Origin of the sequence: Paraburkholderia sp. JPY465 (assembly GCF_050436725.1) — a bacterium.
In the GTDB taxonomy this organism is placed as follows: domain Bacteria; phylum Pseudomonadota; class Gammaproteobacteria; order Burkholderiales; family Burkholderiaceae; genus Paraburkholderia; species Paraburkholderia youngii.
Map to the genome: position 1 here is coordinate 853,031 of NZ_JBNDMT010000006.1, position 57,671 is coordinate 910,701.

Consider the following 57,671-nt stretch of genomic DNA (forward strand, 5'->3'; position numbering starts at 1 on the left):
CACGCGCGGCCACGCGATCGAAAAGCGGTAAGCATTGACGCCGAGTTCAGCCAGCAGATCGAGGTCTTCCTCGAGCAGGTGATAGTGATCGCATGCGACATCGCCGCTCTCGCCGTTCACGACCTTGCCCGGCACTTTGCAGAACTCGTCCCAGATCGACGGGCCACGGCCGTCCTCATGCGCTGCGCCTTCGATCTGGTAGGAACTGGTGGCCACGCCCCAGACGAAGTCTTCGTTGAATCGATACGTCGGCATAAATGTTTTTGTCCCGAATGGTCATGCCCGCCAGGGCGTGAAGATGAAAGGAAAAATCTCAGGCCTTGACCGCGCCGGTCGTCAGACCGTCGATCAAACGCCGCGAGGTGAACGCGAACAGCACCAGCAACGGCAGCACCGCGACCGCGGAGCCCGCCATCACTGCGCCCCAATCCGAATTGGTCGGGCTTTGCAGAATGCGCAGCGCGAGCGGCAGCGTGTACATCGACGGCGAGCGCAGCACGACGAGCGCCGACAGAAAGTTGTTCCACGCCTGAATGAAGCTGATCAGGCCAAGGGTGCCCAGCGCCGGTCCCAGCAGCGGCATCACGATGCTCCAGTAGATGCGGAATTCGCCGCAGCCATCGATGCGCGCCGCCTCGATCAGCTCGGACGGAATCGCCGATGCAACGTACTGGCGCATCAGGAACACGCCGAGCGCGGCGGCCGCGCCTGGCACGTACAGCGCGCGCGGCTGATCGATCCAGCCGAGCAGGTTCATCGTCATGAAGGTCGGAATCATGCTGAGGAACGGCGGCACCAGCATCGCGGTCAGCGCGATTGCGAACAGCGTCTTCTTGAAGCGAAACTCGTACATCGCGAACGCGTAGCCGGCCATCGATGTCACGAGCAGCGTCAGCACGGTTTGCATCGCGGCCGTATAGAAGCTCCAGCCGAGATTGCGCCAGAACGGAATGTGCCGCATCAGCGAGGCCATGTTGTCGAGAAACGCGCTGCCGAACCACAGCGGGGGCGGCATCGAGAAAATCTCGGAGCTCGTGTGCGTCGCGAACACGAACATGAAGTAGAACGGCGAGAACATCAGCAGCCCGCCGGCAACCACGATCGCATAGCCGATATAGCGGCCCTTGTTGTTCGACGATTTCATCGCTGATTCTCCTCGTTCATGCCGCTGCGGTGAAAGATCCGCGTGTTCAACCACATCAACGCGCCGATCGAGATGAACAGCAGCCATGCGATCGAACTCGCGGTGCCGAAATCGCCGTCGTGGAATGCGGTGCGATACATATAGACGGCCGTCGTCAGGCCGGACTGGCTGGTACCCATACCTTCGTTCGGCAGCAAGATGAACGGCTCTTCGAACAGTTGCAGGCCGCCGATGATCGACAGCGTGACCGCGAAGAAAATCATCGGCTTGATCAGCGGAATCGTGATGCGGGTGAACTGTTGCCAGCCATTCGCGCCGTCGATGCGTGCGGCCTCGTACAGGTCTTTCGGAATGGTTTGCAGCGCCGACAGATACAGCACCGTGTTCCAGCCGACATAGCGCCAGAAGATCACCACCGACACCGCCGGCTTGACGTTCTTCGGGTTATATAGCCACTCGATCGGATGCGCGGGAACGATCCAGTGCAGGCCGGGCAGTTTGCCGAGCTCGGCGATCGCGAGGTTGATCATGCCGAAGTCGGTCGAATACAGCGACGAGAAAATCAGCGCGATAGCGACGCTGGACGTGATGAACGGCAGGAAGTACAGGCCGACCATCAGGTTGCGCCAGCGGCGAAACGCGGTTTGCAGAAAGAACGCCAGCGGCAGCGCCACCAGATGCTGCGGCACGCCGGACATGATCGCCATCGACGCAGTGTTGTACAGCGACTTCCAGTACCACGGGTCGGTCAGCGTGAACGTGAAGTTCGACAGACCCACCCACTTCATGCTCGCGAGCCCTGCCGTCGCGTCCCAGCTCTGGAACGACAGGTACAGCGAAAACAGCAGCGGGAACGCCATGAACAGCGCGAACAACAGGAAAAACGGGCCGAGAAACAGGTAGGGTGCGACCTTCACCGGATCGAGCCGCGAAGTTTTTCGCGGCGCGGCGAACGGCGTGGGCGAGCTCAGCACATCGCTCACGCGTGCATCGCGGGCGACCTCTTCGGTCGTGGGCAGCGGAGTGTTCATCAATAGTTCCGTCCAGTCGGGCGTGGGTTGGGTCTTCGATGACCGGCCACGCTGTTTGCAGCAGACTTGCAGCGCACTGCGAGACACTTCGGTCGCGGCATGCAGCGTGCCGCGACCTTGCATCAATACCGCTTAACGGCGGACCCGATGGGCGATCTGGTCCTGCGCTTCCTGCAGCGCGGTATGCACGTCTGCGCCATCGTCGACGACCTTGTCGAGCGCCGAGTGCACCGCTTCCTCGGCGACCTGGTCGAACTTGCTGCGCTGAATCGCCGGGATGTGCGATGCCGCATCACGCCAGATCAGGCGCGCCTTCTCGTCGCCGAGGAATGACACCGGCTCGGCGAAGAACGAATCGGTCTGCGCGGAGAGCAGCGACGGGAATGCGTCGATCGAACGGAACGAAGCGAGCTGCGTGTCCTTGCGCGTCGTCAGGAACTTGATGAATTCCCACGACATCGGCTTTTGCGTCGCTTTCGCCGGAATCGACCAGAACGTCCCGCCGAACGATGCGTACGCGTTGTTCGGCAGATTGGCCGCGCGCCACAGACCCTTCGTGTCCGGTGCGATCCACGACGACAGGTGGCCACCGAGCCATGCGCCCATCATTTGCGTCGCGACGGTGCCGCGCTTGAAGCTCTCGGCCCATTCGTTCGACCACGGCGTGATCTTCGCGTCGAGACCGAGGTCGCGCGCTTTCTTCGCGAGCTCGAACGCCTTCACGAAACGCGGCGACGTGACGATCGGATTGCCGGCCTTGTCGAAGTACACCCCATCGCCTTCCTTCAGGTCGGCGCGAATGTAGATGTCCTCGATATCACGCGACGATGCCATCAGGTACGCACCCGTCGCCTTCTTGATCTTCACGCCGGACGCCAGATACGAGTCCCACGACTTGGTCAGATCGGCTTCGGTCACGCCCGCCTTTTCGAGAATGTCCTTGCGATAGAACAGCGTGCCCGGACCGATATCGGCCGGCATGCCGACGATCGCGCCGTCCTGCGTGGTCGCCTGCGCGAACGTGTAGTTGATGAACTGGCTCTTGTACTGGCCCGCGCTATACGGGGCCTTCGACAGATCTTCAAGACCGCCGCCCGCCGCAAAGCGGCCGATGAAGCCGACCTCGACCGCCATCACGTCGGGCAGATTCGAGCTCGTCGCGAGCGCGGTGGTCATTGCGTTGTGGTGATCGGCGATCTGGAGCGACGACACCTTGACGTCGACGTCCGGATGCAGCTTCTTCCACGCCGGCAGCGCGTCCTTGATTTCCTGATCCAGCTTCGGAAAAACCGCGACGTTCAACGTGGTGTTGGCGTGCGCGCCGACTGCTGCCAGGCTGAGCAGAACGGCGGCGGCAGAGCCTGAAAAGCGGAATTTCATTACTCGTCTCCTAAAGAACCCTGTTTGAACTGCATTTGATGAATACCCGGTTGCTGCGACCTACTTCCCCTGTTGTCTTTGTTGCTGCTTTGCTTGGTGCTGCTTTGCTTGGTGCTGAATGGGCTGCGAATCTCTGCTTGACTGCCGATATCTGAAAGCGCTTTCACGTCTCGACGAAAAAAAGCCGCTACGCATGCGTATCCCCCTGCTCTACCGGCGGCGTGATTCGACGCGTGGTTTCACGCGTCACGAGCGTGAGCGGAATCGGGCTGAGCGCGATCGACTGCTTGCGGATCATCTGCACGATGCCCTGCGCGGCGAGTCGGCCGATTTCATAAGTCGGCTGGCGAACCGTCGTCAACGGCGGCGTCATGTACGACGAGGTCGGCAGGTCGTCGAAGCCGACCAGCGACACGTCGTCCGGCACCCGCACGCCGCGGCGGAACATCGCGAGGCGCGCGCCGTACGCGGTCTGATCGTTTGCGCAGAATACGGCGCTGAACGATGGATGGCGCGCCATCAGCCGCTCCATCGCGGCGACGCCGCCCGTTTCGAGGTAATCGCCCTGCTCGACGAGGTCGGCATCGAAGCCGATGCCCGCTTCCTCGAGCGCGGTCCGGTAGCCGACGAGACGCTCGATCGCATCCTCGTGACTGGCCGGCCCGGCGATGAAGGCGATCTCGCGATGGCCTTGCTCGATCAGATGGTGGGTCGCGTCGCGAGCGCCCTGCATGTTGTCGATCGGCAGGCCCGCGAGCGTCGCGCTGTTCTGCACCGAGCGGCCCAATACGAGCATCGGTGCGTGCCGCGAGTAGTCGGTCAACGTCGACTCATCGAGTTGCGCGTGCAGCAGGATGATTCCGTCGACACGCCGGGCGATGAACTGCTCGAGGCGCGCCTTTTCGTCGGCGATGTTCCATCGGCTGCTCACGAAGATCGGCGTAAAGCCCGGCTCGGACAGCGACTCTTCGATACCTCGTAGCCACTCGGCGTAAAACGGACTCGACACCGCCTGTGTCAATACGCCGATCGTTTCGGTCCGGCCGCTCGCGAGACTGCGCGCGAGCACGTTCGGCCGGTAATTGAAACGCGCGATCGCCTCCTCCACCGCCTGCTGCTTGGCGGGAAGCACGCGCGCAGAACCGTTCAGGATCCGCGATACGGTGCTCGGAGAAACACCGGCCGCGCGCGCGATGGCCTCGAGCGTCACGTTGGGTACCTTGGGCGCGCCGGGGTTGTCGTTTGAGCCGTCGTGGGTCATGAGTTCTGCCTGAATCCTGTGATGAAAGCGCTTTCAGATAGGAAGAAACGCAGTCCGTCCGATGATGAAATCGAATAAAGAGAAAAAGCAGCCGATGCGACGAGGGTGGAGGAGGCGTCGCACCGGCCTCTCTATGAAAGAGAAATAAACAGTCCTTGAAACAAAGAGATCACTACGATTGCTGGTCAGGCAACCTCAACTCAGAACGAATGCATGATCCCGGCGAAGACGCCAGTCTGGCTATGACCATAGTTCGGGTTGCTGTTCGACGACGTGCCCGTCACCGGATTGAAGTTGTTGTTGCCGTACGGCCCGTTGCCGAGGTTCAGGTTCGACGTCGAGCTGTTGTGCACATAGCCGGCTTCCGTGTACAGGAACGTGCGCTTCGACAACGCGTAGGTGCCGGCGAGCGTGAACAGCGTCGCGTTGCCATTGCCGTTGTTCGCGTTCGCGTGGTAGACCGCTGCCGTCAAGAGCGTGGGTGCCGTGACCTGCCATGCGGCGCCGAACCATTCGTGGTTCACGCTGGTCGGTGCGCTCACGCCGAGCGGCTGCGACGCATCGGTCACGCCGACGCTCGCGTTGGTTGCGTCAGGCGCGCTCAGGTGCTGATAGCCCGCGTACAGCTTGACCGGACCGATCACGTAGCTACCGCCGACGAGAATGTCGCGCGAAGCGGAGTACACGTTGTTGAACGAGCCGTTGGCGCCGCGCACTTCGTCGTAGATCACCCGGAAGTCGCCCGAGCCCCACGTATAGACGCCCTCAACCGCGTTCGTACGACCCTGGCCGGTCGGCACACCCGCCGCGTTGACCGGTGCCGAGTTCCAGCTCGTGTTGTTGGTCAGCGAATACTGGCCCTTCAGCACGAGGCCGCCGAACAGCACCGGCGAGTTGTACTCCGCGCCGTTGCTGGTGCTCGTCCAGTTACGGCCGCGCACCAGGGTCGAGATCGCGTAGCGCTGCATCACCTGCGGGTCGGTGCCCCAGCTGTCTTGCGCCAGTTCGCCGGCGCCGAGGTTACCGATCTTGAACAGACCCCAGCTGTCGTTCGTCAAGCCCACCGTTGCGTGGCGGCCGAACAGATTGCCCGCCGATGCACCGGTCATCGTATTGAGTTGCCCCTCCAGCTGGAAGATCGTCTTCGTGCCACCGCCGAGATCTTCGGAGCCGATGAGGCCGAACCACGAGCAACCCCAGTCACCGCTTTGGGCTGACCATGCGTGGCCGCCCGGAAGGCCGGTTTCAAACTGGATGCCGTTGTCGATACGGCCATACAGGGTGACGCTGCTCTGCGCATGAGCCACCGTCGTCGCGGCTGCCATCACAGCCACAGCAATAAGCTTCTTCTTCATTTAGATATCCTATATATATTTTGGCGTCTCCAAGCCGCACAGGACGCACGCGTTCTCACACGTTTCCCCTCTTGCCGAAATGTTCGCTTCGTATTCGCATCACATTTCGAGGCGATTATAGGGATGACCTTGCGCCGCGCATCGAACTAACGGCTCAGGGAAAACGCTGTTATCGATAACAGTTGCGCGCCGCCCAATCCCGAAGTAGCACCCAGCTTTGTGACCATTAGGTGATGGTCACAAGCGTCGGAAATCCGTTTGAATTCACGAACCGTAACGATGCGTGAATCCGTCTCGCGCGTCGCTCAGCGCTCGCTTAACAAGGAGAACGCGCTCGAATGCAAGAAGAATCTCGCGTTCGTTGTTGCGAAGATGCAACGACCCGGCGCGCTTGCATTGACGGTTTGCGCTTGACGAACTGGCCTTGGAGCAGTCAGCAGCGACGGACATTACCGACTATCATCAATGCATACGATGCCGGGCAACGAGCCGGGCTCAGCCGCATAGCAGGCTGAGTGCGGGATTGTCAGCGCATCCGTCTGGCTCTCGCGCTCCGTCACGAACGCTCCAACCAGCTCCCATCCCTCGGCTCTCGCTGTTCCCCGCCACGCCGCCCCTGCGACGTCGCGCTCGAACACGCTGCCCTTGCGAACTTTTCTGCGGGCGACGGCTTGACCGCCCAACGCCCCGACTGGCCAAACCTCGACGCGCAACCGCGATAACCGCGACGCAAGCAGTGAAAGAGGGGGTTTTGTCCAATGCACTTCCGAGGCCTCGCATGGAGTCGGACCGGAAGATTTGCCGACGGATTTTGCCGGCACACCTTGGCATTTAATAAGGAGGTATCGTGAAAACAACCCTTGCTTCTACGCTCGCGTTGCTGATTTCAGGCGCAATCGCGCCGATCGCCCATGCTCAGGATTCGCAAGCCACCGACCAACAACTCGCTCATAGCGTGCGGGTTGCGGAGGCGCACAGCGGCGTCGGGATGTCACATGTGTTTGTCTTTGCCCACTCGGGGCAAATCATGCTGCTCGGATTTGTGCCCGAGCGGGAGCATGTCGCGCGTGCCGAACGGGCTGCGATGTCGGTGCCCGGTGTCACCTCGGTGGACAACCGGCTCACGCCCGACGGTGGTTCGTTGAACGGGCATTGAGATCGAACTGAATCGCGGCGCGCGGACGTCGATTGAAGCAGACCCCGCGCGTTAGGGGGATTCCGTTTTCCCGTTGCGCCAGTCGGATTGAGTGACTGGCGTCCTGTTTCGCACGGTCAGGCGCGCGGGCGGTTCGTGCACCCCTATCTGAAAGCGCTTTCATCGGCCGCCGGGTCGAACCGGTCGACTCCACGCTGATCCACCTTCCGTCATTTCGTTGATCTGTCGGGTAAATCCCTCATAGCGGGGACGCGGGGCGCCGCTTAGCATCGTCATTGTTACCGATAACGTTACATGTGGTTAGAAAAGCAGCCGAACCGGCATTTCCTCACAGGAGACCAGGAGTGCGTCGTTTACGGACCTCGATGCGCATGCTGTGCGCAGCCGTCAGCATTTGTACGCTCGCATGCACCGCAGGCTGCGCGCTCAACCAGGCGGCCGTCGCTCATGATGGCCCGCCGCTCGCCGCGGCGCCCGCTGACGCGCTGCCGCCGCTGCGCAGTGTGATGGCCGCCCACTTCAAGGTCGGCGCGGCGATCGAACCCGATTCGATCGACAGTCCGGCCGACGCGACGCTGATCGCGGCTCAGTTCTCGAGCCTGACCGCCGAGAACAAGATGAAGCCGGGCACGATCGGCGTCGCGCAAGGCAAGTACAACTTCGTGCCGGCCGACAGAATCGTCGCGTTCGCTGAGGCGCACGGCATTGCAGTGCGCGGCCATACGCTCGTGTGGCACTTCAAGGCCGGCGACTGGACCGAGGCGCCGGACTGGTTCTTCGCCGGCGATCCGAAAGATCCGCACTACCACGACATCGTCGCGAAGCGGCTTTATCGATATATAACCGACGTCGTCACACACTTCCGAGGCAAGGTCTATGCGTGGGACGTGGTCAACGAAGTGATCAGCGACGATCCACATCAGGTGTATCGCGAAGACAGTCCGTGGTATCGCGCTCTCGGCAAGGACTACATCGCAATCGCGTTCCGCGCGGCGCGCGCGGCGGACCCGGACGTGAAGCTCTATATCAACGAGTACACCACCGACGATCCGCGCAAGCGCGCAAAGCTGCTCGCCGTGATCCGCGATTTGCGCGCGCAGGGCGTGCCGATCGACGGTGTCGGGCATCAGATGCACATCAGCGTGAACTGGCCGCCGCTGCCGAACATCAAGCAGGCATTCGACGACGTCGCCGCGCTAGGCCTAGAAAACCAGGTGACCGAACTCGACGTGAGCCTCTATACCGATCCGGGAGAATGCTGGAGCAATCCGCACGCATGTCTGCCGGACCTCGGCCATCCGGTTCCGAACGACATCATGCGTGCGCAGGCCGAGCGTTATCGCGCGGTGTTCGCTCTATTCGAGCAGGAGCCAAGCATCAAGGCGGTGACGTTCTGGGGCTACTCCGACAAGCACACGTGGCTGACGTCGACGCCGGTGCCCCGCAACAACCTGCCGCTGCCGTTCGATGCGAACCTGAAGCCAAAAGCGGCGCTGTGGACGATCGTCGATTCGTCGTATCAGCCGTAACGTCGCTCTTCGCGCGAAAAAGCAGACGGCGATCCACACCTCAAGGTTCGTCCGAGTCTACCTCCCCCAGCGCGTTCAGGTCCGCCGCGAAATCGTCGGGTGGACCGCCCGCCGTTTCGTGCGTGCGCGGCGGTGACTTGACCACCGGCGGCGGCATCTTGCCGATGCCTTCGTCGATCCGCTGCAGCAGATACGGGAAGAACGGATTCGACGCGATGCGGAACATCGAATCGAGCGTCAGAATCAGCGTGCCGCGTTCGCCGCGCGGCGCGAGCGTACCGAGGTTCTCGTTGAAGTTCTCCGAATCGTCCGGCGCGATGCCGTACAGCGCGTCGGTGATCGGGAAAGGAATCGCGACGTGCGACAACGAGAAAATATCCTGCGGATAATCGATGTCCAGCGGCTTGACGCGCGTTTGCACTTCTCCCGCATAAACGCTGCGCTCGACAGTATGCGCCGAATCCGGCGACACGTTGGCGATCACCGTGGTGCGATAGTTCTGCGGACCGATGCGCAACAGTCGCGAGAGCGCCGTGTACGACGCGTTGCGTAGGAAGGTCCTGAAGCGCACGCTGCGGTTAACGTCGAACAGCACGACTTCGCTTCCGTTCTCAGGCAGCTTGTCGTAGAGCAACGACATCACCGCGGGCGTGCTGACCGTGAAATCCGTCACCGACTGGAACGTCAGAATTGGCGGCAACGAATCGAGCCGGTTCTCGCGCTCGAGCCGCGCAATCTGTTCCTGAATAACACTCGTGAGGAGATAGGACTGCCGCGCGCCATTCACTGGAAACGAGTTGTACTTGAACGGGTTGAACTCCGGCACGATACCGAGCCACGCGGCGCGCGCAAAGGCCGGCAGCACCGCGGGCAATCCGGCGAGACCGGCAAAGCGCGCGTAGCGTGTAACGCCGATCATCGGCGAGATCAGCACGACGCGCGTCGGACGCGCGAGCGCGGGATTCTCGATCGCGTCGAGCGCATATTGCAGCGCAAGCGCGCCGCCGTTCGAAAACCCGACCAGCTCGATCGGCTTGTCCGGCCCCACGCGACGTCGCGCTTCGCGTACCGCGAGCCGCGTGGCTGCGGTCCAGTCCTTCCAGTGCACGTCGGTGAGCCCCGCCGGCACCGTGCCATGTCCCGGCAAGCGGATGCCGATCGCGACGAAACCGCGATCGCGATATCGACGCGCGATATGCCGCATGCTGTACGGCGCATCCGTCATGCCGTGCAGCAGCACGACCGCGCCGACGGGAGGCCCCGACGGTTCGAGAATGTACGAGCGATTCCAGTTTTCGGCGAAATGCCACGGAAAAATCGGCGAGCCCTCGTAATAACGGTTCGCCGAAATGCGCTCCGACGGCCGGATCTTATCGACGACATTGGCGCGCACGTCCTCGAAAATCCGGTTTTCCGCCTTGACGTACGCGTTCCAGTCGGCGGTGTCCATTTCCTCGACGGTCATTTCGCGCGGCACATAGGTATGCCATACCGACAGTTCCGGCCCGCGCTGCGAATACCACGCGCGTAGCCCCAATGCGAGCACCGCCAGCAGCACCAGAACCCATGCACTTATCTTTATTACCTTCAGCGACGTGCGCAGCATTCGTGTTCTCTTGATGAGATGAAGGTTGCACCGCGCGCAGGCTGCTCTCTGCGTGGTGTGCGCATGCCGTCATCGGGACGGCTTCGGTGTGGATATCCTAAGGGCTTTTAATCAGCGGTTCAAACTTTGTCGTCCGAGCGCGCGGCGCGGCATCGACGAAGCGGCGTGCTGGGGAGGCAAGAGATGCCAGACGCGGATGATCGCAAGAAGAGTCGTTCAGCGACGCTTCCGAAGTCGCTTCGCCCGACGCCTACGGGCTGCCCATCACGGCCAAATCATCGGGCCGTTCGCTTCAATAACGAAAAGCCGGGACGCGACCCGCGTCGCGCCCCGGCCCTGCCTGCTCGCTGGCAATGACTAACGGCCGCGGATATTGCCGGCCACGCCGCCCGCCGCACCGCCGATGATCGCGCCGGTCCACGCGTCGCCGCCGGAGATCGCCGCGATACCCGCACCGGCGCCCGCGCCGAGTGCCGCGCCGCCTATCGTTCCCTGCGTCCGCGGGCTCATGTCCGTGCAACCGATCATCGCAGCCAGCGCGCCAATACTAACGATCCACCCAAGTCGTTTCATGATCGTTCTCCTTATTGATTTTTCTTCAGGCCGGGCACGACCATCTGGAACCAGAGAGTCTCGATCACCGGGTGCTGGATCATCGTGGGATTGGCCGCGTAGTAGCTATCGAGGCCTTGACGCACGCTGTCGAGCGTCTGGCCTTGCATGCCCTTGCCGAAGCGCTGCGCGATGTCATTGCTGTTCGCCGTGTTGCCAGCATAGGCGCGCTCGATGTCAATCACATTCGAGATACCGACCAGATACGCTTTCTTCTGCTCATCGGTCGACTGCATCCATTGCTGGCCCGTGACGATTGGAATGTTTTCCGCACGCGCGACGTTGCCCATCATTGCCAGCGACAGAAAAGTCACAGATAACAGCGTTCGCCATTGTGGTTTGCTTGCCATCACATACTCCAGGGAAGTTATGTTCTCCAGCGGCCGGCCAGCGACCGCATCCGGCGGTGTCGATCGCGTTATTTGAAAGAGTGGTCTGTGGGTATCGTCGATTCTCCTTTCAGGTTCATCGGTCGGCGTGGTTCGCCGGTTCAGGGTCTATTAGCGTTGAGTCTTATCAGCGAATAGACACCTTGATGGCAGAAAATCTCGTGACGGATTGGAGTGATTTGCACACATGCTGTGTGCGCGCAACGATTGAAACGGCGTTGACATCGCCGCGTAACACACGCTATAGAGTCTACAGCCTTTTCTGCAATTTCCAAGCTCATTTCCGCTCGATGCACGCCGCGTGAAATTTGTGTCAAATCTCATTCTACGAGCGAAGGGCGCGATGCAATTCGCGTCAACATTCATCGGTTATCCTTCGCTCGATCGAGCGCGGTGATATTGCTGGCGATTTTTTATCGATGTCCATTCAGTGTTCTTTCCACGCAATCCGAACACAGTTTCTTCTTCCTGTCGTGAATATTCGGCTTCCTGATTAGATCGCGTTAATTGAAAACGATGTGAATCTGTCGATTTACGTTCGAGACGCTTGTTCTGGCATTACGTTCGTTTTTTATTGATGCGTTTGTCCATCATCTTATCGGTGACCCAGCGGATTTCACGCCGTCGTCTGTCGGCTAACGAGCTCCGGTCGATCACACTTTCCTTGCGGCGGTTGGCTGCGCAGCAGCGAAGTGGGTGGTGGTGCGCGGTTGACCGTTAGTTGCGTGATGACCAGCGAGAGAGGACAGCGTTTCAAATATCTCCGTGCCCACCATTAACAGTCTTTAGCTTGTATTTACGAAATACAGGGTATAGACTGTATCCGCAATTTACAGGTTGTGGCCTGTTACGCCGCCGCAGCCGAACCGGAGATCCACCGTGGACTACGCCATCAAGACACTGAGCCAGCTCAGACCGATCCTGCAGGGCTTCAGGAAGGCCGCCGGGCTCACTCAAACTGCGATGGCCGCCCATCTCGGCGTCACGCAACAGACCTACGCGCAACTCGAAGCAAATCCGGCGGCCGTCAGCGTCGAACGGCTCTTCAGGGTGTTACGGGTCTTGCAGGTCGATCTGAAGCTCACGCAGAGCGGATCTTCGCAAAGCGCGCCCTGGGAAGTCGCCGCGCCGGCCGCGGCAAAAGGCAACGCCAAACGCGCCACACGCGCGCAAGGTGGGGCGCGGCGCGCGGCGACGACATCGGCCGGTGATGCCAGCGACCGCGCCGCAGCCCAGGCATCGAGCAGCGGCGCCAAAGCGGCCAAACCCGCCAGCACCTCCCAAAAGCCCAAAGCGGTCAAGCCTGCCAAGGCAACCAAAGCTGCCGGCGCCAGCAAGAAACGGGAGGACTGGTAAGCATGGCGCGCAACACACCGAACCGTCTGAACCTATGGATGAACGGCCTGCGGGTCGGCACATGGGAAACGACACGCAGCGGCGAACGCCTGACCTATGCCGACGAATGGATCGGCGATCCACAAGGACGCCCGCTATCGCTGTCGCTGCCGTTCACCCCGGGCAATCAGCCGTATCGCGGCCAGATCGTCGCCGACTATTTCGACAACCTGCTGCCCGACAGCGAACCGATCCGGCGCCGCATCGCCGCGCGCTACCGGACCGGCAGCACCGCGCCGTTTGCGTTGCTCACCACGCTCGGGCGCGACTGCGTCGGTGCCTTGCAACTGCTGCCGCCGGACGAAGAGCCGAGTGACCTGACGAGCATCCACGGCCGCGAACTCAGCGACAGCGACATCGCGGCGCTGCTGCGCGGCACGACGTCGGCGGCGCCGCTCGGGCAGCACGATCCGCTCGAAGACCTGCGTCTGTCGATCGCCGGTGCGCAGGAAAAAACCGCGCTGCTCCGTTATCGCAACCGCTGGCTGCTGCCCGAAGGCAGCACGCCGACCACGCATATATTCAAGCTGCCGCTCGGGCTCGTCGGCAACATGCGCGCCGATATGCGCACGTCGGTGGAAAACGAATGGCTGTGCTCGCAGATCGTCGCGGCCTATGGGCTCCCCGTCGCGCGTTGCGAAATCGCGCGATTCGACGAGCAGAAGGTATTGATCGTCGAGCGCTTCGATCGGCGTCTGTCGAGCGACGCCACGTGGATCGTGCGTCTGCCGCAAGAGGACATGTGTCAGGCCACTGGCACGTCGGCGCTGCACAAGTACGAGTCCGACGGCGGACCGGGCATCGAGGCGATCATGGAGATACTGGCGGGCTCCGCACGTGCAACGACGGACCGCCGCAACTTCTTCGCGACGCAGCTGGTTTTCTGGCTGCTCGCCGCGACCGATGGCCACGCGAAGAATTTCAGCATCGCGCATCTGCCCGGCAATCGCTACGAAGCCACGCCGCTTTACGACGTGCTGTCCGCGCATCCGATCATCGGAAGCGGTGCGGGACGTCTCGCGGCGCAAAAAGTGAAACTGGCGATGGCGGTCCGCGGCAAGAACGTCCACTACCTGCTCAATCAGATCCAGCGCCGGCATTGGGTGGCCGAAGGACAACGCGTGGGCTTTTCCGCCACCGATGTCGATGCGCTGATCGATCAGTTGAGCGCGCAAACGGAGACGGTGATCGACACCGTCTCGTCGCAACTGCCCGCCGACTTTCCACTGGACGTGGCCGATGCGGTTTTCGACGGCATGCGCCGGTTGAACCGGAAGCTTGCGCAGTAAAGCTCCGCCATCGCATGACCGACGCGCGGCACCACGGCAAGCTCACGCACGCCGCACCGCCGCTGCATCGGTCTTCGCCGACGCACGCCACTGCACGCTCAGCAGATGCTCGCGCATGCATTGCGCGGCCGCGTCCGAATCGCGCGCTTTCAGCGCATTGACGATCGCCTGATGCTGTTGCGCGAAAAACTGCCGCGTCTCCTGCGCGGAAGTTTTCTCACGAACCTCCGGCTTCACCCGCATGCCGTTGATCACCTCCATCAAAGCGATCAACGCGGGATTACGCGTGGCATGTCCGATCAGCAAATGAAAACGATGATCCCATTGCTGCCACTCTTCGTCGTTTTTCGCGGCGGCATTTTTGCGTGCGCACTTCTCCAGCTCCTGCAGATCGTCACCACTCGCTTTCGTAGCGGCCAGCGCCGCCAACGCCGGCTCGAACAGCAGCCGCATTTCGGCGATATCCGCGGGACTGGTACCTGCGCGCAAGCCGCGCAGCGTCGGCGCAAACTTCAGCGGCCGCGCGCCCAGATAGGTACCGCGGCCGACGCCGCGCCACACGCGCCCCGACGCCTCGAGTGAAGCGAGCGCCGCGCGCAACTCGCGGCGGCTCACGTCCAGTTCTTCGGCGAGCTTTCGTTCGGGCGGCAGCGCGTCACCGTCCTTCAACTGATGGCCCGCGATGTAGTCGAGCAGCGCAGCCAGTACCAATTTTTCCATGTCGTTCAATGAACCAATGTGCATTGGTCTCAACGATACCAGAATAGCAACGACTTGACACGGCAGCACCCAGTGATTTTTGATCCGCTATACTGGCTCGCAACTCAAGGGTTAACACCGGGTGCAACCCGGCTTCGTTAGACTTACGCTTTCATTTTCTCCAGTCGAACCATTAAGCGTTGGTTCAATCATTAGGACCCGTCGTCGCCAAGGAGTTGCGCATGTCGTTTACAACCCGTCCAGAACTGATCGGCACCTTCGGCATGGTGGCCTCGACGCACTGGCTCGCGAGCGCATCGGCGATGGCGGTCCTCGAAAAAGGCGGCAATGCGTTCGACGCCGCCGCCGCGGCCGGCTTCGTCCTGCAGATCGTCGAGCCGCATCTGAACGGTCCGGGTGGCGAACTGCCGGTGGTGTTCTACAGTGCGCGCGAAGAACGCGTGCGCGTGCTGTGCGGACAGGGCGTGACGCCCGCGCGCATGACCATCGAGCGGATGCGCAAGATGGGGCTCGACGTGGTGCCGGGCACGGGCCTGCTGCCCGCGGTCGTGCCGGGCGCGTTCGGCGCGTGGATGGCGCTGCTGCGCGACTATGGCCAGTTGCCGCTCGAAGACGTGCTGAGCTATGCGATCGGCTACGCGGAAAACGGCTATCCAGTGCTGCCGCGCATGGCATCGTCGATTCTCGCGATTCAGGACTTCTTTCGCACCGAATGGACGACCTCCGCCGAACAATGGCTGCGCAACGGCGAGGCGCCGATGCCGAACCAGTTGTTCGCGAATCCGGCGATCGCCGAAACCTACAAGCGCATCCTGCGTGAGGCGAACACGCGCAGCGATCGCGCCGAGCAGTGCGAACGCGCGCGCGATGCCTTCTATCGCGGCTTCGTCGCCGACGCGATCGACCAGTACTTCCGTTCGACCGCCGTACTCGACACCTCGGGCCTGCGCAATAGCGGCCTGCTCGATGCTGGCGATCTCGCGCGCTGGGAGCCGACCTACGAAGACCCGGTGTCGTACGACTACGCGGGCCTGCGCGTGCACAAAACCGGCCCGTGGGGCCAGGGCCCGATGTTCCTGCAACAGCTCGCGCTGCTGAAGGGCTTCGATCTCGGCGCGATGGACCCCCTCGGACCCGATTTCGTGCACACGGTGATCGAGTGCTCGAAACTCGCATTCGCCGATCGCGAAGTGTTCTACGGCGACCCGGCGTTTTCCCATGTGCCGATGGACATGCTGCTCAGCGACGCATACAACGACGAGCGGCGCCGCCTCATCGATCCGCGCCGCGCGTCGCTCGAATTCCGCCCCGGGCTGCTCGGCGACAGCGAGCAACGCGCCGCGCGCATCGTCGCGAACGCCGGGCGCGAGCAGGCCGGCGGCTTCGGTCAGGGTGAGCCGACCTTCGCGCCGCTGCCCGAATTGCGCGGCGACACCGTGCATCTCGACGTGGTCGACCGCTGGGGCAACATGGTGTCGGCTACGCCGTCGGGCGGCTGGTTGCAGGCATCGCCGGCGGTGCCGGGTCTCGGCTTCAACGTGACCACGCGCGCGCAGATGTTCTGGATGGAAGAAGGCCTGCCTTCGTCACTCGGCCCGGGCCGCCGCCCGCGCACCACGCTGTCGCCGACGCTCGTCACGCGCGACGGCAAGCCGTACGCCGCCTTCGGCACGCCGGGCGGCGACCAGCAGGATCAGTGGTCGCTGCAACTGTTCCTCAAGCACGTCCATGGCGGCATGAACTTCCAGGCCGCCGCCGATGCGCCGTCGTTCCAGACCGCGCACTTCCCCGGCTCGTTCTATCCCCGCGCGATGCAGCTCGGCAAGATGTCCGCCGAGTCGCGCTTTCCGGACAGTACGCTCGCCGAACTGCGCGCGCGCGGCCACGATCTCACCGTTGCGGAGCCGTGGGCGCTCGGCCGGGTCTGCGCGGTCGCGATCCGCAACGGTTTGATGCGAGGCGCGGCCACGCCGCGTCAGATGCAGGCCTACGCGATCGGCCGATAAGCGGCCCGAAGCAGCCATCAGCACAGAACGCGCGGCCTCGTCGCGCCATTTCCTCAGGAGAAGTTGCCGTGTCCGCCGTCGCCGCCCGTCTGGAAAGACTTCCCATATCGAGCTTTCACCGCAGACTGCTGCTGATCGGCGGGCTCGGGTACATGTTCGACGGACTCGATTCGTCGTCGCTCGCGTTTCTGCTGCCGGTCGTCAGCAAGCTGTGGCAATTGACGAGCGCGCAGACCGGGCTGGTCGCGAGCAGCACCTATATCGGCTACTTTTTCGGCGCATTCCTGTCGGGTGTGCTCGCCGACGTGATCGGCCGACGCCGCATCATGATGAGCGCGCTCGCCATCTATTGCGTCGCGTCGCTCGCGAGCGCGACCGCGCAAGACTGGCACACGTTCTTCGCCTTGCGCGTCGTCGCGGGCTTCGGTTCAGGCGCGGAGACCGTGGTGATCGCGCCGTTTCTCGCCGAGTTCGTGCCGCGCCGCTATCGCGGCATTTTCTGCGGCGCGCTGGTCGGGTTCATGTCGTTCGGCTATCTAACCTCGTCGATTCTCGGTTTCGCGGTGGTGCGCAACTTCGCCGACGGCTGGCGCTATCTGGCGGTGATCACGTCGCTGCCAGTCGTGATGCTGTTGTGGTGGCGCCGGACGCTGCCCGAATCGCCGCGCTGGCTCGAAAGCCAGGGTCGTGCGGACGAGGCGAACGGCATTGTCGGCCGCATCGAAGCAGCGTTCGTCGAGCGCGGCATCGCGCTTGCTCCGGTGAGCGCAAGCTACGCGCTTCACGCGGTGCCCACGCCGGTCTCGACGCCGGCGCGCGGCAACGCATGGCGCAACGTGGTGACGCTGTGGTCGCCGCGACTCGCGCGCACGACCGCGGTCAGCTGGCTGATGTGGTTCTCGGTTGCGTTCGCGTACTACTCGTTCTTCTCGTGGATCCCGAGCCTGCTCGTCAAGGAAGGACTGACGATGACGAAGAGCTTCGGCTATTCGATCGCGATCTATGGCGCGCAGATTCCCGGCTACTTCTCGGCCGCTTGGCTCAACGAGAAGATCGGGCGCAAGGCGGTGGTCGCTTCCTACATGCTGCTCGGCGGTATCGCCGCGATCACGCTAGCGTTTTCTCACACCGGCATACAGATCATGACCGCGGGCATTGCGCTGTCGTTCTTCATGAACGGCGCATTCGCCGGCGTCTACGCTTATACGCCGGAGGTGTTTCCGACCGCGGTGCGCACCACGGGCACGGGTTCGTCGTCATCGTTCGGCCGCATCGGCTCGGTCAGCGCGCCGATTCTCGTCGGCCTCGTTTATCCGCTGTTCGGCTTCCTCGGTGTGTTCGCGATGACCACGACAGTGCTCGTGATCGGCGCATGCGTGGTGTTCTTCCTCGGCATCGAAACGCGCAATCGCTCGCTTGAAGATATCGAAGCGAGCGAACTCGAACCGGCCCGCGACGCGCGAGGCCAGCTGAACTCCACCCGCATGCACGGCTGAACCGCACTGCGACTTTTCACATTTCCCGATCCAAACGCGATGCAAACGATGCAAGGCAACCTGACCGGATCAGCACCGCACGATACCCAGATGCTGGATATCGCGGACCTCGAACGCCTCGCGCTGGCGATGCGCGCGAAAGACCAACCGCTCGAGCTGTTCCGCGCGGTTCACGCCGTGGCGGCAAAGGCGATAGGCCTGAGCCTGATCACGATCATGTCCTACGACGCGCGGCGTCACGAGGTCGAACGGGTCTACACGAACATGCCGGACGTCTATCCACTGGGCGGCCGCAAGCGGAAGCAAGGCACCGCGTGGGCGCGGCAGATACTCCAGGAACTGAAGCCGTTTCGCGCCGCAACGTCGCAAGGCATTCGCGAGGCCTTCGACGATCATGCAGTGATGACAGGGATGGGCCTCGGCTCGATCCTGAACATCCCGATCGCCTATGACGGCGTGTGCATCGGTACGATGAACCTGACGCACGAGGAAGGCTGGTACACCGGCCGTCATGAAAGCATGGGCCTGCTGATCGGCGCCTTCCTTGCCCCCGCTCTCATCAAACACAGTACGCAATCCCCCGCTTGCGCCGCGCATTCATGAAAACACCATCCGATCTGCAACGCTATCGAGCCGTGCCCCATCCGGCCGTCTCGCAAGGCCGCTGGGTGCTGGTCTTCGTGCTCGGCTACCTCGCGCTGATCGCCGATGGCGCCGACGTGATGATGTACGGCCTGACCCTGTCGCGCATCAAGGACGACTTCGGGTTGACCAACGTCGAAGCGGGCGCGCTCGGTAGTCTGACCTTGCTCGGCATGGCGATCGGCGGCATTGCCGGCGGTTGGGCGAGCGATCGTCTGGGGCGCGTGCGCGTCATCGCTTGGGCGCTCGCGCTGTTCTCGCTCGGCGCGGGGATGCTCGGGTTCACGCACAGCTTCGTCGAATTCGCGGCGGTGCGCTTCATCAGTTCGCTCGGCATTGGCTGCATGGTGCTAGTCACCACCCTGGTCGCCGAATACGTGCCGACCGAGCGGCGCTCGCTGGTACTCGGTATGCTGCAAACCGGCATTTCGGCCGGCTATATCGTCGTGATCGCGCTCAGCAACTGGATCCTGCCGCAATACGGCTGGCGCACGCTGTACTACGTGTCGGCCGTGCCGGTGCTGCTCGCGTTCGCGATCAAGTTCGCGGTTCCCGAACCGGCCGCATGGCTCGCGAGCCGTGCCGCCGACCGTGCAAGCAAGACGCGGCTCGTCGACAATCGCTACGCGCAGATTTTCCGCGACCGCCAGGCACGCACGATGTTCATCCTGTGGACCTTCGCGTCGATCTTCGTGCTGTCCGGCTTTTACGGTCTGAACAACTGGCTGCCGACATATCTCGAGAAAGAACTGCACATCAAGTTCAGTTCGCTGACCGGCTATATGATCGGCACGTACGTGGTCGCCTTCATCGGTAAGATCTTCGCGGGCTGGCTCGGTGATCGCTGGAGCCGGCGCGGCGTGTACGTGCTCGGCTGCATCGGTGCGGCGCTGTTTCTGCCCGTGATCATTTTCTGGCACACGCGCGACAACATTTCCACGCTGATGCTTTTCTTCGGCTTTCTGTATGGCGTGCCGCTCGGCACGATCGGCACGTTCATGTCGGAGAGTTTCGCGACGTCGGTGCGCGGCACCGCGGTGGGCGGCTCGTATAACCTCGGGCGCTTCTGTTCGGGGGCGGCGCCGATCGTCATTGGTTTTATCGCGACGCAGTTCTCGATCGGACTCGGCTTTCTCGTGGTCGGCGCGGTGTTCTTTTTGAGCGGCGTGACCGCATTGTTCGTTCCTGACCGTCTATACGATACGCAGCAGTAAACCTATAGCGACCATGACGAGATCATGTCGTGCAAAGTAGTACCCAGGGGCCGGCGCTAGATCTGGTCGCCGGATTACCTGGGCACCACGATCAAGCATTACTCGTTTCCGGCGACGATGTTGGAAATGGTCCAGTTGTTCGTCGATACGAGCACATAATCGCCATTGACGCCCAGCCATTTATGGCCGCGCGGCGGCGCATTGAGGCCGTGTCCGCGCCAGTCGTCCATTATGAAATTGTAATTACGGTATTCGGTCGGCACACGTTGGCCTTTGTGCCAGTCACGATGCGGAATCGACGGCATCACCTGCTGACGGCCAGTACCGGCCATCTGGCCGCCCTCGTCTTGCGGCTGCGGTCCAGCCGCAATCGCGAACGCCGACACACCGGCAAACGACAACGCGACGAGTTGCGCAACAAAGCGATTATTCATGTTCGAACCTCCGTGCGGTGGAAGAAAGCTCCGGGCATTCACGTGATTGACGTGAAAAATAATCGTCCAGCTACTCGCAGATTCATTAATTCGAACTTCATTGCAGCGATCGCTGGTCTATCGAATGTAATCTTTGCAAATTGCGAGATGTCAAATTCGATATTTCAGGCCTGACCGTAAGTCGTTAAAAAGTATAGTAAAAGGAAGTTCGACTTCAAGCCGGACCGCCTGGCGACGGCACACGCGCGCGCGGCACTTCGCCACTCATCCGTCAGATCGGTCCGCCTGGCTGATCAATAGTCGACCGCATCGCGAATGATCGGGCAGGTCATGCAGTGACCGCCGCCTCGTCCACGGCCCAGTTCGGCACCGACGATCGTAATCACCTCGATGCCCTGCTTACGCAAAAGCGTGTTCGTGTACGTGTTGCGGTCGTATGCATAGACGACGCCCGGCGCCGCGCACACGAGGTTCGCACCGCTATCCCACTGCGTGCGCTCGCGCTGATAGTCGCTGCCGCCCGCCTCGACCACGCGTAAATGCTTCAGCCCCAACGCCTCGGCGACGACATCGGTGAACGGCTTGTTCTCCGCGTGCAATTCGACGCCGCTCGGATGGCTGCTCGGCCGATACGAATAGGTGCGCGTCTTCGCCATGAAGTCCGGGGCCACCAGCACGCAATCGCGATCGGCGAACGTGAACACGGTATCGAGGTGCATCGCCGCGCGAATCTTCGGCATCGCCGCGACGATCACGCGCTCGGCCGCGCCCTTCTTGAACAGCGTTGCCGCCAGTTGACTGATGGCCTGACGCGAGGTGCGCTCGCTCATGCCGATCAGCACGACGCCCTTGCCGATCGGCATCACGTCGCCGCCTTCCAGCGTGGCGAGACCGTGATCCTGGGTCGGATCGCCCCACCACACGTTGACCTTGCCGGCGAAGTCGGGGTGGAACTTGTAGATCGCCGTGGTCAGGATCGTCTCTTCGTGGCGGGCCGGCCAGTACAGCGCATTCAGCGTGACGCCGCCATAGATCCAGCAGGTCGTGTCGCGCGTGTACAGCGTGTTCGGCAACGGCGGCAGCAGATATTCGGTGCCGCCCGCCGCTTCCTTCGCAACCTCCAGCGCCTTGCCGCCGTGCGCTTCCGGGAAGTCGTGCGTGGATAGCCCGCCAATCAGCGTTTCGGCCAGCTTGCGATTGTCGAGCCCTTCCAGATAGCTTCTCAATTCATCGATAAAGCCGAGGCCGACCTGGTTCGGAACCACCTGGTTGTCCAGAATCCACTTCTTGCCTTCTTGCACTGCAACCGTTTCGGAGAGCAGATTGTGCATCTCCACCACTTCGACACCGCGGTCGCGCATCTTCGTGACGAAGTCGAAGTGGTCGCGCTTCGCGTTCTCGACCCACAGTACGTCGTCGAACAGCAGTTCATCGCAGTTGCTCGGGGTAAGACGCTGATGCGCGAGCCCCGGTGCGCAGACCATCACTTTGCGCAGCTGCCCGACTTCCGAGTAGACACCCAATTCACCCGCTTTCGCGTCCGTGTTCGCCATGATGACCTCCTGAATATCAGTGGTGACCCGCTCTGTTCAATCTGCTGTCGTTAGATTGTGATCCTTCCGGTTACGAGGGCGTAGACGCCGATGATCGCGCCAATGACGATGACGGTAAAGATGAACCAATCGGACGTGATGAAAACGTTCTTGCTCTGCTCTCGCCGCGCCCAAAGGTAGAGCGCTGTGCCGGGCGCGTACAGCACCGCGGCAAGCAGAATGAATTTCAGGCCGCCCGCGAAGATCATGAATGCGGTATAGATCACGGCGATTGCGGCCATGATCAGGTCGCGCCGGCGCTCGTCGGCGCGCAGGTCGTAACCGTCGCCGCGATTCGCGTTCATGCATCCGAACACCGCGACGAACAGGTACGGAATCAACGACATCGCGCTCGTCAGGTTCAACATCAGCGCGAATGCATCGCGCGAGAAGTACGTGCTGATGACGAGCAACTGCACCACGATGTTGGTCAACCACAATGCATTGGCCGGCGTCTTGTTGACGTTTTCCTTGCCGAAGATCGCGGGCATGTCTTCGGTCCTCGCCGCCGAGAACAACACTTCGGCGCAGATCAACGACCAGGCCAGATAAGCGCCGAGCACCGAAATCAGCAGACCTATGCTGACGAAGACCGCGCCCCAGTGACCGACCACCGCTTCGAGAACCGCAGCCATCGACGGCTGCCGCATCCCCGCGATGTCCGCGCGCTCGAGCACCGCGTAGGGCAGCATCGTCACGAGCACCATCAGAGAGGTGACGACGACGAAGCCGAGTATCGTCGAATGCCCGACGTCGGAGCGCTTCTTTGCATAGCGGGAATAAACGCTTGCCCCTTCGATGCCGATGAACACGAACACCGTGACCAGCATCGTGGCCCGCACCTGCTCGAAAATATTGCCTTCGAGACCGCCGCCGTAGAGGTTGGCCTGGAACAGGTCCATTCGAAAGCCGAACAACAGGATCAGGATGAACACCAGAATCGGGATGATCTTGGCGACCGTGACGATACTGTTGATGAAGGCCGCCTGCTGCACGCCCTTCAGGATCATGTAATGAAAAAGCCAGATGCCGATCGAAGCAACGACGATCGCGACGACCGTATTACCGTCGCCGAACACCGGAAAAAATGCGCCGAGTGTCGACTTGATCAGCACCCAGTAAGAAACATTGCCGATACAACTGCTGATCCAGTAGCCAAATGCGGAAAGAAAGCCCGGATAGTCGCCAAAGCCCGCTTTCGCATACGCAAACACGCCGGCGTCCAATTCGGGCTTTCGTTCGGCAAGCGTTTGAAATACGCGCGCCAGCATATACATGCCCGTGCCCGCAATCAGCCACGCAATCAGGGCGCCCAGCGGACCGGTGGCATCGGCGAATGTACGCGGTAGGGAAAATATTCCGGCTCCGACCATGCCGCCCACGACCATCCCGGTGAGTTGCATTTTTGACAGCTTTTGTGGAGTGGACGCCATTCGGATTCCTTTTTAGTGACCTTTTTAACAAGGATCTGTAATCAGATTCGAACGAAACGTGTCTCTCGGCCAATCTTGCTGTCGATCAGCCGCGTTACTCTGCAACCACCACACGAAAAGAATGGTCTGTCCGTTGACGTTTGTCAATTTATCGCCGCGAGCATCGATAAGTCGCATTGAATATCGATGATTTAACAATGATGCGACGTATCGCATCATCAACGCGGTTTTCTCAAATGATGGGGTATCGCTGAAGCGAGCTGAAAATATGGTCGCTCAGAACTACTGATAAGCAGCTGAGCGACAGCTCGAGATGACGCGCGAAAGTCATCGATGGTCCAAGCCTGACGATGATTTCGTAGTGGCGGGCTGTGGGTCCAACTATGACTCGCGCAACTTCCTCAACGTCAGCCGCGCTTCGAGACCGCCGCCAACCCGGTTGTGCAGCGTGAGCGTCGCGTCCATCGCGAGCGCGAGTTGCCGCGCGATCGCGAGCCCCAGCCCGGTGCCGCCCGTTTGACGATTGCGCGAACCTTCGAGTCGCACGAACGGCTCGAACACCGTCTCGAGCGACTCGGCCGGAATGCCGGGACCACGATCGAGCACCGACACGGTCGCCTCGCCATCGTGCAACGCGCCGATATCGATCTGCGCGGCGCCGGCGTACCTCAGCGCGTTATCGACCAGATTGCCGACGATGCGCTTCAACGCCTGTGGACGCAACGTCAGCGACTGGCCGAACTGGCCGTGCAGCGACACTTGCTGACCGGCGTCCACGTAATCGCAGACGAGGCTATCGAACAGCGCATCGGGATCGATGCGGCGCGGCACCTCGGTCGTGCCGTGCATCGTACGCGCATAAGTGACCCCTTCCTTGACCAGCGCCTCCATTTCCTTCAGATCCTGGCGCAGCTTCGCGGCCTCGCTGTCGTCGTCCATCGTGTCGACGCGTAGACGCATGCGCGTGATCGGCGTCTGCAGATCGTGCGAAATCGCCGCGAGAATCTGCATGCGCTCGGTCATGTACGTGGCGATCCGATCCTGCATCGCGTTGAACGCGCGCGCGGCGCGCGCCACTTCGGACGGACCGGCTTCGGGCAGACGCTCGGCCTTCAGGTCGGGGCCGAGCGTGTCGGCCGCGACTGCGAGCTGATTGAGCGGGCGCGTCGCGAGGCGCACCGCCAGCCAGCAGCAGGCGCCGAGCACGAGCAGCTGCAGCGTCAGCACGAGCGGCAGCCAGCGCGACAACGGAGCGCCGGACATCGGCCGCAGGTCGATGGTGAGCGGCGTGCCGTCGCTCAGTTTCAGGTGCACCTGCAGACGCTCGCGATCGCCGGGCACCGCGTTGACGGTCAACGGATAACGCGTGCCGATGCCGTCGCCGATCGATTGCGCGACGCGCGCCGACAGGCTTGCGTCGACCGGTGCGCCGGGAACGCCTGGGCCGAGCACGAACTCGTAGCTGCGCCGCGCAAGGCGCGGCAGCCACTGGGCGCGCTCGTCGGGCGGCAGATGGTCGAGCAGCGCGACCGAGCTCGCCACCTCGCGCTCGATGTAGCCCATCATGATGCCGGTCATCGTCTGGTCTCGCTCGGTCATCGTGAGCCAGAACGACAGCGCCTGCGCGAGCGCGAGCCCGACGAACAGAATCACCGCGAGCCGCGCGAACAGGGTGCGCGGCCAACGAGGCCAGCGCAGCGACGACGGTGATGCAGAAACGTTCATTGCGGATCTCCGATCGCAGTCACCGCCGCCGAAAACACGTAGCCCTCGCTGCGCAGCGTCTTGATGTAGCGCGGCTCGCGCGCGCCGTCGCGCAGGCGTTGGCGCAGGCGGCTCACCATTAGATCGATCGAGCGGTCGAACGGATCGGCCTGGCGTCCCTGGGTCAGGTTCAGCAGCTGGTCGCGCGTGAGCACGCGCTGCGGGTGATCGAGAAACACGCGCAACAGACGGTACTCCGCCCCGCTCAACGCCACTTCGGTGCCGTCCGCATCGAGCAGATGGCGCGCGGTCGTGTCGAGCCGCCAGTCGCCGAAGCACAGCATCGGCGCCGACTCCGTCACCTCCATGCCGGGCGGCAGCATGCGCGCGCGGCGCAGCACCGAGCGAATTCGCGCGAGCAGCTCGCGTGCGGCGAACGGTTTGGTCAGGTAATCGTCGGCGCCCATTTCGAGGCCGACGATCCGGTCCGCTTCCTCGCTGCGCGCCGTCAGCATCAGGATTGGCACCGTGCGGAACTTGCCCGCGCGCAGCTCGCGGCACAGCACGAGGCCGTCTTCGCCGGGCAGCATCAGGTCGAGCACGATCAGGTCGGGTGCGCCGTTCTCGAGCGCGGCGCGCATCTGGCGGCCATTGGCCGCGAGCGAGACGCGCACGCCGTTTTTCTCGAGGTAACCCGCGAGCAGTTCGCGGATTCCGCGATCGTCGTCGACGATCAATACGTGGTCGGAGGTTTCCATCGACGGATTATCTGCCGCGGCGTTTGAGTTGCACGCCGCTCGATTGGATCAATGAACACTGCAACGGATGCGCGAGCTCGGCCGCGAAGCCGCCCACGACGAACACCGCGATGGCAAACAGGCGTTTCATGCGTCCTCCAGCACGGAAAGACTCGCGCCGTCGGCCACGCTGGCTTCGAGCGCATAAGGGTCGACCCCGTCGAGGCAGCCGATATTGACGCGCCATTGCTGCGGGTCCTTGCGCGTCTGATGAAAAGGATAGATGCCGCAATGCTTGCAGAAGTAGTGTTTCGCGACCTTCGTGTTGAACTGGTACAGCGTCAGCGAATCCTCGCCGCTCAGAATCTTCAGTTGACTGGCGGGAAAGAGCGGCGTCATCAGCGCGCCCTTGCGGCGGCACAGGCTGCAGTTACAGCGGCCGGCCGGAACGATTTCGGTGCGAACTTCGAACTTGACGGCCCCGCAGTGACAAGACCCTTGCAGCAACTCGGCGCTCATGGTGATCTCCGTGATTTGACGATGCCTGCTTTATAGCCTGGTTCATCAGTCGAATTATGTCGTAATGTATCCGGTCGCCGAGACGATACATTACATTGCAATAAGCTATGGCAATTAGCGCAGGGCGAAACAACGAAGATTAAGCGCGTGAATTGGCATTCAAGCGGCATGCGCAAACGGATGACACGGGTTGCTTCCTTGCCGCCGCAATGTCGTGCTCGCCGGTGCAAAGATACGCCGCTTATCCATGATTATGTCAGCGGCGCGGCGGGGCGCGCCAGCCGGCTTGCTTACACGCTGTTTTTGACCTCGGCATGACCAACCGGCTCTCTATGTTCCGCTTGACTGGCCGGTATTGCCAGGCACAATCGCGCGAGGCCTTGAATACGCTTGACTTTTAATCAGTAGCCACTTCCAATACCAATGGTGCAGTGCGATGCTTCACCTCTGAAACACGCCTCACGTCATTCGGTAATTCAAAGCATTGGCCAGCAGTTCATTCGTCCGCCGCGCATGCGGCGTCAGCTCGAAATGGAGCACTCCTCATCACGGGAGTCGTCTTGGCTGCAAGAAAAAACCAACCCGCTCGCAGCGAACCCGCCCTTATCGATCTCGCATTGCAGGGTGGCGGTTCGCACGGTGCTTTTACATGGGGTGTCCTCGACCGTTTGCTCGAAGAGTCGTGGCTGCAGATCGAAGGGATATCGGGTACGTCGGCTGGCGCGATGAACGCCGCGGTGCTGGTGAGCGGCTATCAGGTGGGCGGCGCGGCCGGCGCGCGCGCCGCGCTCGAAGCGTTCTGGCGGCGAGTATTCGAAGCATCGGTGTACAGCCCGTTTCGCCGCAGCCCGTTCGACGTGTTGATGGGCCGCTGGACGCTCGACTACTCGCCGCTCTTCATCGCGATGGACCTCGCGGCGCGCGTGTTTTCTCCATACGACCTGAACCCGCGCGGCGTACATCCGCTGGCGAAGATTCTGCAGGACTCGATCGATTTCGAGCATCTGCGCGACGCGCCGATCAAGCTGTTCATCACTGCGACGCGCGTGCGCACGGGCCAGGCGCGCGTGTTTCGCAATGGCGACCTGACGCCCGACGTGCTGCTCGCCTCCGGCTGCCTGCCCACGCTGTTCCAGGCCGTGCAGATCGACGGTGAAGACTACTGGGACGGCGGCTACGCCGGGAATCCCACCATCACGCCGCTGGTGCGCGAATGCACGTCGAGCGATACGCTGCTGATCCAGGTCAATCCCGTCGAGCGGGATGAAACACCGCGCACCGCGCGCGACATCATCAGCCGCCTGAACGAAGTCGCCTTCAATGCGCCGCTGCTGAAAGAGCTGCGCATGATCGCGCTGCTGCGACGCGCCGCGGACGCCGGTAGCGACGAAGGCCGCCATTGGGCGGCGATGCGTATCCATCGGATTTCGAGCGAACTGATGACCGAACTCGGCTACTCGTCGAAGCTGAACGCCGAGTGGAGCTTTCTGACGATGCTGCGCGACGAAGGCCGGCGTGCCGGGGACGCGTTCCTCACCGGGCATGCCGATTCGATCGGCGTGCGCTCCTCGCTGGATCTCGACGCGTTGCTCGACGGAGTCTGACCATGGAAGTCATCACCCTGTCCCCGCTCGCGATCGGTCTCGGACTCTTTGGGATGCTCGCGAGTCTCGCGCTGCTGATCGCCTTCGCGTACCGCGGCTGGACCGTGCTGTTGCTCGCGCCGTTCGCCGCGATGCTGGCCGCCGCGATTTCGGGCGAACCGATTCTCGCGCACTGGACCCAGACTTTCATGCTCAGCGCCGCGCGCTTTCTCGCGCAGTTCTTTCCGTTGTTTCTGCTCGGCGCGCTGTTCGGCAAGCTGATGGAAGACAGCGGCTCCGTCAAGGCGATCGCCAGTTACATGACGGAGAAGCTTGGCGCGCATCGGGCGATTCTCGCGGTCGTGATCGGTGGCGCGCTCGTCACCTACGGCGGCGTCAGCCTGTTCGTCGCGTTCTTCGTGCTCGCGCCGATGGCCACCGCCCTGTTCCAGGCCGCCAATATCCCGCGCCGTCTGATGCCGGCCGCGATCGCGCTCGGCACGCAGACGTTCACGATGTCCGCGCTGCCCGGCACACCGGCGATCCAGAACGCGATCCCGATGCCGTTCTTTGGTACGACGCCGTTTGCGGCGCCCGGGCTTGGCATCGTCGCGAGTGTCGTGATGGTGGCGTTCGGGCTGTGGTGGTTGTCCTTGCAGCAATCGCGCGCGAAGGCGGCCAACGAAGGATTCGACGGACTCAACGCGGCGATGAAATCCACCACGGCGCCGGCCAGCGACAACCTCGTGCGCGAACGCGCGAGCGTCTCGCAGAGTTTCGATCCTGAGGAAGCGAAGCGCGGGCACGTCAGCGCGGATCTGCCGTCGTTCGGCGTCGCGCTCGCGCCGCTCGTGCTCGTGGTGCTAACGAACTTCGTGATGAACGTGATCGTGCTGCCGCGCATCGACGCGGACTATCTGGCCGAGGTCCGTTGGGGTGAGACGTCGCTTTCGGCAGTCGCCGGAGTGTGGGGCGTGTGCGTGGCCCTCGTCGTCGCGATCGTGGTACTCCTGCTGCTCAATCGGCGCCGCCTTCCGGCGCTGCGCGAGACGATCGACGCGGGCGCGAATGCATCGGTGCTGCCTGTGCTCAACGTCGGCAGTCTGGTCGGCTATGGCGCGGTCATTGCCGCGCTGCCCGCGTTCGCGCTCGTGCGCGAATGGGTGCTCGGCGTCGGCGGTGGTCCGCTCGTATCGCTCGCGGTCGCGACCAATCTGCTCGCGGGCTTGACCGGCTCGGCTTCAGGCGGTCTCACCATCGCGCTCGACGCGCTCGGCGGCACCTATCTACAACTGGCCGCGCAACACGGCATCGACCCGGCGCTGTTGCATCGGGTCGCCGTGATGTCCTCCGGGACACTCGACAGCCTGCCGCATAACGGCGCGGTCGTGACGCTGCTCGCGGTGTGCGGCTCGAACCATCGCGAAAGCTATCGCGACATCGTGATGGTGGCGATTCTCGGCGCGTTGCTCGCGCTGGTCGTGGTGATCGTGCTGGGCTCGCTGGTCGGTACCTTCTGAGAGTTTTGTGCCGGCTAAAGTATCAAGGGGTCTCGCTCTGACGTCGCTGTTCGTCAGTGCGAGACCCCTTTCCTGTTGCTGTTCGGCCGAGTCTGGATTGCTTGCCTGCTGATTACCGGCTCACTTCACGCGGCCGCGCGCGCCGCATTCATCCGGCCGAACACGAACTGCCCCAGATACCAGACCAGCTCCGTATTCGCGAGGATCGCATCTTCGGTGACCGTCGACGGTTCGAGCTTCATCCTGCGCAGCATCAGCTTGCCTTCGCGCGAGGTTGTCCACGCATGCATCAGTTCCTTGCGCGTCTTCGGATCGGCGGCATTGAAATGATCGCGGCCCTTGCGCGAATCCTCGTTCATGCGCGCGCGCACTTCTTCTTCACGCGTCGCGATGCTGGTCGCCAGGGTCTTTCTCGTTTCGGTCTTGGCCGCCTGTTCCTGCGCTTCGTCGGCGAGCAGTTTGGCTTGCACGTCGACCATCGTGCGCTCGGCGTCGGAGATCTTCCAGTTGTCGCGTAGCGCGCGCATCAGATAGCCCGCGGGACTCTTCTTGACCTGGCCGCGCTTGATTCTGAAGCGCGTGTATTCGACGGCCTGCTGAATACGCTCGTCGGTCCACAGTTCGCGGTTCTCCGAAATCTCGCTGAACTGCTTGGTCGACAGCCCGAATTCGTCGGTAAGAATCTTGTAGAGATGGCTCGCGTCGGCGAGGCTCGCGAGTACCGCGTCGGCTGTGTCCTTGCGCTTGAGGAGGAAGCGGATGCGGTCGATTTTCTTCGACGTCGTGGATGCAGTGCGCGTCTCGTAAGAGATCTCGACGTCCGACACTTCGTTGATCTCGCGCACCGCCGGCTCGAGCCAATCGCGCTTGAAGTATTTGAAGATGGCGGCGTTCGCGCCCATTTTGCCGGGCCAGTTACGCATTTCCTCGAGCTGGATCCAGTCGGTGCGTCCTGCGGGCACGTTGGGCAAAACCTTGTCGTAGATAGCGCGCGCGAGACTGCGCGTGAACGCGGTGGAAATGCGCAAGCTCAGCCAGTGCGATTTCTGCGGATCGCGGATATGCGGCACGAGCCGTGGATGGACGTCGAAACGCATACGTCCGCGATGAAAGCCGACCATACCGATCAGTTGGACCTGCACCCACAGGTCGTCTTCACTGGGATCGCGGTCCGCAGGCGTATTCGTTACGCGGACTTTCGCGTTCTGAGCTTCGTCGGCGATCGTGCGCAAATGCTTCAGGTTGCGGCTGTCGTAACGCATCAGCCACTTGAAGTAGTTGAGTTCGACGTCGTACTGATCGCGTTGCTCGGGCTCCTGCGCGACGATGAAGTAAGCGGCATCGAGAAACCGCCGCGCCGGCAGTCCCATGTTGACGATCTCGGTGAAGAAATCGTTGCGCTGATAACCGATCTCGCGATTGGCCTCGTTGATGCGCAATCCTTGATCGAACATGTCTTCGAACAGCGCGAGCGCCATCTGGCGTGATGTCGCTTTCGACTTGCCCTCTTCCGGATTGTCCGCAGCCATGTTCTTCATCCACTTTTTAGCTCCCGGGGACTGTAAGCATGCGGTGGTGAGCTGTCAACACACAGAACCTCACCATCAGAACGGCCGAGGCGGCGGCCGCTTCGTCGTTCATTCCGCGATCTGGCACACAGAACCTCACCATCTACACAAGGAACCTCACCTTGCCAGACGGCTTTCGCACGGCGAAGCCTTATGGGACGGCCCATCCGAGCTTCATTTCCTGCAGATGCACAACCCACCTCACCTTCCAGATTCGACGCACAGGCAAACACATGGAACCGCACCTTGGCGGGGAATTGGTCTCACCTTGCTGCACAACGAACCGCACCTCTCAGCACAGCGAACCTCACCTTCGACACAACGTACCTCACCTTTTGGAACCTAAGTGGCTGAATGAATTGAATATCGTCTGCCTGTGTGAGTTTGTCGGTTTGTTCTCGGTTTAAAAAAAACCTACCAACTTGGGTCACACAGTAAGTTGACGTGAAGATTGCGCAATGCAGCATGGTGAAGTTAATTGTGCGATGCCGGAGCTGATGAACGGCTGCGTAACGAAGGTGAGGTTGGTTGTGCTTCCACGGTGACCAGCAAGGATTGGTGACACTGGGGCCCGGGCTGGACCGCCTGCCGCCGGCGGAAATCAACGGCGGTAGGTGAGGTTGATTGTGCATTTGCGCTCCAAGCGGCCGGAGCGGTCGCCGGAAGGTGGCGAAAACGCGATTATGGTGAGGTCCGTTGTGCTGGAGATCGCCGGATCGCACGTCGTAGATGTGAGGAAGTGCACAAATGACCTCACCTTCCTTCGTGACAGGGCCAGCGTAACCGGCACACTCGCCTAAAACTTAGGCATTTGGTGAGGTCATTTGTGCACTCGCATAGGCGGGGTTTCGGGACTCGTTTCGTTTCCACGACAGTTCCGCCACCGAAAACGCTGTGAAAATATAGAAATTTTCAGAAAATCCGCATTAAAACAGTAATTTAAAAAGCTATTTTCAAGTATTTCCTGTATTCTGAGGTTTCTGGAATTTTATGGATAAACCTCAGAATGGTCAGAACGAGCCAACTTCCTGCCGTAGACCGAACCGTTCACTTTGAGCAGATCAGTGAGTTCGCAGAAAAGGTCACCATTTTTACTAATGAGCTGCGTGACACGATTCTGGCTCCACGTCCTCGAAAAACGGCTCCCGTCTTCAAGACCGGCGAGATTGCCGAGATGTGCAACGTCTCTCACTCGCAGGTTCAGTATCTCGCGACAAAAGGCGACGGAGAACTGCCTTCGGGCACGGCAGCCGGCACGGGCCGCACCCGGACCTTCACGCTAGAAGAAGCGCGGATCTGGGTGCAAAAGATTTCCGACATTTACCAGACTCCACTGGTCACTCGTCTGAAGGAACCGGACGGGAAGATCATTATCACCGCGCAGCTCAAAGGTGGTTCCGCCAAGACGACTACGACGATGTGCCTTGCCCAAGGGCTGTCGCTACGGGGACGCAAAGTGCTGGTGGTCGATCTCGATCCGCAGGCATCACTCTCGGAACTGTGCGGACTGTACGCGGAAAAAGACGTGTCGCCTGAGGATACGGTGTTGCCGTATGTCTACGACCAAGACATCGAGGGCGGCCTCGAGGGACGGATTCAGTCGACGTACTGGGATGGCATCGACGTGATTCCTGCGCATACGGAATTGATCGGTGCAGAGTTCCATCTGCCGGCGATGCAAAAGATTCGGCCAGGTTTTCGTTTCTGGACCGTGCTTCGTGAAGGGCTCGAGCCGCTGCGCAAGAAGTACGACTACATTCTGATGGATACGTCGCCGTCTCTGTCGTACCTCAATCTGAACGCGCTGATGGCCGCGGACGCCATGGTGATGCCGATGGTGCCGGAAAACCTGGACTTCATCAGCTCACTCTCGTTCTGGCGACTCTTCTCTGACGTGTCCAAAAGCTTCATCAAATTCGAGAAGGAAAAGAAATACGACTTTGTATCGCTGGTGTTATCGCGGGTCGATTATGGGCGGAACTCGTCGGCGCCGATCGTGCGTGCGTGGGCGCAAAGCGCATACGAAAACTGGCTGCATTCGATCGAGGTGCCGGCGAGTTCGGTAATGAGCACAGGGGCGTTGGCATTCTCTACCGTCTTCGACATCAGCAGCAATCACAGCGCGGCCAAGTCGCTGCAACGCGTGCGGCAGCCTCTCGTCGATTACTGTCGTTGGATCGACGAGATCTATTCGGAAAAATGGAGGAACGCGCAATGAGCAATATGCGAGAACAGTTGCTGGCCAAGACGTCCGGCATTCGCAAAACTTCGTCGATTAATGAAGACGAGGTTAAGCGCAGCAACCGCACGCAAACGGCGCCCGGCCTTGCCGGCGCGCTGGCCGTTGCGCAGCTTCGCGTGCAGGAATTGGAATCGACCGGAGTCGCATCGCAACTGCCGGTTGCGGGGATCTTGCCGAACCCGTGGCAGCCGCGCCGCGTGTTCAACGAAGCAAAGTTGGCCGAGCTTGCGGAGTCGATCCGGGAAGTTGGGTTGATGCAGCCGATCGTCGTCCGGCGTGTCGCCGACGACTATCAGATAGTCGCTGGTGAACGGCGCTGGCGTGCGCACAAGATGCTGGGGCATGACACGATCAAGGCAGTCGTCGCGGATTGCTCCGACTCGGATATGGCCGTCCTGGCGATGGTCGAAAACATCAGCCGCGACGACCTTGCTGACTATGAAATCGGAGTTGCGATCCGTCGATCGGAAGCGGAGTTTCCGAATCGCAAGCGACTGGCGGAAGCGATGGGATTGTCGAGGGCGGGTCTGTACCAGTTCTTGTCGTTCGATAATTTGCCGGACTTCATCAAAAAAGATCTCGATATTCAACCGCGACTATTGGGCGGAACTGCGGCGCAAGCAATCGGGGCGGCTATCAAAAAGCACGGCGAGGATGGGGTTAAAGCGGCTCGCGAAATTTGGCCGCTGTTGGTGAGAGGCGAAATGGATCAAGGCAAGGTCGCGGCGGCAATCACTGCGTTGGCGACGCGGCAGACGACGTCGGCTGGTACCGGCGGACGCAGCATCGAGAAGTTTTTTGCAGGACGAGAGCACGCCGGAAGCATCACGAAGGATGTCAGCAACTTCACGATCAAGATCAAGACCGGGGTGATTACCGAGGCGCAAGAAGTTCAGATACGACAGTTGATCGGACAGATGTTCCAATCGCAGCCGAAAACGAGCTGATTCGATGTTTGGTTTTTTAGTGTAGAGAGAGGCCCGCCAAGTGCGGGCTTTTTTTCGGCCAGCCAAAATGGTTTGGGCTGAGAGAGTGTCTAGAGTCTAGACAGTCTCCGTAGATGCCATCAGGGTTCGTCGCAGTGTCTAGACTCTAGACACTCTTTCCGACGAAAGCCAACGTCGATAGAAGAGTCCCCTGTCGTGCGGACGCAGATTCTTTGCGTCTTGTCCGGTCCGCGGGGAGATCGCGTAGCAGTAGGTTCGCCGGACCAATCTTGCAGGTGCAGGACATAATCGAGGCCGCCACCCGCTCGGAATTTGTGAGGAAGTCTGTGAACTGGCTTCCGCCAACTCGCCGACCGGTCATATCGTCGAGGGCGCCGCCGAACGTGTTCGATGATCACATGACGGCAGAAATGGCGGGCCGGTTACTGTCCTTTGAGACGGAATGTCCCCCGGCAGGCCATCGCCGGTCATTCTCGACCCTCGCCACGTTCGGGTTATTCGTCCTCGTACCGCGGCGCGGCACTCGACGGCCGACTCCCGCAATGAGAAAAATCGTTGCTCCTGACGTCGAGGCGTCCCGCACCAAATGGATGTCAGGTGAAAAATCGCGGGAAGGGTTGACGATGATTTTCCATCAAGCCCTGAGTTCATGACGGCGCTGTCGGGTGCAGCAGTTTAGTGAATATCGTCAACGTCATTCACGGCTGCTCCAACTCAGGAAGTTCCTGAGGCCAGATGGGCGCGGTGCGCATGCCTATGCTCATTGACCATACGGTCAGCGGTTTTCTGCCAGAAATCCGTCCCATACGATTACCGGCGGAAACCGGATCGACGGAACGACGCGCGCGGGAAGGCCTTGAATTTGGCTTGTCTCAGCGAACACACCACATACGTAAAGGTGTGGCGGGAGCCCGCCATTAGGCGAGTGTCGCGTTAAGCGATGCCGACCTTGATAGCGCGATCCCTCTCGACCGATCCAGACCAGGCCCATCGCAAGCGGTGCATCCTTGCTTTCGAGAGTCGCAAGCATGCCTTCGAATCACATCCCGTTGCACGGTGCAGATCCGACCTCTGGGCCGGCAGCCAGAAAGTGAAGAAGGAACCCCTGCCGACCGCTGCCCATTTGGCGGTACGTGTGTCGACCCCCCACCGTGGTCAGCAAGAAAATACTCTCGGTTAGTTGGCCACGCTCGAAAGGTCGTCCGGTCGACTTGCCCGCATCATGAGATGCGCGGGTCCTCGTATTCGAAGGCATGCATCGTGACCGCTGCAATCATCGCTTGGGCAACTCGCGAGTCATGAACTTCCACCTGCTCGCTACTGGATGAGTTTGCACTTGACCATCTGGTCAGCGCGACATCAACATCGATACTCCCGCCGCATCGGCAATCTACGCGCGGGGCGATCATTGCCAGGGGAGGGGAGGGCCAAATGCGCGAATCACCGCCGACAATGCGTCGTCGTCCGGCTCGCTCTCGTTGCATCAATTAGCGAGACGATCGTCCACCGCTTGATCCGCAACGCGAGCCACTGCCAATCGCCGAGCGCGTCGCAAGGGGGAGCTTCGGCTATACAGTAGTCGGCCATCGGCAGTTTTCCGAACTAAATATCGAAAAACCAGCGGGTATTAGCCGATCCGAGCGCGAACCCAAGATTCTTCGGTTGATCTCGCTAACCGCAGCCGCGTGAAACATTGAGAAATGTCTCTTGGATCTCGTAACCATTTGTTTTTAAAGACCTTTTTCACTTGTCCGACGCATTGTTTCACGCGGATCCGCCAAATTGGTGCACGATACCCCGGCACACCCATCACGAGAGGAGCACACGCAGGATTGCGCAAACACGCTCCAGCGATACGTAGCATTTAATACGTAATTTGTAGCGAATTATTTTAAAGGACGGACGTGGCTGCAAAGCCTACGCTGTCGCGAAAAACACCTGGCCCCTCCGCCGTCACGTCTCCATTTCAGCCTCCTCGCAAACCAGCCCGCGCCGATCGATCTGCCCGATATCCTGAATCGAAATCCGTCGGATCTCGAAGATCGCCTCCGCGTCTCCCGCACGCTGTCCCGCAACAATCACATTCTCCGATAGCGCGCCCGCGAGATGCGCGCTGCGATAAGAGACGACCCCATCATCGGAATCTTCGAGCGGCCCGCTTTCGCGCCGAGGTTGACCGCCCAGCGAGACAGCCGTTGCTCGCGAACCGAGTGCCTTGATGGGGGGCGCCATAAACATGGCGCGCTCGCGTTTCGGCATCGGCGTGAAGTTCAGCAGCCGATTGAGCGCTCGTCATCACGAGCGACGTCGGAGCCTTCGGGCACGTATTTATCCTCGAACGTTGCCCAAAGCGCGTCGCCGGAAGCCGGCACCCGCAGCCGTGCGTGAATTGCCGCCCATGCTGTGAGCGATCAGACCATCACCATGCGACGCGGGCGCCGTGCGGTCCGGATCGAACTACGCGAGCGTCTGTTGCGTGGCGTGCCGCATGCGCACGAGGTTGACCAGCATCGGCACGTTGGTCGGGTAGTAGCCCTGCCACACCTGAAAATATTGGCGAAGCACTTCATCGCCCGGAATATCGTTGTCGACATTGATCTATGCCTCCGGGCCCGTCGCGAGGGCCATGCAACATCAGAATGATCCGTCGACTGCGATCGAACAGTTGCTTATGCGCGGCGCATCGATACCGCGTGCGTCTAAACAGCGTGCGCAACGTTGGCACGGCTTGGCCATCTCACTCGACACTGGCTTCGCGATACGGATCTTAGACGGACAGCACGACATCACATGAGGCAAGCAGTTGCCCGAGCTTGCCCCGGCTGAACCGGATCAACGTGATAACGGTTGTGGACGGCATCTCACTGAAATAGCGCGACGCCGAACTCGTCAGTCCCGCGGCCCGTGACGACACGCCGGTGTCAGCGCCGCATTGCTGCTCCCATCGCCATCGGTATCGCCACTCGCATCGGCATCGTCTTCGACTGGCCGCCGCAATTTCACCCCCGCAACGATCGCGACGCCCAAGTCATCGCGCCGATAAATGTTAAGTATCCCGGCGAACGCCAGCCGGGCCATCTGCAACGACAGTTCAACGAGGCTCGACAATCGCCAGTCGGTATTAATTCCGCCGACGGCCGATATCGCATCGATGCAATCCAGCGGCTCGCGTTGGCAGGTGCAATCGCGAACTGCGCAACGTTGAGCGTCTCGGGCGACCGGCCATACGCGCATTCGCCGATGCGCGTATGGCCGCCGCCACTGCGAGGCTTTCATTCGAGCACTGCCGCAACACGCGACGCACCTAATGGCATTGAGCGGTCCGAATGGCAGAAAGGATCGGCTGGCCTCTACCGCCCAGCAAGTCACTGGTACAACCCATGCCGTCCGCCATGATGCGCATTGGCTTCAATGAGAAAGAACCCCCGATTCAACAATCGCGGCTGTTCCATCGGCGAAAGCATTCCCTGATATCAATAGCAGTCTTTCCCATCGCCCTTCATCACTAGTACGACAGCATAGCCATGCTTATCTTTCGTCAACGGACGTGGAAGAAACCATGGAATAAATCCGTATGCCCGCAGTAAGTCGCGAATCGATTGACGGCTGGCGCATTGATCGGCCATGATGCCTCTCACGAACTATGAAAGGGGACAATGGCGCACGCATGACACGGGCAGACCACCAGTTCCTTAGCCTTTCTTCGGCGTGGCGAAGCAGATTGGCAATTAGGCAACATGCCCGACAAACGAAGCCTGAATGACGACACAACGTTGCCGGTCCGACCGACGCGATGCCACCGTTCATCGAGTCTGACCTGGCCGTGGAAATCGCAGCGAAAATGCACTGATCGGTCCACTGCTATGGACCCCTATGAATTCATGAGCAACCCGTAGAGCACCGTATTCGCCGGTCCGCGAACAAGGTTGCCGCAGGGTGTACGACATGGGTTGCGCCAGCAGTCAGCCGAGGACGTCATGACCGCAAACCGTTCCGATGCACCGCGGCCTCACCGATCAGCCAGCGTCGCACTGACCGGCGTATTGTCGTGCGTGTTGGCCAGTGCGCTCGTCGTTTCACTGTCGGGCTGCCAACGGCCAACCGAAACACCGAGCGGCGATACGAGGCCAGCCGTGCAGCTCACCAGGGTCGAAGCGGCCGACGCGTCCGCCATTCGCATCTTTACCGGGCGGGTCGAGCAGACCAGCATCTCGCCGCTCGCCTTCGAAGTATCGGGCCGCGTCGTGCAGATCGCGGTGCTCGAAGGTGCATCCGTGAAACGCGGGCAGCTGATCGCGCGTATCGATGAAGAACCCTACAAGCTGCAACTGCAACGCGCGAACGCGCAGTATCAGCAGCTGAGCGACAACCTGAAGCGCCAGGCGGTGCTGCGCAAGGACGGAATTCTGTCACAGGCTGCTTATGAGCAGCTGTCGGCTGCCACGGACGCCGCACGCGCGGCACGCGACATGGCGAGCCGCGACCTGCGCAATACCCGGCTAGTCGCGCCATTCGACGGCCGGATCGCTCGCCGCAACATCGAGATTCAGCAGGTCGTGCAGGCTGGCGCACCCGCGTTCAATCTGGAAAACATCGGCCGTGTCGATGTCGGCGTCGATCTGCCTCAGAGCATTGCCGAACGTCTATTCGTCGACAAGACGCTGCGAGCCGAAGCGTGGCTGCCCGAGCGGCCGCAGAACCGCTTCCCGCTAGTGTTCCGCGAACGGACCACGCAGACCTCGCCGACTTCGGCGGCCTACCGGCTCGTGTTCTCGATCGAAGGACCGCAAAGCGCCATGCTGTTACCCGGCATGGCGCTGCGGGTACAGATTTCCGACACGGCCCGGCAAGTCGCGCAAAACGACAATCAAGGCTACTTCGCGATTCCGATCGCGGCGGTGTCGATCGGCGCGGACGGTCAGCGCAGTCTGTGGCGCTACGATGCGGCGTCCGGCCGTGTGCATGCGGTGCCGGTCAGCGTGCGCGAAATTCGCAATGACGATGCGGTCGTCGCGGGTGCGGTGGCGGAAGGCGACCGCGTGGTGGCGGGCGGCTCGCAGTTCATGAAAGAGGGAATGGCGGTCCGTCCAATGGATGCTCCTCAATGAACCTCGCGCGCCCCCTGATCGAAAAGCCGCTGATCGCATGGGTCCTGACGCTGATCTCGCTGTTTGGCGGCCTGTTTGCGTACTACAACATCGGGCGGCTCGAAGACCCGAAGTTCACGATCAAGACTTCGGTCGTGGTGACGCTGTATCCGGGCGCGAGTGCGCACGAGGTCGAGCAGGAGGTGACGGACCGGCTCGAAAGCGCGATCCAGCAGATGCCGCAGGTCGAGAAGCTGACCTCGCGTTCGATGCCGGGCTACTCCGAAATCCGCGTCCAGATTCGCGACCAGTACACGTCGGCGCAATTGCCGCAAGTGTGGGACGAATTGCGCAATTCCGTGTCGGATGCACAGGTACGGCTGCCGCCCGGTGCGGGCCCGACACTCGTGCTCGACCGTTTCGGCGACGTCTACGGCATGTTCTACGCGCTGACTGGCGAGGGCTACACGCAGGCGCAACTGTATGCGTACGCGCGTGAACTGCGCCGCCAACTGCTGACGCTCGACGACGTGTCCGACATCGTGATCGCTGGTCAGCAGCAGGAGCAGGTCTCGGTCGACGTCGACCAGTCGCAACTGATCGCCAACAATCTGTCCACCGACGATCTCGCGCAGACACTGTTCCTGCAAAACGAGGTTCGGCCCGCGGGCCGCGAACGCGTCGGCGATCTGTCGTTGCGGATTGCGCCGACCGGCTCGCTCGACTCGCTGCAGGCCATCCGATCGCTGCCTGTCAACAATACGCCCGGCCCGCTTCTGCTCGGCGACATCGCTCGCGTGAGCCATGGCTACGCGACGATTCCGAACCAGGTCATTCACTACAACGCTCAGCCCGCGATCACGATCGGTATCAGCGCGCGACCGCGCGTTAACGTCGTGAGGGTCGGCGAGCGGATCAAGGCGAAGCTCGCCGAACTCGAGCGCGACCGCCCGATCGGCATCAAGCTGTACTCGCTTTACGATCAGCCGCGGGTCGTCGATGAGAGCGTGCGCGGTTTCATCTTCGACGTGTTCCTGTCCGTGTCGATCGTCGGTGTCGCGCTCGGCATCGGGCTTGGCTGGCGTGCGGGTGTGGTGCTCGGCGTCGAGCTGTTCCTGTCGATTCTCGGCACGCTGCTCGTCATGTACGCGGCGGGGATCGAGCTGCAGCGCATTTCCCTGGGCGCGCTGATCATCGTGATGGGCATGCTGACCGATAACAGCATCGTGGTGGTCGAGGGCATGCTCGTGAGGGTGCAACGAGGCAAGTCGCATCTCGAGGCGGCGACCGAAATTCTCAAACAAAGCCAATGGATTCTGCTCGCGTCGACCATCGTGGGGATTCTGGCTTTTTCGGGCATCGGCCTGTCGCCGGATGCGGTCGGCGAATTCTGCGCGTCCCTGTTCGCCGTCGCTGCGATTTCGCTGCTGTTTAGCTGGGTGATCGCCATCGCGCTGACGCCGCTGTTCGGCACATATCTTTTCAAGCCCGCGGACATCATCGATGAAGATCCGTTCAAGGCAAAGCTGTACAAGCGTTACGGCGAGTTGTTGTCATGGGTCACCCGACGGCGCGTGCTCGTGGTCATCGGCCTCGTCGCGCTGACGGTACTCGCCGGCTGGGCGTTCCGTTTCGTCGAGCAGAGTTTCTTCCCCGCGTCGACCACGCCGATCTTCTATGTCGATATGCGTTTGCCGCGCGGCGCCGACATTCGCGCGGTCGTCGAAAAGAGTCGCGAAGTCGAGAAGGTGCTGCTCGAGCATGCGGATGTCAGCAACGTGCAGACCTATATCGGCTCGGGCGCGACGCGCTTCTTCCTCGTCTACGATCCGGAGACGCGCGATCCGTCGTATGCGCAGTTCATCGTCGGTGCGAAGGACCAGCGCCTGATCGACGTGATGCTTCCGGACATCGAAGCGGATCTGAAGAAGCGCTTCCCCGAACAGCACTGGACTGTGACACGGCCTAATTTCGGGCCGGGCGGAGGCGCGGCGATTCAGGCGCGCTTCTCCGGTCCCGATCCAGTCGTGCTGCGTCGCTTGTCGCAGGAAGCGCAGAACGTGCTGAAGGGCGACGGCCGCATCATCGCGATCCGCGACGACTGGGAAAATCCGATCAGCATCGTGCGGCCGGAATTCGACGAGTCGCGCGCGCGCTCGCTCGGTGTGACGCGCCGGCAGGTCACCGACACGATGGCCTATGCAACCGAGGGCCTGCGCGCGGGCATCTATCGCGAAGGCGATCAGTTGCTGCCGATCGTGCTGCGCTCGCCCGACTACACGCGCGGCGTCGCGGGCCTGCAAGACCTGCAGGTGTTCAGCGCCGGTCTGCGCCGTTACGTGCCGCTCGGCGACGTGGTCAACGGCTTTACGGTTGGGACCGAGGAAGGTCAGATCGCGCGCGAGGACCGGATTCGCACGATCACGGTATCGGCGAACCCCATCTACGGACAGAACAGTGTCGACGCCTTCAATCGCATACGCCCGGGCATCGAGAACATCAAGCTGCCTTCGGGCTACCGCTTCGAATGGGGCGGCGAGCACGAATCCTCGACGCGCGCGCAGCAGAGCCTGTTCCGGCAACTGCCGCTCGGCTTCATCGCGATGGCGCTGCTGGTGCTGATGATGTTCGGACGCCTGAAGCCCGCGCTCGTCGTGCTGCTCGTCGTGCCGATGTCGATCTGCGGCGTGACGATCGGTCTGCTGCTGTTCCGCGGCGCGTTCGGCTTCATGGCGTTGCTCGGTCTATTGAGCCTGATCGGCATGCTGATCAAGAACGGCGTCGTGCTCGTCGAAGAGATGGATGCGCAGGTCGCCGCCGGCGTGCCGCGCATGCAGGCGGTGACCCACGGTGCGATGAGCCGCTTGCGTCCGGTGATGCTGTCGGCCGGCACGACGGCGCTCGGCATGGCGCCCCTGTTGTGGGACCCGTTCTTCAAGGACATGGCGATCACGATCATGTCGGGCCTTGCTTTCGCCACCGTACTGACGATGGTCGCCGTGCCGGCGCTGTACTCGATGCTGTTCTCGATCAAGCAGGCGGAATGGGAGCCGGGCCGACACCCGGAAGCAAAATGATCCGCGCGCGCCACTGTCTTCTCACCATCGCGGCGCTGCTGCTCGAAGCAGGTTGTGCGGGTTCATTGCAGCTGCAAAAGCCCGCCGCGTTTCCGCCGCAGTATTCGGAGGCGCAACAGGGCGCGGCCACCCCGATGTCCGCGCAGGATCTCGCGGCGTGGTGGACCCAGTACGGCGATCCCGCGCTGAACAAACTGATCGAGCTCGCGCTCGCGCACAACTTCGACATCGCCACCGCTTACGCACGCGTCGATCAGGTGCAGGCCGGAATCCGGCTGGCTCGCTCGCAACTGCTGCCGTCGGTCGGTGCGGGCGTGAGCGGCGCAAAGTTTCACGGCGGCGAGACGCAACTCGAGTTCGCGCAGTTCCTCGGCATCACCAATACCGATGCGCAGTTCTGGCGAGTCGGTCTGCAGGCGCAATGGGAGATCGATCTGTTCGGCCAGGGACGCTCGCGGCTCTCGGCGGCACGTGAGCAGGTACGCGCGGCCGCGGGCGATGCGGAAGCGGTGCGCCTGAGCGTAGTGTCGGGCGTCGCGGATCTGTACGTCACGTATCGCGGGCTGCTGCGTCAGCGCACGATCCTGCTGCAAAGCCGCGCGATCGCGGACGACTTCGTCGACATCGCCGAAAAGAGCTTTACTGCGGGCCTCGTGATGAGTACGGACATCGAAGCGGCGCGCGCTGGCCGTGCGCAGGTCGATGCGCGTTTGCAGGACGTGGAGAACGGCATCGCTCAGGCGCGGCTGAATTTGCAGAATCTGTGCGGCGTGCAGCCAGCGGACTTCGCCGGAATCCTCGATGAAAGCGACACGCTGATGACCGCACTGCCGCATATCGAGCCCGGCCAACCCGTCGACCTGCTGATGCGGCGCCCGGATCTGATCGCGGCGCAGGCCCGCGTGAATGCGGCGGTCAGACAGTCGGATGTGGCGCGGCTCAACTACTGGCCGACCCTATCGCTAAGCGGGATGCTCGCGCGCAATGGTTGGGAGTTCGCGGGTCAAAACCTCGGGGCTAGCACGTTCTGGCTGTTCGGCGCGGCGATGGCGATGCCGCTGATCGACTTTGGCGCGCGGCGCTCGCAGGTCGAGTCGTCGGATGCGCAGGCGCAACAGGCGATGTTCAATTACGAAAAGACCGCGCTCGGCGCGTTCTATGACGTCGACCGTGCGCTGGCGCGTTTGAACCGGCAGGACGAGTTGTTCAACGCGCGCAATGAAGAAGTCGCGCGACGTACCACGCAGCTGAACCAGGTGCGACGTCGCTACGAGCTCGGCGATACCGGCCGCGTCGATATCGATCAGGTGCGGGTTGCGCTGCTCGAAAGCCAGTCGTCGCAGGCGAGGGAAGAGGTCGGCAAACTGCAGGCACAGTTCGCGCTGTTCAGGGCGATGGGGGGCGGCTGGTTGGCCAATCCGCCCGTGGCTGCGAATCCACAAGCGCCGACGGGGCCCGCGCCCGCCGCCGGGAACGCACCGGCGCCGGCTTCACAGTAAGCGAAGGATCGGGTAAAAGCCGTTGGCTTCAGTCGGGAGGACTAACAGGAGATGCGCAACGTACGCGTACCTGCTTCGCGTAAGTCCCTTTCTGGAAGAAATCAGCTTCTCTGAAGGGTGAACGATGACAACCCAGGTCGAGACGAAACTGTCGTTACCCGCACTGACCGCGATGGTCGTCGGTTCGATGGTGGGCGCAGGGATTTTCTCGCTGCCGCGCAATTTCGCGCGCGCGACCGGACCGTTCGGCGCCGTCATTGCATGGTGCGTGGCGGGCATCGGCATGTATGCGCTGGCGCGCGTGTTCCAGGCGCTCGCACAGCGCCGGCCCGAGCTCGATGCCGGCGTGTTCGCCTATGCGCGAGCGGGCTTCGGCGATTATGCGGGCTTTCTGTCCGCATTCGGCTACTGGATGGCCGGCTGCTTCGGCAACGTGTCGTACTGGGTGCTGATCAAATCGACGCTCGGCGCTTTCTTCCCCGTCTTCGGCGAGGGCAATACGGCGACGGCGATCATCGTGTCGTCGGTAGGCATCTGGCTGTTTCATCTGGTGATGCTGCGCGGCGTCCAGCAGGCAACGATGATCAACACGATCGTGACGGTCGCGAAGGTGATTCCGATCGTGCTGTTCATCGTGATCCTCATCGCGCTGTTTCGCGCCGACATGTTTCACGCAAATCTGCGGGAGGGCAACGATCAGCTCGGCAACGGCCTGTTCTCGCAGGTTCGCGCGACGATGCTCGTCACCGTCTTCGTGTTCGTCGGTATCGAAGGTGCAAGCGTGTACTCGCGCTACGCGAAAAAGCGCTCGGACGTGGGCGCCGCGACGATCACCGGCTTCGTCGCAGTGCTGTGTCTGCTAGTACTGGTGACGCTGCTGCCTTACGCGAGCTTGCCGCGCGCCGATCTCGCGGTGATGCGCCAGCCGTCGATGGCCGCGGTACTCGGCGCGTTGCTCGGCCCCTTCGGCGTCGTGTTTATCAGCGCCGGTCTGATCGTTTCGATCCTCGGCGCGTACCTCGCGTGGTCGCTGATCTGTGCCGAGGTGCTGTTCGCCGCCGCGCGCCTCGAGACGATGCCGCGTATCTTCGCGCGACAAAACGAACGCAAGCTGCCGGTCGCCGCGATCTGGCTCACGAGTACCGTGGTGCAGTGTTTCGTCATCAGCACGTACTGGTCGACCGATGCGTTTGCGCTGATGCTCAATCTGACGAGCTCGATGGCGCTGATTCCTTATTTCCTCGTGGCCGCATACGGAATCAAGGCCGCGCGTTACGATAGTCGCCACAATGGCGGCAGCTTGAGCGGCGCGGTGCGCACCGAGTATTTCGTCGCGATGTTCGCGACGTTCTATACGGCCTTTCTGCTGTTCGCGGGCGGCCTGAAGTTCCTGATGCTATCGGCGCTGCTTTATGCGCCCGGTACGGTGCTGTATGTGTTGGCCAAACGCGAGCGCGGCATGGGGGTGTTTTCGAACCTCGAATGGATCATCTTTGCCGTCGCAGTCTGCGGCGCGATTGCCGCGCTGATCGGCCTCGCGAGCGGCACGATCGTCATCTGAGCGGTCGATCATCGTAGTCGCGCGCGCGGCTCGATCGGAACGTGTTCGCGGGAGAGCGATCGCAGCATGGACAAGCGCGTCAGACTGTCAGCGCCGGGCCTGATGGCGATGGTGATCGGCTCGATGGTCGGGGTGGGCGTCTTTTCGTTGCCGCAGGCGCTCGGCAAATATACCGGCGTCGTCGGTTCGCTGATCAGCTGGACCATCACCGGCTCCGGCATGCTGATACTCGCGCTGATCTTTCAACGGCTCGCATGGCGCAAGCCGGAACTCGATGTCGGCGTCTACACGTATGCGCGCGTCGGGTTCGGACGCTATACGGGATTTCTGTCGGCGTTCGGCTACTGGTGCGCCAGCTGTCTCGGCAACGTGGCCTATCTCGTGCTGATCAAGTCCGCGCTCGCGATCGTCGTGCCCTCGTTCGGCGCCGGCAATACGTTCAGCGCGATCGTCAGTTCCTCGCTGATGATCTGGGTGTTTCACTTTCTGATTCTGCGCGGCGTGAAGGGCTCGTCGATTGCGAATGCGTCGATGACGGTCGCCAAGTTGCTCGCGCTCGGACTGTTCGCGGTGCTTGTGCTATCGAGCGTCGAGTGGCGGGTGTTCGTCGCGAATCTGTGGACCCGTGCCGAGCCGTCGGCGACCGGTCTTTTCGATGAGGTGCGCAAGACGATGTTGGGGACGGTCTTCGTGTTTCTCGGCGTGGAAGGCGCGAGCGTTTATTCACGGCATGCGCGCGAACGGCGCGACGTCGGCGTCGCGACCGTGCTCGGCTTTCTATGCGTGCTTGCGTTGATGGTCATGGTCACGTTGTTGTCGTATGGCGTGTTGCCGCTCGAGCAGTTGGGCACGCTAAAAAATCCGTCGATGGCTGGCGTGCTGAGCGCCGCGGTCGGCGCGTGGGGCGCGGTCGTGGTCAAGCTCGGCCTGCTGATATCGGTACTCGGCTCCTATCTCGCATGGACGCTGCTCGCCGCGGAAATTCTGCACGCGGCGGGCAAGAGCCGTACGATGCCCGCGTTTCTCGGCCGAGAAAACCGCAACCATGTACCGGTCGCTGCGCTATGGATGACGAGCCTTGTGATCCAGGCGTTTCTGATCGTGACGCTGTTTTCGAAAGAGGCGTTCACGCTGGCCAAGGAGTTCACGACGTCGATGAGCCTGATCCCGTATCTGTTCGTCGCCGGCTATGGGTTGAAGCTCGCGGCGAGCGGCGAATCGTATGCGGGGCAGCCCTGGTCACGGCGCGTCGATTTCATGCTCGCGCTGATGGGCTGCGTCTATGCCCTCTTTCTCGTGTACGCGGGCGGCCTGCATTATCTGTTGATGTCCACCGTGCTTTATACGGCGGCGACCGCGTGGTTCTACATCGCCGAGCGCCGCAAGGGGAAACGGCCTGTGTTTACGCTGCTGGAACGCTGGCTGTTCATCGTGGTTCTGCTTACCGCGCTGGTCGCGTTCGCCGATCTCGTGCGCAATCATTTCGGGGCTTGAGGTTCCGTTAGAGGCACACGGGGCAGCAACTAGCGAGATATTGCCATCGGTCCGGCTGGGCAAGATGTTCCGTCGAAGCACGACGCTGCAATACTCTGTGACGCTCTGCTCCCGTCTATGCAGCCGTAACGCTAGCGATTGACGCTCCATGTGGAACGGTCGACGTGCTGCTCGTAAGCGTGCGTTGAGAGCACCATGACAAAAGCACTGCTTGTACCTATGACGCATATAGGAATCTGCTGACTTTTTTCTTGTTGGTGCCGAGTACAATCCGCGTAAGTGCAAGGCGGGAATCTATTAATTCATCGCCGCCGAGTGAGCACGTCGCGCTTCCCGTCTTCATGATGGTCCATGCCTGGTTGCATGCAAAAAATTGCTTTGTCTCTGCCAAAAGCGCACCGACCTGCTCAGCGATTTCAACTGACTTAAATAAATAGTGGTTCAAGAACTTCCGACGAGTGGCATGGGCGAGATGTCCTGTGCTTTTCTTGTCATGTAACGGCGTGAAATGACATCGTACTTTGGCAACAAAGCATGCAGGTGTGTCGGCGCGAGAAAAGTATTCACCAGCGTGGTATGGAGTGCGAGTGAACAAAATCAGAGTGGCTGTTGCCGACGATCATCCATTCATTCTTCTCGGCGTCGAGCATCTTCTTCAGCGTCGTCCGGACGTCAAGGTCTGCTTCAAAAGCGAAACAATTGGCCAGCTTCTCCAACTGTTGGGTGAAGTGCCGGTCGACGTGCTCGTGTGCGACTACGAATTCGAAGGCGATCCGTATGCGGACGGTCTCAATCTTCTTGACCGCATCCGGCGCGTCGCTCCAGCCGTGCGCGTAGTTTTCCTGAGCGCGCACTCTTCCACGCACATCATTTCGGCTGCGCTCAATGCGGGGGCGGCCGGCTTTGTCGGGAAGGGACCGGAGGGCTTTGCCAGCCTAACCGCCGCCATTCGTGCCGCCAAAAACAAGAGCGTGTTTCTGCCTGATTCCATTGCGAACAAGATGTTGCGCGCAACGGCGCGCGCAGCGGAGGGCGGATCCTCTCTCAATTTGCTATCCAAAAATGAATCGACGGTCGTGCGAATGATCTGCGACGGCATGTCGATCGGCACCATTGCCGAGCGGCTCAATCGCAGTCCCAAGACCGTCAGCAATCAGAAGAACGCTGGCATGAAGAAGCTGGGTGCCAGAAACGACGTAGAACTCGTCACGATCGTGCGCGAGTGGTCTTGCTCATAGCTATTGCCGCGATTCTCAGCCGGATTCTGTAGTTCTCGTAGCGCCTTTCCCTATCGTATGGCGGACCTGGCATCGATTGAATTCGAGGAATCGACACGCCGGTTGTCGGCTGTCCTATGTGGTATTTCATTTTGGGTATCGGCCCATTAACACCGATCTTCTTCAATGACATCATTGCTCTGCCTTGACGATCGCTGGGAGCTCCGGCTTCACAAGGGTTTGTAGTTTCGAAATAGCAACAAAGAGGAATCTCATGAAAAAACAAGTGACGCAACTCATGATCGCGGTGGCCGGCCTGTCCGTCGCGCCGATGGTTTTCGCTCAAGCCGTACCGGGCACAGGTCAGGTAACGTTCAACGGCGAACTGATCGACGACACCTGCCTGATTAACGCCGGTGACGAGGACAAGACGGTCACGCTGCCTACCCTGTCCACCCAGTCGTTGGTTGCAGCCGGCCAAACCGCCGGCTCCAGGATGTTCGAAATTTCGGTGTCACAGTGCCCGGCAACGCTGACCAATGTCGCGGCGCATTTCGAGACCACGAACATGGACCCGGCTACGCGTAATGCCATCAATCAGGCAAGCACTTCGCCGGCTACGAATGTCGAAGTGCAACTGCTTGACCGCGATGGCAAGACGCCAATTCTGCTGGGTAGCACGGGTTCGTTCGTTCCTGTCGCAAGCGACGGCACCGCAACGATGAGCTACGGCGGCCAGTACTACGCAACGAACAAAACCACGGCCGGTTACGTGACGGCCGTTGTTCGCTACACGTTGGCATATCAGTAAGCCAGTCCAAGCCGAATGGCATCGGGTTGCGCTTCCTCTCTGAAGGCAACCCGAAGTGACATTCCACCTATCTGTCGCGTGGAGGAGCGAATGTCTTCAATGAAATTCTCTAGATATCTGGCTGCGGCCATAGCCTGTAGTGTGGTGTCGTTTGGTGCACAAGCGGCTATCACCATCACCGGTACACGAGTTATTTATCCGGCGCAAAACCGCGAAGTCAACGTTCGTTTGAACAATGTTGAGAGCCGCCCGGTCCTGGTTCAGGCATGGCTGGACGACGGAGATGCAGCAGCCGCGCCGAATGAAATCAAGGTGCCATTCACGCTGCTGCCAGCCGTATTTCGAGTCGAGCCTCATCGAGGTCAGGCTTTGCGCATCATGTTCGCAGGCGGCGACATGCCAATGGACCGTGAGTCCGTCTATTGGCTAAACGTTCTGGAAATTCCCCCCAAGCCTAAGGACGCTGATGACCGAAACATGATTCAGCTCGCGTTCCGTACGCGGATCAAGATGTTCTACCGGCCCACATCGTTGCTCGATGACCCAACGGCGGGGCGAGCTGAACTGAAGTGGCATGTCGAGTCAGATGACAAAGGTCAGAGGGTCGTTCGTCTCGACAACCCGTCGCCCTACTTCGTTTCCGTCGGCATGGCAGAAATAGAAACGGCAGGCAGGAAGGTTGCACTTTTGCCCGACATGGCACCGCCGTTCGGACACGTCGATCTCCGTCCACGGGATGGAAAGCTGGATATCAAAGCTCCTGCCACGGTTTCCTACACGGTTCTGAACGATTTCGGTACAGCGATCAAGGACTCGGCGGAAGTGGCAAGTGCGCAAAGCGCGGAAGCGCAAAAGAATCAATAATTGGAATACGGGATGTCGGGCGTGCGGAATAGTAAGACAGCAGTTGAGAAAGTATTCGGTAATGTCCCATTCCGATTTCACCCACTGGCGTGGGCGGCAATCGTAGCGTCGGGCTGGGTGTTTTCCGCGAATTCCGCGGTCGCCGCATGTGCGCCGGATTCGGGCGGGGCGACGCCGCCCAGTGACTGCTCGGCGTCCGAGCTGCCGGAGCAGGCAGTCGGCGCCAACAGAGAAGATGCGCATACAGATGCGTCTTCTGACGCGCCGACATCGAATGCGCCGTCTGTGGAAGCTCCGCAAGAAGTCGAGTTCAATCCCGCGTTCTTCACGGGCAACGTCGCCGACCTGTCGCGCTATACGCGAGGTAACCCTGTTACTCCGGGCGTTTATCCGGTCGAACTGCTCGTCAATGGTAAGAAGCGTGGACGCTTCGATGTTGTTTTTCAGGCGATGCCGGATTCGGATATCGCCAGGCCCTGCTTCACGATATCCAGCATGGACCGGGCTGGCATAGATACCGAACGCGTGATCCAACGGCTAAAGGAAGCCGGAGAGGCCGACGTCGACGATACGGATGCGTCATCGCAATGCGTGCCGCTGGCGGAAGCCGTATCCGGATCGCTGGCATCGTTGAACACCGCCGATCTGCAACTCGATCTGTCGATCCCACAGATCGAACTGCGCAAGGAGGCTGCCGGTTATGTCGATCCGTCCCGTTGGGACAACGGGATCAACGCAGGCTTCGTGCAATACAGTCTCGCCAGCTATACGACTCACCAGAACAATGGGAGGGGAGACTTCAGCAGTGCCTACCTCGGTCTGCAAAGCGGATTCAACGTGAACGGCTGGCGTATCCGGCAGTGGGCCACGGCAAGCTTGCAGAACCGGAGTCCCGACGCGCATTGGCAAAGTGTCGCGTTGTTCGCGCAGCACGATGTCACGGCGCTCAAGAGTCAATTGACGATCGGCGACAGCTCGACGAGCGGTGACGTCTTCGACTCGTTCAACGTGCGTGGCGTCCAGCTTTCGAGCGACGACCGCATGTTGCCGGATTCCATGCGCTCCTACGCACCGGTAGTGCGTGGCGTGGCCGATACCAATGCACGCATCATCGTCCGTCAGAACAACATCATCGTGGCCGAGACCAGCGTGCCGCCGGGACCGTTCGAACTGAGCGACCTGCCGGCTACCGGTTATGGCGGCGACCTTCAGGTCACTATTGCAGAATCCGACGGCCGCCAGCGGACTTTTCTGGTTCCGTTCGCGTCAGTCCCGCAGTTGTTGCGGCCAGGTGTTTCACGTTTCAATCTGACGACCGGTGTCTATCGCGATACCGTGCTGGATAGCCATCCGTGGGTCGCGCAGGCGGTTTATCAGCGCGGCCTGACAAACCTGTGGACCGGCTATACCGGTGCACAGTTTGCGGAAGGTTACTGGGCTGGGTTGGTCGGTGTCGCGCTCAACACGCCGCTCGGCGCATTCGCGTTTGACATAACCGCGGCGGGAACGAATATTCCCGGCGCGTCGGGTGGTCGTCCCGGCTACAGTACCCGCATCAGCTACAGCAAGCTTCTTCCGGGGCCGAACACGAATTTCTCGGTTGCGGCCTACCGCTACTCGACCGCACGCTTCTATAGCCTGCGTGACGCGATGTACGCGCGATATGGCTCGAGAGACATGGGTCAGTATGACTACCGCACGCGCAGTCGTCTGCAACTGAACATCAACCAGCCAATCGGCGAGTCGAGTTCTTTTTATATCGCCGGCAGTTCGCAGAATTACTGGGGCGCGTCGAAGGGCTACGATCTGCAGTATCAGGTTGGCTTCAACAGCGCGTACAAACGGGTGTCCTACTCGCTGTATGCGCAACGCACGCGCCTGCAAAACTCGAAGATCAGCACGCAGGTTGGCTTGAACCTGACGATTCCGCTCGGTAAGGTCGACTCGAACGAGCATCGTATGTTCGACTATCTGACCACCAACGTTGCGCGCAGCTCGAACGGGGACAGCACGATACAGGCCACTGCGTCGGGCAACACGACCGGAGCCACGCCGATCAACTACGGTGTCAACGCATCGAGGATCGTCGCCGGCGACAATCGAACCGTTTCCGCAGGCGGTTACGCAATGTATCGCGCGCCGTTCGGTACGTACAACCTCAATGCGTCGATCAGCAATCAGACTCGTCAAGCCGCGTTCAACGCCGACGGCGCAGTCGTCATTCACAGCGGCGGCGTCACGCTGAGCCCGCCACTCGGTCAGGCGTTTGCGCTCGTCGAAGCGAAAGGCGCAGAGGGTGGCCGGATTATCAATGGCCAGGGCGCGCGAATCGACGGCCACGGCTATGCGGTTGTGTCTTCGTTGACGCCATACCGGGTCAACACGGTCGCGCTGGATCCGAGCGACGTGCCGCTCGACGTTGAACTGGGCAACACGAGTGAGGAAGTCGTGCCGCGCGCAAACTCGCTGGTGAAAGTAAAGATTGCGACCACGCAGGGCACGCCGATCTTCGCCGAGGTCATGGATCGGGAAGGCAAAGCCATGCCGATGGGCGCCGAGTTGTTCGATGAATCCGAGAAATCGGTGGGCATCGTCGGTCAGGGCGGTCTCGCGTATCTGCGCGGCCTCGAGCATGAAGGCAAGCTGCTGGTGCGCTGGGGCAACCGCGCAGCGGAGCAGTGCGTGATGCCCTACACGGTGCCGGACGACGACAAGGCGCAGAGTAGTCATCACGCGGGGATCGTTGCGCGCATCAAACTGAGCTGTGATCCAGCGCTTGTATGGTCCGCGCCGGCAAAGCCTGTCGCGCGGCGTTCAGCGGGCGCGGCGCTTGTCAGTTCGCTTCGCTGAAAGGCGAAGGCGGATGCCCGGTCAGCTCCAGCAATGCGGCTCGGATGAATCCGCCGACAGTGGAGGTCAGAAAATGAAAAATATTTGCAGATACTTTCGGATTGCCGGACCCATCGCCGGGTTGTTCGCGGGTGCGCTGTTGGGATCAGTTTGCGTACAAGCGCAAGGCTCGCCTGCGGTCACGCTCAATTTTAGTGGCACCTACAACGCGACGACGTGTTCGCTGGTCAGTTCGCCCGATATGACGGTCACATTGCCGAGGCTTTCGACGCAATCGCTGCCGAGGGCCGGAGTGGCGGATGGCTCAAAGATCTTCACCATCACGATCCAATGCCCTAGCGGCGTGACGGATGCGCGCGTCTATTTCGAGAGCGGTTCGTCGACCGATCCCAATACGGGAAATCTGGAATTACAGAACGCGAGCGGCACGACATCGGCAAAGAATGTACAGGTCATGCTGGCGAATGCGGACGGATCGCGGATCAAGGTCGGCGACCGATCCACGATGAAAGTCATTCCGATCGCGTCCACGGATCCGACGCCGGTGGATTTCATTGCCAGCTACTACGCAACGGGGCGAGCCACGGCTGGCACTGTGAGTACGTTCGTCACCTATGTCGTCGAAATGCCCTGAGGGTGTCGGCGCGCATACGTTTATATGATGTTTGATTCAACAGTCGCGCTGATGCGAGCGACAGCGTTGCATGCAGCACTGCTGTCGGACGGCGCGCAGATGCCGGCTATTCCTTTTTGGCGCGCGCGTTGTAGCACGTTGGTCGAGACGCTGCAGCAGGAAATGCAGGATCGGAATTTTCCGCCAACGGATATCCAGGAAGTCAGCCTCGCACAGTGCGTTCTGCTGGATGAACTGACGTTGCATGCATTGCCTTCCAACCAGCACGAAGAATGGTTGCATGACTCGCTCGAGATGCGTTTTCATCGCGTGCGCGATGGCGCTGCATTGGTTTGGGACCGGATCGAAGCGGTGGTGGATGGCGGCGGCCGGGATCTCGCTGGACTCGAGTTCTACAGCATGTTGCTGGGGCTGGGCTTCGACGGCGGACGGGGAGACGCAAACGCATATTTGGAGCGTGCGAAATCGGCGTTGAACTGGCGTAGATGTGATACGGCGGTGTTGTCCACACCCTACGCACCGGAGACCGCCATGTCACCGTCTAATTCGCTTCGGCCGGCGAACAGATCACGCATCTCACTTTCACGCAGGACCGCCGGCGGGCTCATTGCTGGCGCGATTGCCGTCGCGTCGCTATGGGCGGCGCTGGGCGTTAGCCTGGACATTGCGATACGTGATCTACCTGAAACATCGTCCCGGCAGAGTACGCAATGATTTCCTCTAACAGCTACCGGGCGGCGCTGATCTGGATTGCTGTCGCCGTTGTCGGCCTGATATGGCTGTGTTTGCCGCTCGCTCTTCAACCGTCGTGGCCCGTCGTGCTTAGCCTTGTTCTGGTGACGGCGGTGGGCACCGCGGTATTGCCAACTTACGGGCGATCGAAACCGCCCCAAGAGGACCAGAACGTTCAGCTCGGGAACATGCGCGACTTAGCGATCGTTCTTGTCGTCGGGCCGCATGCCGGTGCGTTGTTTGCACGCGATGGCCAGTCATCCACACTGCGCCGTAACGGTGATGCCGTGTGGTTCCATGTCACGTCACCCGGGGAGCTGTCCAGCGTGTTCGCTACGGTGATGGAGTCGTATCGACGTCCGCCCGATGCTGTGTTGATGCCCGTTGTTCCCGACGCTGAGTGTGACGACGCGGTGATTCGCCGCGAATTTACCCGCTGGAAGCATGAAATCGCCGCAAGCACCGGTCCCCGGGCGTTCGCATTACCTTGCTATCTCGCGATCTACGCGTATCTCAGCGCGAATGGCGACCACCCAGCGGAACCGGTCTGGTTCGGCGATGCAATTAGTCTATCGGCAATGCCACCCGCGACCGCAACTGCGCGGCAACATGTGCAAGCACTCAGGCAACAGCTAGACCAGGCATGGCTCGCCGTCGCACACCCGGAACGTGTGTCGCGAATCGGTCTGGGACACGCAGTGTTCGACTGGCTAGAAGATGCGGCGCTGATATCGATACTTTCGTCGCTCTCGAACACCGCGCCGTTCTCGCTGCGCAGCTTGCTGCTGGCCGATATCGGACACCCGCCGATGCGTCCCGGCGCTTGGTCGCGATGGCTAACCGGTAAAACCACGCTGCGACCGCCGCTGATGACGCCGAAGGCGCAGCCGAAGCCGCTGTCTCTACCTTTACTCACGCCCATTGCGCGGGACGTGAGCTTCCGGGTCTCGAAGAGCGAGCGGGACCGGCCGTACTCCGCAATGCTGCACGCGGTTGCTGCGTCGGCCGTCGTCCTGATGGTATCGATCGGGGTCTCAGCATGGACGAACAGCAGGTTGGTCGCGCGAGTCGCCAACGACCTCGAGGTCTACACGCATATACCCGCAGCTCATGCCGATCTGGCTCGCTATGCGAGCAACGGTGTGCCGACCGGACTCGGCTGGGGACTGTATCAGGGCAAGCAATTCCAAGTCGCGCTTGAACGCGTGACCGCCGCATCGCATTCTTTATCGATTGCCGCGCATTCGCCGCCGCTTGCTGTGACGATCGACAACTTCCTGTTGTTCGACAGCGGCAAGACGGTGCTGAAGCCAGGTGCGGAGCCGAAACTCAAGGGCGTTCTCGATCTGATTCGCGCGAATCCCGGCAAGCGGATTCTCATCGCGGGTCACACCGACAACATGGGTCCCAGCGTCGCGAATCAGAAGCTGTCCGAGGCACGAGCACAGGCCATCCGCGATTGGTTCGTCAACACTGCTTCGTTGCCCATCACACGTTTCGCCATTCAGGGATATGGCGACACGCGGCCGATTGCCAGCAATGAAAATAGTCAGGGCCGCGAGATGAATCGTCGTGTCGAAATTGCCCTTATTCCCGATTCAGGGACCCAATAAAAGTACTCGTCGCGGGTATCCCTCCAGCTGCTTGCGATCGTGGCACATCAAACCTGTCATTCGTTCTCGAAAACGAATCCGAATTTTGGGCATCCGCCCATATCGTCACGCTGCTTCGAGACATAACATCACCGGATTGCAGATTTCTTAAGTGAGAAGGAGCGGTGTCACCGCTTCTTATTTTATCGAGCGATAACCTCAGAGCACTATGTCGGCTTCTACCAGTTCTCAAAAATTCATCGCACGGAATCGTGCTCCTCGCGTCCAGATCGAATACGACGTCGAGATTTACGGTTCGGATAAGAGAGTCGAGCTCCCGTTCGTGATGGGCGTCCTCGCCGACCTGTCGGGCAAGCCGCTCGAACCGTTGCCCGCCGTCGGCGATCGCAAGTTCTTCAATATCGACATCGAGAACTTCGACGAGCGAATGAAGGCCATGAAACCGCGTGTCGCGTTCGCGGTGCCCAACACGCTGACGAACGAAGGTCAGCTGATGGTCGATATCACGTTCGAAAGCATGGACGATTTTCTCTCCCGCAGCCGTCGCGAAGAAGGTTGACGCGCTCGCGCAATTACTGGAAGCGCGTACGCAGCTCGCCAATCTGCAAACGTATATGGATGGCAAGAGTGGCGCGGAAAACCTGGTCAGCAAGGTGTTGAGAGACCCTGCATTGCTCGAAGCGCTCGCCAAGGCGCCGAAACCTGAGGCGGCAGCCACCGGCGAGCCGGTGACCGACGAATGATTTTTGCTTTCCGCACGAAAGCACAGCCTGAAACAATGGGGAAATGATGGCCGAACTCCAAGCGAATACGCGCGCCAAGGCAACGGCGAGCGTGACCAATCAGTCCGATTTCAATACACTCCTGTCGCGCGAATTCAAGCCCAAAACGGAGCGCGCGCGCGACGCTGTCGAGGGAGCTGTTCGAACGCTCGCACAGCAAGCGCTGCTTACATCGGCAACGGTGTCCGACGACGCGTACAAAAACATAGAGTCGATTATTGGGGAGATCGACCGCAAATTATCCGAACAGATCAACCTGATTCTCCACCATGAAGATTTTCAGGGTCTTGAAAGCGCGTGGCGTGGACTCCACCACCTGGTCGCGAACACGGAAACGGATGAGAAGCTGAAGATCCGCTTCATGGATGTGTCGAAGGACGACCTGCGCCGCACGATGAAGCGCTATAAGGGGATTGCGTGGGACCAGAGTCCGTTCTTCAAGCAAATCTACGAGGAAGAGTACGGGCAGTTGGGTGGCGAGCCGTACGGCTGTCTCGTCGCTGACTACTACTTCGATCACACACCGGCCGACGTCGACTTGCTGGGCTCAATTGCAAAGGTGGCGGCAGCATCGCATGCGCCGTTCATTACCGGCGCGGCGCCGTCCGTACTGCAGATGGACTCGTGGCAGGAACTCGCGAACCCCCGCGACCTGACGAAGATCTTTACGCAAAACCTCGAGTACGCGCCTTGGAACGCGTTGCGTAGTTCCGAAGACGCGCGCTACATCGGCCTTGCAATGCCGCGTTTCCTTGCGCGTCTGCCGTACGGCGTCAAGACGAATCCGGTCGATGAATTCAATTTCGAAGAGGCGACCGACGGCGCGGATCATCAACGCTATGTATGGTCCAACGCAGCCTACGCGATGGCGGTGAACATCAACCGTTCGTTCAAAAACTACGGCTGGTGCACGCTGATTCGCGGCGTGGAAAGCGGCGGTGTGGTT

The 57,671-nt window shown here is 61.1% G+C and carries 46 protein-coding genes and 1 pseudogene (2 of these 47 running past the window's edge); 27 read left to right on the plus strand and 20 right to left on the minus strand.

Annotated elements, in window-relative coordinates; all coding sequences use genetic code 11:
• The 6 genes from QFZ94_RS37275 to QFZ94_RS37300 form a co-directional block, all read right to left on the minus strand.
• Positions 1-255, minus strand: the 5' portion of a protein-coding gene (locus QFZ94_RS37275) for a GH1 family beta-glucosidase (protein WP_429462979.1). Its footprint begins 1,083 nt before the window's first position; 255 of the gene's 1,338 nt are visible here — the first part of the coding sequence; it begins with the start codon at positions 253-255; its stop codon lies beyond the left edge, outside the window.
• Positions 256-313: 58 nt separating this feature from the next.
• Complete coding sequence (locus QFZ94_RS37280) at positions 314-1,144, minus strand: carbohydrate ABC transporter permease (protein WP_018433683.1); 831 nt, start codon at positions 1,142-1,144, stop codon at positions 314-316.
• Positions 1,141-2,175, minus strand: coding sequence for a carbohydrate ABC transporter permease (locus QFZ94_RS37285; protein ID WP_176134711.1), 1,035 nt, complete (start codon positions 2,173-2,175; stop codon positions 1,141-1,143). The genes QFZ94_RS37280 and QFZ94_RS37285 overlap by 4 nt, the downstream gene beginning before the upstream one ends.
• A 132-nt stretch (positions 2,176-2,307) precedes the next feature.
• Complete coding sequence (locus tag QFZ94_RS37290) at positions 2,308-3,555, minus strand: ABC transporter substrate-binding protein (protein WP_429462980.1); 1,248 nt, start codon at positions 3,553-3,555, stop codon at positions 2,308-2,310.
• A gap of 187 nt (positions 3,556-3,742) precedes the next feature.
• The gene (locus QFZ94_RS37295) at positions 3,743-4,816 is read right to left on the minus strand and encodes a LacI family DNA-binding transcriptional regulator (protein ID WP_368582636.1); all 1,074 of its coding nucleotides are present in this window, start codon (positions 4,814-4,816) and stop codon (positions 3,743-3,745) included.
• 200 nt (positions 4,817-5,016) lie between these two features.
• On the minus strand, positions 5,017-6,171 hold the full coding sequence (locus tag QFZ94_RS37300; RefSeq protein WP_429462981.1) for a porin: 1,155 nt from the start codon (positions 6,169-6,171) through the stop codon (positions 5,017-5,019).
• A gap of 279 nt (positions 6,172-6,450) precedes the next feature.
• Between QFZ94_RS37300 and QFZ94_RS37305 the strand changes: the two genes are divergently transcribed.
• The 3 genes from QFZ94_RS37305 to QFZ94_RS37315 all read left to right on the plus strand — a co-directional run bounded on the left by QFZ94_RS37305 (position 6,451) and on the right by QFZ94_RS37315 (position 8,856).
• Positions 6,451-6,585 (plus strand): hypothetical protein, encoded by a 135-nt coding sequence (locus QFZ94_RS37305; RefSeq protein ID WP_410842356.1) that lies wholly within the window; start codon positions 6,451-6,453, stop codon positions 6,583-6,585.
• 433 nt (positions 6,586-7,018) lie between these two features.
• Positions 7,019-7,327: a BON domain-containing protein gene (locus QFZ94_RS37310; protein WP_429462982.1), complete on the plus strand. Its 309-nt coding sequence runs from the start codon at positions 7,019-7,021 to the stop codon at positions 7,325-7,327.
• Positions 7,328-7,671: 344 nt separating this feature from the next.
• On the plus strand, positions 7,672-8,856 hold the full coding sequence (locus tag QFZ94_RS37315; RefSeq protein ID WP_429462983.1) for an endo-1,4-beta-xylanase: 1,185 nt from the start codon (positions 7,672-7,674) through the stop codon (positions 8,854-8,856).
• A gap of 40 nt (positions 8,857-8,896) precedes the next feature.
• Here the strand turns inward: QFZ94_RS37315 and QFZ94_RS37320 are convergent, their stop codons facing one another.
• From QFZ94_RS37320 to QFZ94_RS37330, 3 genes are all read right to left on the minus strand, one after another.
• On the minus strand, positions 8,897-10,462 hold the full coding sequence (locus QFZ94_RS37320; protein WP_368582633.1) for an alpha/beta hydrolase: 1,566 nt from the start codon (positions 10,460-10,462) through the stop codon (positions 8,897-8,899).
• A 357-nt stretch (positions 10,463-10,819) separates the two neighbouring features.
• Positions 10,820-11,035: a hypothetical protein gene (locus QFZ94_RS37325; RefSeq protein WP_018433676.1), complete on the minus strand. Its 216-nt coding sequence runs from the start codon at positions 11,033-11,035 to the stop codon at positions 10,820-10,822.
• A gap of 11 nt (positions 11,036-11,046) precedes the next feature.
• On the minus strand, positions 11,047-11,424 hold the full coding sequence (locus QFZ94_RS37330) for a hypothetical protein (protein WP_176121532.1): 378 nt from the start codon (positions 11,422-11,424) through the stop codon (positions 11,047-11,049).
• A 918-nt stretch (positions 11,425-12,342) separates the two neighbouring features.
• Here QFZ94_RS37330 and QFZ94_RS37335 point away from each other — a divergent pair.
• Complete coding sequence (locus tag QFZ94_RS37335; RefSeq protein WP_429462984.1) at positions 12,343-12,819, plus strand: helix-turn-helix transcriptional regulator; 477 nt, start codon at positions 12,343-12,345, stop codon at positions 12,817-12,819.
• A 2-nt stretch (positions 12,820-12,821) separates the two neighbouring features.
• Entirely contained in the window at positions 12,822-14,147 is a 1,326-nt protein-coding gene (locus QFZ94_RS37340; protein ID WP_429462985.1) for a type II toxin-antitoxin system HipA family toxin, read from the plus strand.
• Positions 14,148-14,189: 42 nt separating this feature from the next.
• Here the strand turns inward: QFZ94_RS37340 and QFZ94_RS37345 are convergent, their stop codons facing one another.
• Entirely contained in the window at positions 14,190-14,867 is a 678-nt protein-coding gene (locus QFZ94_RS37345) for a FadR/GntR family transcriptional regulator (protein ID WP_429462986.1), read from the minus strand.
• A gap of 221 nt (positions 14,868-15,088) precedes the next feature.
• Between QFZ94_RS37345 and QFZ94_RS37350 the strand changes: the two genes are divergently transcribed.
• The 4 genes from QFZ94_RS37350 (at position 15,089) to QFZ94_RS37365 (ending at position 20,225) form a co-directional block, all read left to right on the plus strand.
• Positions 15,089-16,873 (plus strand): gamma-glutamyltransferase family protein, encoded by a 1,785-nt coding sequence (locus QFZ94_RS37350; protein WP_429462987.1) that lies wholly within the window; start codon positions 15,089-15,091, stop codon positions 16,871-16,873.
• 68 nt (positions 16,874-16,941) lie between these two features.
• On the plus strand, positions 16,942-18,369 hold the full coding sequence (locus tag QFZ94_RS37355) for an MFS transporter (RefSeq protein ID WP_429462988.1): 1,428 nt from the start codon (positions 16,942-16,944) through the stop codon (positions 18,367-18,369).
• Positions 18,370-18,408: 39 nt separating this feature from the next.
• Positions 18,409-18,972, plus strand: coding sequence for a GAF domain-containing protein (locus QFZ94_RS37360; protein ID WP_368582627.1), 564 nt, complete (start codon positions 18,409-18,411; stop codon positions 18,970-18,972).
• Positions 18,969-20,225 carry an MFS transporter gene (locus QFZ94_RS37365; protein WP_368582626.1) on the plus strand — a complete coding sequence of 419 codons (1,257 nt, stop codon included), beginning with the start codon at positions 18,969-18,971 and terminating at the stop codon, positions 20,223-20,225. The genes QFZ94_RS37360 and QFZ94_RS37365 overlap by 4 nt, the downstream gene beginning before the upstream one ends.
• A 98-nt stretch (positions 20,226-20,323) precedes the next feature.
• Here QFZ94_RS37365 and QFZ94_RS37370 read toward each other — a convergent pair whose 3' ends face one another.
• From QFZ94_RS37370 to QFZ94_RS37400, 7 genes are all read right to left on the minus strand, one after another.
• Positions 20,324-20,659 carry an RcnB family protein gene (locus QFZ94_RS37370; RefSeq protein ID WP_368582625.1) on the minus strand — a complete coding sequence of 112 codons (336 nt, stop codon included), beginning with the start codon at positions 20,657-20,659 and terminating at the stop codon, positions 20,324-20,326.
• Positions 20,660-20,952: 293 nt separating this feature from the next.
• A complete protein-coding gene (gene arcA / locus QFZ94_RS37375) occupies positions 20,953-22,212 on the minus strand; it encodes an arginine deiminase (RefSeq protein WP_368582624.1) in 1,260 nt (419 codons plus the stop codon).
• 50 nt (positions 22,213-22,262) lie between these two features.
• On the minus strand, positions 22,263-23,684 hold the full coding sequence (locus QFZ94_RS37380; protein WP_368582623.1) for a basic amino acid/polyamine antiporter: 1,422 nt from the start codon (positions 23,682-23,684) through the stop codon (positions 22,263-22,265).
• 381 nt (positions 23,685-24,065) lie between these two features.
• Entirely contained in the window at positions 24,066-25,409 is a 1,344-nt protein-coding gene (locus QFZ94_RS37385) for an ATP-binding protein (protein ID WP_429462989.1), read from the minus strand.
• Entirely contained in the window at positions 25,406-26,146 is a 741-nt protein-coding gene (locus QFZ94_RS37390; RefSeq protein ID WP_018422680.1) for a response regulator, read from the minus strand. Before QFZ94_RS37390 ends, QFZ94_RS37385 begins: the two co-directional genes overlap by 4 nt.
• A gap of 7 nt (positions 26,147-26,153) precedes the next feature.
• Entirely contained in the window at positions 26,154-26,276 is a 123-nt protein-coding gene (locus QFZ94_RS37395; RefSeq protein ID WP_255208695.1) for a hypothetical protein, read from the minus strand.
• Entirely contained in the window at positions 26,273-26,644 is a 372-nt protein-coding gene (locus QFZ94_RS37400; RefSeq protein WP_368582621.1) for a GFA family protein, read from the minus strand. The genes QFZ94_RS37395 and QFZ94_RS37400 overlap by 4 nt, the downstream gene beginning before the upstream one ends.
• Positions 26,645-27,204: 560 nt before the next feature.
• Between QFZ94_RS37400 and QFZ94_RS37405 the strand changes: the two genes are divergently transcribed.
• Together QFZ94_RS37405 and QFZ94_RS37410 are read left to right on the plus strand one after the other, a co-directional pair.
• Positions 27,205-28,248 (plus strand): patatin-like phospholipase family protein, encoded by a 1,044-nt coding sequence (locus QFZ94_RS37405; RefSeq protein ID WP_368582620.1) that lies wholly within the window; start codon positions 27,205-27,207, stop codon positions 28,246-28,248.
• A 2-nt stretch (positions 28,249-28,250) separates the two neighbouring features.
• Entirely contained in the window at positions 28,251-29,747 is a 1,497-nt protein-coding gene (locus tag QFZ94_RS37410; RefSeq protein ID WP_429462990.1) for a GntP family permease, read from the plus strand.
• 125 nt (positions 29,748-29,872) lie between these two features.
• Here QFZ94_RS37410 and QFZ94_RS37415 read toward each other — a convergent pair whose 3' ends face one another.
• On the minus strand, positions 29,873-31,276 hold the full coding sequence (locus QFZ94_RS37415) for a replication initiation protein (protein ID WP_410851594.1): 1,404 nt from the start codon (positions 31,274-31,276) through the stop codon (positions 29,873-29,875).
• Positions 31,277-32,321: 1,045 nt separating this feature from the next.
• On the opposite strand from QFZ94_RS37415, the gene QFZ94_RS37420 reads away from it, so the two are divergent.
• Positions 32,322-33,533: a ParA family protein gene (locus tag QFZ94_RS37420; RefSeq protein WP_429462991.1), complete on the plus strand. Its 1,212-nt coding sequence runs from the start codon at positions 32,322-32,324 to the stop codon at positions 33,531-33,533.
• Positions 33,530-34,504 carry a ParB/RepB/Spo0J family partition protein gene (locus QFZ94_RS37425; RefSeq protein ID WP_368582618.1) on the plus strand — a complete coding sequence of 325 codons (975 nt, stop codon included), beginning with the start codon at positions 33,530-33,532 and terminating at the stop codon, positions 34,502-34,504. Before QFZ94_RS37420 ends, QFZ94_RS37425 begins: the two co-directional genes overlap by 4 nt.
• A gap of 1,953 nt (positions 34,505-36,457) precedes the next feature.
• Here the strand turns inward: QFZ94_RS37425 and QFZ94_RS37430 are convergent.
• On the minus strand, positions 36,458-36,763 hold the full coding sequence (locus tag QFZ94_RS37430) for a hypothetical protein (RefSeq protein ID WP_429462992.1): 306 nt from the start codon (positions 36,761-36,763) through the stop codon (positions 36,458-36,460).
• A 630-nt stretch (positions 36,764-37,393) separates the two neighbouring features.
• Positions 37,394-37,780: a hypothetical protein gene (locus QFZ94_RS37435; RefSeq protein ID WP_429462993.1), complete on the minus strand. Its 387-nt coding sequence runs from the start codon at positions 37,778-37,780 to the stop codon at positions 37,394-37,396.
• An 857-nt stretch (positions 37,781-38,637) separates the two neighbouring features.
• On the opposite strand from QFZ94_RS37435, the gene QFZ94_RS37440 reads away from it, so the two are divergent.
• The 14 genes and pseudogenes from QFZ94_RS37440 to tssC all read left to right on the plus strand — a co-directional run.
• The gene (locus QFZ94_RS37440) at positions 38,638-39,612 is read left to right on the plus strand and encodes an efflux RND transporter periplasmic adaptor subunit (RefSeq protein ID WP_429462994.1); all 975 of its coding nucleotides are present in this window, start codon (positions 38,638-38,640) and stop codon (positions 39,610-39,612) included.
• Positions 39,609-42,668: an efflux RND transporter permease subunit gene (locus tag QFZ94_RS37445; RefSeq protein WP_429462995.1), complete on the plus strand. Its 3,060-nt coding sequence runs from the start codon at positions 39,609-39,611 to the stop codon at positions 42,666-42,668. Before QFZ94_RS37440 ends, QFZ94_RS37445 begins: the two co-directional genes overlap by 4 nt.
• Positions 42,665-44,167 carry an efflux transporter outer membrane subunit gene (locus QFZ94_RS37450; protein WP_429462996.1) on the plus strand — a complete coding sequence of 501 codons (1,503 nt, stop codon included), beginning with the start codon at positions 42,665-42,667 and terminating at the stop codon, positions 44,165-44,167. The genes QFZ94_RS37445 and QFZ94_RS37450 overlap by 4 nt, the downstream gene beginning before the upstream one ends.
• 124 nt (positions 44,168-44,291) lie before the next feature.
• Positions 44,292-45,728 (plus strand): basic amino acid/polyamine antiporter, encoded by a 1,437-nt coding sequence (locus tag QFZ94_RS37455; RefSeq protein ID WP_429462997.1) that lies wholly within the window; start codon positions 44,292-44,294, stop codon positions 45,726-45,728.
• 66 nt (positions 45,729-45,794) lie between these two features.
• Entirely contained in the window at positions 45,795-47,222 is a 1,428-nt protein-coding gene (locus QFZ94_RS37460; protein WP_368582613.1) for a basic amino acid/polyamine antiporter, read from the plus strand.
• 587 nt (positions 47,223-47,809) lie between these two features.
• Positions 47,810-48,460 (plus strand): response regulator, encoded by a 651-nt coding sequence (locus QFZ94_RS37465; RefSeq protein ID WP_429462998.1) that lies wholly within the window; start codon positions 47,810-47,812, stop codon positions 48,458-48,460.
• A 253-nt stretch (positions 48,461-48,713) separates the two neighbouring features.
• On the plus strand, positions 48,714-49,250 hold the full coding sequence (locus QFZ94_RS37470) for a fimbrial protein (protein ID WP_410851586.1): 537 nt from the start codon (positions 48,714-48,716) through the stop codon (positions 49,248-49,250).
• 99 nt (positions 49,251-49,349) lie between these two features.
• On the plus strand, positions 49,350-50,114 hold the full coding sequence (locus QFZ94_RS37475) for a fimbria/pilus periplasmic chaperone (RefSeq protein WP_429463657.1): 765 nt from the start codon (positions 49,350-49,352) through the stop codon (positions 50,112-50,114).
• Between the two features lie 285 nt (positions 50,115-50,399).
• On the plus strand, positions 50,400-52,964 hold the full coding sequence (locus QFZ94_RS37480; protein WP_429462999.1) for a fimbria/pilus outer membrane usher protein: 2,565 nt from the start codon (positions 50,400-50,402) through the stop codon (positions 52,962-52,964).
• Between the two features lie 73 nt (positions 52,965-53,037).
• Positions 53,038-53,598, plus strand: coding sequence for a fimbrial protein (locus QFZ94_RS37485; protein ID WP_429463000.1), 561 nt, complete (start codon positions 53,038-53,040; stop codon positions 53,596-53,598).
• 27 nt (positions 53,599-53,625) lie between these two features.
• The gene (locus QFZ94_RS37490) at positions 53,626-54,312 is read left to right on the plus strand and encodes a DotU family type IV/VI secretion system protein (RefSeq protein WP_429463001.1); all 687 of its coding nucleotides are present in this window, start codon (positions 53,626-53,628) and stop codon (positions 54,310-54,312) included.
• Positions 54,309-55,943, plus strand: a complete 1,635-nt coding sequence (locus QFZ94_RS37495) for an OmpA family protein (RefSeq protein ID WP_429463002.1) — start codon at positions 54,309-54,311, stop codon at positions 55,941-55,943. The genes QFZ94_RS37490 and QFZ94_RS37495 overlap by 4 nt, the downstream gene beginning before the upstream one ends.
• A gap of 208 nt (positions 55,944-56,151) precedes the next feature.
• A pseudogene (tssB, locus tag QFZ94_RS37500) lies at positions 56,152-56,686 on the plus strand (type VI secretion system contractile sheath small subunit).
• A 46-nt stretch (positions 56,687-56,732) separates the two neighbouring features.
• Positions 56,733-57,671 carry the 5' portion of a type VI secretion system contractile sheath large subunit gene (tssC, locus tag QFZ94_RS37505; protein ID WP_429463003.1) on the plus strand. The gene runs 564 nt beyond the window's last position, so only the first 939 of its 1,503 coding nucleotides appear in the window; it begins with the start codon at positions 56,733-56,735; its stop codon lies off the right edge, out of view.

Coding starts and splice junctions, on each gene's coding strand:
- QFZ94_RS37395 (WP_255208695.1), bottom strand. CDS start 26,276: ATGAAACGCCTGTTTGCCATCGCGGTGTTCGTCGTGGGCGGCTTCGCG.
- QFZ94_RS37285 (WP_176134711.1), bottom strand. CDS start 2,175: ATGAACACTCCGCTGCCCACGACCGAAGAGGTCGCCCGCGATGCACGC.
- QFZ94_RS37490 (WP_429463001.1), top strand. CDS start 53,626: ATGTTTGATTCAACAGTCGCGCTGATGCGAGCGACAGCGTTGCATGCA.
- QFZ94_RS37365 (WP_368582626.1), top strand. CDS start 18,969: ATGAAAACACCATCCGATCTGCAACGCTATCGAGCCGTGCCCCATCCG.
- QFZ94_RS37430 (WP_429462992.1), bottom strand. CDS start 36,763: ATGCCGAAACGCGAGCGCGCCATGTTTATGGCGCCCCCCATCAAGGCA.
- QFZ94_RS37445 (WP_429462995.1), top strand. CDS start 39,609: ATGAACCTCGCGCGCCCCCTGATCGAAAAGCCGCTGATCGCATGGGTC.
- QFZ94_RS37295 (WP_368582636.1), bottom strand. CDS start 4,816: ATGACCCACGACGGCTCAAACGACAACCCCGGCGCGCCCAAGGTACCC.
- QFZ94_RS37305 (WP_410842356.1), top strand. CDS start 6,451: ATGCGTGAATCCGTCTCGCGCGTCGCTCAGCGCTCGCTTAACAAGGAG.
- QFZ94_RS37320 (WP_368582633.1), bottom strand. CDS start 10,462: ATGCTGCGCACGTCGCTGAAGGTAATAAAGATAAGTGCATGGGTTCTG.
- QFZ94_RS37460 (WP_368582613.1), top strand. CDS start 45,795: ATGGACAAGCGCGTCAGACTGTCAGCGCCGGGCCTGATGGCGATGGTG.
- QFZ94_RS37495 (WP_429463002.1), top strand. CDS start 54,309: ATGATTTCCTCTAACAGCTACCGGGCGGCGCTGATCTGGATTGCTGTC.
- QFZ94_RS37290 (WP_429462980.1), bottom strand. CDS start 3,555: ATGAAATTCCGCTTTTCAGGCTCTGCCGCCGCCGTTCTGCTCAGCCTG.
- QFZ94_RS37370 (WP_368582625.1), bottom strand. CDS start 20,659: ATGAATAATCGCTTTGTTGCGCAACTCGTCGCGTTGTCGTTTGCCGGT.
- QFZ94_RS37415 (WP_410851594.1), bottom strand. CDS start 31,276: ATGGCTGCGGACAATCCGGAAGAGGGCAAGTCGAAAGCGACATCACGC.
- QFZ94_RS37410 (WP_429462990.1), top strand. CDS start 28,251: ATGGAAGTCATCACCCTGTCCCCGCTCGCGATCGGTCTCGGACTCTTT.
- QFZ94_RS37435 (WP_429462993.1), bottom strand. CDS start 37,780: ATGAAAGCCTCGCAGTGGCGGCGGCCATACGCGCATCGGCGAATGCGC.
- QFZ94_RS37470 (WP_410851586.1), top strand. CDS start 48,714: ATGAAAAAACAAGTGACGCAACTCATGATCGCGGTGGCCGGCCTGTCC.
- QFZ94_RS37385 (WP_429462989.1), bottom strand. CDS start 25,409: ATGAACGTTTCTGCATCACCGTCGTCGCTGCGCTGGCCTCGTTGGCCG.
- QFZ94_RS37425 (WP_368582618.1), top strand. CDS start 33,530: ATGAGCAATATGCGAGAACAGTTGCTGGCCAAGACGTCCGGCATTCGC.
- QFZ94_RS37300 (WP_429462981.1), bottom strand. CDS start 6,171: ATGAAGAAGAAGCTTATTGCTGTGGCTGTGATGGCAGCCGCGACGACG.
- QFZ94_RS37380 (WP_368582623.1), bottom strand. CDS start 23,684: ATGGCGTCCACTCCACAAAAGCTGTCAAAAATGCAACTCACCGGGATG.
- QFZ94_RS37390 (WP_018422680.1), bottom strand. CDS start 26,146: ATGGAAACCTCCGACCACGTATTGATCGTCGACGACGATCGCGGAATC.
- QFZ94_RS37475 (WP_429463657.1), top strand. CDS start 49,350: ATGAAATTCTCTAGATATCTGGCTGCGGCCATAGCCTGTAGTGTGGTG.
- arcA (WP_368582624.1), bottom strand. CDS start 22,212: ATGGCGAACACGGACGCGAAAGCGGGTGAATTGGGTGTCTACTCGGAA.
- QFZ94_RS37420 (WP_429462991.1), top strand. CDS start 32,322: ATGGTCAGAACGAGCCAACTTCCTGCCGTAGACCGAACCGTTCACTTT.
- QFZ94_RS37360 (WP_368582627.1), top strand. CDS start 18,409: ATGCAAACGATGCAAGGCAACCTGACCGGATCAGCACCGCACGATACC.
- QFZ94_RS37450 (WP_429462996.1), top strand. CDS start 42,665: ATGATCCGCGCGCGCCACTGTCTTCTCACCATCGCGGCGCTGCTGCTC.
- QFZ94_RS37280 (WP_018433683.1), bottom strand. CDS start 1,144: ATGAAATCGTCGAACAACAAGGGCCGCTATATCGGCTATGCGATCGTG.
- QFZ94_RS37325 (WP_018433676.1), bottom strand. CDS start 11,035: ATGAAACGACTTGGGTGGATCGTTAGTATTGGCGCGCTGGCTGCGATG.
- QFZ94_RS37350 (WP_429462987.1), top strand. CDS start 15,089: ATGTCGTTTACAACCCGTCCAGAACTGATCGGCACCTTCGGCATGGTG.
- QFZ94_RS37455 (WP_429462997.1), top strand. CDS start 44,292: ATGACAACCCAGGTCGAGACGAAACTGTCGTTACCCGCACTGACCGCG.
- QFZ94_RS37330 (WP_176121532.1), bottom strand. CDS start 11,424: ATGGCAAGCAAACCACAATGGCGAACGCTGTTATCTGTGACTTTTCTG.
- QFZ94_RS37400 (WP_368582621.1), bottom strand. CDS start 26,644: ATGAGCGCCGAGTTGCTGCAAGGGTCTTGTCACTGCGGGGCCGTCAAG.
- QFZ94_RS37340 (WP_429462985.1), top strand. CDS start 12,822: ATGGCGCGCAACACACCGAACCGTCTGAACCTATGGATGAACGGCCTG.
- QFZ94_RS37345 (WP_429462986.1), bottom strand. CDS start 14,867: ATGGAAAAATTGGTACTGGCTGCGCTGCTCGACTACATCGCGGGCCAT.
- QFZ94_RS37485 (WP_429463000.1), top strand. CDS start 53,038: ATGAAAAATATTTGCAGATACTTTCGGATTGCCGGACCCATCGCCGGG.